This window comes from Mycolicibacterium bacteremicum, from assembly GCF_002086115.1.
GTDB lineage: Bacteria > Actinomycetota > Actinomycetes > Mycobacteriales > Mycobacteriaceae > Mycobacterium > Mycobacterium bacteremicum.
In genome coordinates, this window is sequence record NZ_MVHJ01000001.1 from 345,520 (window position 1) to 402,940 (window position 57,421).

A 57,421-nucleotide genomic window follows, 5' to 3' on the forward strand; every position below is an offset into this window, starting at 1 on the left:
GCCATCGCCGACGTCGGTCCCGAACTCGGCCGCACCCTGGCGTTCGCGACGGTGTTCCCGCTGGGCCAGAACCTCATCGACCGGGGAGTCCGCGGTGACTACATGAATCTGTTCGTGACCGTCGACCTCACCCACAACCGTCTGAAACGCGGCCTGTTCGCCGGCACCCGGTTCGGCGACGAGGAGGCACCGCTGGTTCCTGCTCCCGGTGACCCCGGCTACGCGAACTTCTACACCCGCGATCCGTTGGGCGCCCCGCTGCTGGCACCGCCGGTCCCGGATCCGTCGCCCTGGCCCACCACCGGTGGGGGTGGCTGATGCTGACCCGGCTCGTACGCGCCCAGCTGATCATCTTCACCATCGCCTCGGTGATCGGACTGTCCGTCATGCTGATCCAGTACCTGCAGGCACCGATGCTGTTCGGGCTCAACCGGATCACGGTCACCGTCCAGCTGCCGAGCTCGGGGGGCCTGTACCGGTTCGCCAATGTCACCTACCGCGGGATCCAGGTCGGCACGGTGAGCGAGATGGACGTCGACCGCTCCGGCGCGATCGCCAGGCTCTCCCTGCAGACCGCCCCACCGATCCCGGCCGACGTGCAGGTGCAGGTACGCAGCGTGTCCGCGGTCGGTGAACAGTACGTGGACCTGCGACCACGCACCGATTCCGGTCCGTATCTGCAGGACGGATCGGTGATCGACCGCGCAGACACCGTGATTCCGCAGCCCGTGGCGCCGATGGTGCAGCGATTGGACGCGCTGGTCGGGAGCATCCCGAAGGACAAGCTGGCCGGACTGCTCGATGAATCATTCCTGGCCTTCGACGGGGCTGGACCCCAGTTGCGTTCGCTGCTGGACTCTTCCGCCCGGCTGACGGCAGATCTGGACCACGCAGGCCCGCAGACCGGCCGCCTGATCGACGACGCGATCCCACTGATGGACGCCCAGCGCCGCAGCACCGACTCGTTGCGGTCCTGGACACGGAGCCTGGCCGGTGTCACCGACGAACTCGTCGCCAACGACGGCGAGATCCGGCGCATCGTCGACACGGCACCGCAGGCGACCGCCGAGGTGACCCGGCTCCTGAACGAGCTCAAGCCGACGCTGCCGGTGCTGCTGGCCAATCTGTCGACCATCGGTCAGATCGGGGTGACCTACCGGCCGGGACTGGAACAGATGCTGGTGTTGTTGCCGCCGTTGGTGTCCTACTACCAGGCTTCGGCACCCGGGCAGAATGCGACCGGCATACCGATCGGCGATTTCCGGATATCGGTCAGCGACCCGCCGGCCTGCACGGTCGGATTCCTACCGCCGTCGGCATGGCGCAACCCTGCCGACACCACCACCGTCGACACGCCGGACGGGGTGTATTGCAAACTGCCCCAGGATTCCCCGATAGCGGTGCGCGGCGCGCGCAACACCCCGTGCATGGGCGTCCCGGGAAAGTACGCACCCACCGTGCAGGAGTGCTACAGCGACCGGCCTTACACACCACTGGCGATGCGCCAGCACGCGCTCGGGCCCTACCCGGTGGATCCCAACCTGATCGCGCAAGGCATTCCACCCGATGACCGGGTCAGCGCCGATGACAACCTGTACGGCCCCGCGGCGGGCACACCGCCCCCGCCGCCGGCCGGTCCACCCCCGGCACCGCCGCCACCGCCGGTCGGTTTCGCGCACTACGATCCCGCCACCGGACAGTTCGCCACCGCGGACGGACACGTGTCGCGCCAGACCGACCTGGTCGATCCGGTGGCACCGGGGGACTGGCAGCGGCTCGTGCTGCCGGCCGGGGCGGCGCCGTGAGGCCGCCCCGGCCGGTGATCCTGTCGGCGCTGATCATCGTCGGACTGACGGGGATACCGCCGGCCGAGGCCGACGTCTCGGGTTCGGCCATCAACGGCACCTTCACCGCGGTGTCCGACGGGGTGTGGGCCAAGACCAACGAGAAAGTCGACGAGCGGCCCACCGTCACCGCGGTGTGGACCATCACCTCGATGTGCAGCAGCGCGTTCGACTGCACCGGGCAGATCTCCAGTAACCAGGGCTGGACGGCAGAGCTGCGCTATCTCAGCGGTCACTGGCGGGCTCGGCACACGATCGCGGCGTGGCAGTTCTGCCCCGACGGCTCCACGGCTCCCGGCCGGCAGGACTACACGTTCTGGCCGGCGCGCGCCAACGACTACGCAGCCGACGTGCTGACCGGGTGGGACGAAACGGTGGCACCCAGCGGGTCGTGCGGGATCAACAGATCGCTGACCATCCGGATGCCGTTGCGGCTGACCAGGATCGGCTAGCCGGAGCGGACGGCCACCCCACGGATCACGGTGTCACGGGAATGGGTGAGCGCCCGGTCGGCGCCCAGCTCGCGAAGGATGTTCTCGGGGATCCACTGCACGCCGATGACCCCGCGCGCCAGTAGTTCGGCATTCGGACTCTGCACGCGGATCTCGCCGGACCGGATGCCCTCGGAGAGCATGCTTTTCATCTGCCGGACGCGCGTGGAGAACGACCACCCGGGGTCCGCGACGTCGGGCGGCGACTGGCGCATCCATGCCAGCTGGATGCGGAACTCGTCGGGAAACTGGTCGAGCGCATTGATGTTGAGCCAACTGAGTGCGTCCAGTTTCTCCAGCGGGGTGGCCTGTGAGCGCAGCACCTCGCTCCAGCCACCGCCGACCTTCTGCCCGAACGCCAGCATGATCGACATCAGCAGCTCGTCCTTGGAACCGATGACCCGGTACACCGTTCCGGTGCCCATCCCCGCGGCCGCGGCGATATCGCGGATCGTCGTCATCTCGTAACCCCGCCTGCCGAACTCGGCGCGCGCGACGGCACGGACGTGGGAGGCCTTGTCGCCGAGAACCGGCCCGGCGTTCTCCGACCAGCTCTTGACCACCTCGTCGGCGGCGGCGAAAGCGGCCGACCGGTCCAACTGCGCGTCGGTCAGATCACGGCTGGCCAGCCCGTGCAGGTGGATGCGGCACAGCAGCGCGGCCACCTGGTCGCTGGTGCCCTTGTGGCGGATGACATCCAACCCGACGTGCAACATGCTCTGGCAGATCCGGTCGGCCAGCGTCGGCAGGTCCATCTCCGGCCGGATGACACCGCTCCACCGGCCGGCCCGCAGCAACTGCAGCATCGCGGACTGGATGCCCTCGGGACGGCGTCTGGTCAATTCGATCAGTTCGGGATCAGAACTCGGACCTTCGTAGAACGACATCTGCAACGCGGCGCGATGGGCGACCGCACACCGGGCGATCGCGCAGCCCAGGCCGATGATCTGGTCTTCGATCGGGCGCGGATCCGGCGCATCCAGATCGCTGAGCGCCTGCTCGCCGACCTGATCCAACGCCGCGTGGTACCGGCCGATCAACTCGACGAGGATTGCTTCCTTCGATTCGAAGTGGTGATACAGGCTGCCCGCGAGGATGCCCGCCGCATCGGCGATCTGCTGCAGCGAGGTCCGGAGTCCGGACTCGGCGATCACGTCGTTGGCGGTCTGCAGGATCTGGGTCCGACGCGTGTCAGTGGAGACGGACGATTGCTCGGTCATCGGCTCCCTAGGTGTCTGTGTCGGAATCTGCTTCGAATTGCCGATTCTACGACCTGGCCGGCGGTCAGCGGGGCATTGCTCTGCCCGGCCGTCCCGCACGGCAGCCGGCGACCAGGGCCGCACCCACCTGCTCCAATCCCTGATCGCTGGTGCCGAGCATCGTCGAGTATCCCAGCAGTCGACGCAGATGCAGATGTGCGTCGTGTTCCCAGGTGTAGCCGATACCGCCGAAGACCTGGATCGCCGTGTCGCCGACGGTCGCGAGGCGGTCCCCGAAGGCCCGTAGCCGCGCTGCGGCCAGCCACCGCTGATCGGCGTCGCCCTCGTCGGCGGCCCACAGTGCCCGCAGCACCCCGCCACGGCCCAGTTCGACGAACTGGTACATGCTCACGCAGAGTTGCTGCACCAATTGAAAGCTGCCGATCGGTGCACCGAACTGTCTGCGGTTCCCGGCATGTTCGAGGGTCATCTCGAGCAGTCGTTGCGCCGCACCGATCGCGTCGGCCGCGGCCAGCGCCGCCACATCGTCGGCCAGTGCGGCCGCCGCATCGTCGTCGGCCCGGCCCAGGACGCGGGCCGGCACGTCGGGCAGGTGCGCCCGGAAACTCCTGCGTGTCTTGTCCATCATCGGGATCGCCACCAGCACCAGATCGGCGGTGCGCACCGCGTACAGCGTCCAGCCCAAATCGTCGCGAACGGGGATGAGCGCGACATCGGCGGCCGCCGCATCGTCGAGTCGGTCGATCCGACCACGCAGCAGCACGTTCGGACCGTCACCGACGGGCGCGACACCGGCACCGCTGAGCGGTCCCACCGTCGCGACACCGGTACCGTCGGCGATCGCGGCGAGCAGTTGCGCCCCCGCAGCTTCGGCGCCGAACCGTGCCAGGGCACGGCACGCCGCCGCGCAGGACAGCCAGGGCCCGGAGTCCAATGCCGCGCCGAGGGCTTCGGCGATGATCCCGGCGTCCACCATCGTCGCCGCGGAGCCGCCGTATTCGGGGCTCACCAACAGGCCGGTCGCGCCGAGTGCGGCCAATCCCTGCCAGCGCGCATCGGTGGTGCCACGGGGATCATCGAGTAGCGCGCGTGCACCGCCATCGTGGGCGGCCAGAAAGGCACGCATCGACTGCGCCAGGGCGTTCTGTTCGGGGCTGCGTTCGAGGTTCACCGGCGCGGGAGTCCCAGCAGTCGGGCGGTGATGTTGTTGTTGATCTGGGTGGTTCCGCCGGCGATGCTCAGCGCATGCGAGGTCAGCCGGTAGTCGGCCCACTGCCCGCCGCCGTCGTCGCCCAGCATGCCGTAACCGAACGCGGCCAGGTCCTGTCCGATCTCCGCCCACACCGACTTGGCCAGACTGGCGGTGGCAAAGCCGTCCGTGCCGTGCACGGTGGCCGATATCGCACGCTGACACAGTGTCTCCAGATAACTGATCCGCAGTTCGAACTCGCCGAGGCGGCGCAGCACGGCTGGGTCGCGCAGCTGGTCTCCGGCCTCATCCAGGTCGTTCACCAGGTCGATCAGCCGCGTCTGCAGTTCGGCGTACAACCGCGCCGCCCCGGCACGTTCATGTGACAGCGTGGTGGTGGCGACCTGCCAACCCTGATTCAGCGTTCCCAGCAAGGCGCTCGCGGGCACGCGGACATCGGTGAAGAAGACCTCGGCGAAGTCGGTATCCCCGCTCAGCGTCGTCAACGGACGTGCCTGGATACCGGGCAGGGCCATGTCCACGATCAGGCACGAGATGCCCCGATGTTTCGGTGCGTCGGGGTCGGTGCGAACATAGAGCTGACACCAGTTCGCGCGATGCCCCAGCGAGGTCCAGATCTTCTGACCGTTCACCACGAACTCGTTCCCGTCCCGGACGGCGCGGGTGCGTAGTGACGCCAGATCCGATCCCGCGTCGGGCTCTGACATGCCCTGACACCAGATGTCGTCGGCGCGCAGCATCCGCGGCAGCAAGTAGGTCTTCTGCTGTTCGGTGCCGTATTCCATGAGCGCCGGCGCAATATTGTTGATACCGATCACGTTGAGCGGGTGCGGTACCCGGGCCCAGGTCATTTCCTCGGCGTGAATCAGAGCCTCGGCGACACTCGCCCCGCGCCCGCCGTACGCGGTCGGCCAGGACACCGCCGCCCAGCGCGCGTCGGCCAATGTCGCATTCCAGCGGCGCATGATGGCGAATGCCTCGTCCGAGTGCCCGCATCGGCGGGCAGCGCTGACGATGTCGTCGGTGAGCTGATCGGCCAGCCAGGTGCGCAGTTCCTTGCGGAACTGCTCGGCGGCCGGCGGATGACCGAAACCAAAAGGGTCCAAGAGTGTTCCATCGTTTCGACGTTGACTCGGTTCGGGGTGAAACTCTACGGTGGAACAGATATTTGGTCAACGGAGGTGCCGACGGCGGTGACGACCGGAGAAGCTGCAGCCGATCTGCAGACCCACGCCCTGCTCGCCTCGGCGCTGGCGGGCCGGACGGTGGCGGTACGCCCGGCCGCGCCGGGGCATCCCGCCTGGACCGACGGGGTGATCATTTACCTGGACCCGGCCGCCGACACGGTGTTCCAACGCCGATGCCTGGCGGTACAGGCATCGCTGATCGCCGCGGGCAGTCTGGAGGCAGACATCCTGCACAGGGTGGGCCGGCGCGCCCACACCACCCGGCGCTACCTCGCCGTCGAGGGACGACGCGCGCTGGCGGCCAACGAAGAATTACTGCCGCGGCCGGTCCGGGCACTGCTGGATTGTGTGCCCACCGGTGGCCCGTCCTCCGCACACGAGTCGCTGCAGACGGCACTGTCCGCGGCCAAGGTGCCGGCAGCGCCGCCCGAGTTCGGCATCCTGCGGCCACGCGAGATGGCCGCCGCACCCGTCGATTCGGTGCAGTCACGCCGTCATCAGGCCCGCAAGGACGGCGCCGGCCGGGCCGTCGATGAGTTCGACCCCGATGCCGAGGAGACCCTCGGAGACGACGAGCCCGACGTGCTCGATCAGTTCACCAGCCCGGTCGGCGGTGGTGCAACCGTCGGAAAGCTGCTGCAACGCATGATGAACCGCGTCCGCAGACTCTCCGGGGGCGGACAGCCGGGAGCCGATGCGGCGACGCACCGGTCCAGATCGGGAACAGCCGGCAGGGCCGCGGTGCTGTCGACCACCACCGCGCCCGGAGACGCCGAGGACGTCGCGGATGCGACCGGCCTGACCTATCCGGAATGGGACGTGCACCACCGCCGCTACCGTCCGGACTGGTGCACCGTCGAGGAGATCGATGCGTCCGCCGGACCTCCCGAGACGCTCGCCCGACCGGACGTTCACAGCCTGCGGCGGCCGCTCACCCGGCTCGGTATCGGCCTCGACCGGTGCCGGCGACAGGCCCAGGGCGACGATATCGACATCGACGCCGCCGTCTCGGCACGTGTCGACATGCTGGCCGGGGCCGCCGGTGGCGATGTCGCGGTGTACATCGACAATCTGCGCCGGCGCCGCGACCTCGCGGTGCTGGTGTTGCTCGACATCTCCGGCTCGGCGGGTGAGTCCGGCGGTGCGGGACGGAGCGTGCACGAGCAACAGGTGCGCACCGCCCACGCCCTGACGGTGGCATTGTTCGAGCTCGGCGATCGCGTGGCGTTGTACGGATTCCGGTCCCGCGGACGCGCGGCGGTGCACGTCGTGCCGGTGAAACGGTTCCCGGACACCTTCGACGCCGCGGCCGTCGGCCGACTGGGGGCGCTCAAACCCGGCGCCTACTCGCGTCTCGGAGCCGCCATCCGGCACGGCGCGGCCGTCATAGCGGACGAGGCCGGGACGTCGCGACGACTGCTAGTGGTGCTGTCCGACGGGCTGGCCTACGACCACGGATACGAGCGGGTCTACGGCGCTGCCGACGCGCGCCGGGCACTGGCCGAGGTGCGGAGGCAGGGGACCGGCTGCGTCTGCCTGACCGTCGGCGCCGGCACCGACACCGCGGAACTGCGCCGGGTCTTCGGCAGCGCCGCACACGCCGCGATACCGCGGCCCGAGGAGCTCGCCGGGGTCATCGGGCCGCTGTTCCGGTCGGCCCTACGCTCCGCGGACCTGCGCAGGCGGATCACCTGACTCCGCCGACAAAATGCTTGAACCAAACATCTGTTCCGGGTTACAGTCGATCCGGCTGCTGTCCGAGAGGAAGTCATGCATCCTGCTCAACCAAGATCTGCTGCGCCGCAACGTCCGTACTATGTCGCCGTCGCCGACGAGGAGCAGGTGTTCAAGGCTGCCCACCGACAGGGGCTCGCGGTCGTGCTCAAGGGCCCGACCGGTTGCGGCAAGACCAGGTTCGTCGAGGCCATGGCCCACGACCTGGGACGCCCGCTGGTCACGGTGTCCTGTCACGACGACCTCACCACCGCAGATCTGGTCGGCCGGTTCCTGCTCCGCGGCGGCGAGACCGAGTGGGTGGACGGACCGCTGACCCGGGCGGTGCGCGAGGGCGCCATCTGCTATCTCGACGAGGTCGTCGAGGCCCGGCAGGACACCACCGTCGTACTGCACCCGCTGGCCGACCACCGCCGTGAACTGCCGATCGACCGGCTCGGCGTCACGCTCACCGCGGCGCCCGGATTCGGCCTGGTGGTCTCCTACAATCCCGGATACCAGAGCGTGCTCAAAGACCTCAAGGATTCCACCCGACAGCGCATGGTCGCCATCGAGTTCGGGTTTCCCGCAGCGGATGTCGAGGAGAAGATCCTGGCCGACGAGGCCGGCATCGACCATCGCCGGGCGGCCGAGCTGGTGCGACTCGGGCAGGCCATCCGGCGGTTGGAGACCGGTGGGTTGCGCGAGGTCGCGTCCACCCGGGTGCTGATCGCGGCCGGACGGCTGATCGGTGAGGGGCTGACGCCACACGCCGCAGCACGTGCCGCCATTGCCGGACCCCTCACCGATGACTCGACGGTGACCAGAGGTCTCATCGAAATGATCGACGTGTATCTGCCCGCGGACGGAGAATGAGTATGGCCTACGAGAGCGCCGCCGAGCCGATCAAGGTCGGCTATCTGATGGACTTCACGCTGCCGGACTCCTACCCGCAGGAGATGAAGGACGACTTCTTCCAGCCGTTCCAGCTGCTGTTCGACGAGGCCCTGGCGCAGGGCCGCATCGACCGGCGGATCGAGCTGGTGTACCGCGAGGTCGAGGGTCTGCCCAAGGGGGCGGTGAAGAAGGTGATCGACGCCTACGGTGAACTCGTCGACGAGGGCTGCCTGGCGGTGTTCGGACCACACATCACCGACAACGCCGTACCCACCCGCGAGGCCATCGAAGAGCGGTTCCGGGTGCCCGCGCTCAGCGTCACCGGCAGTGACGACTGGCTCGGTGAGTGGACTTTCGCCTTTCCCCAGGGATCGCTGACCGACGAGCCGATCTTCTGGGCCGATCTGCTGGCCAAGGGCGGTCACACCGAGGTGGGTGTGCTCATCGAGGCGTCCCTGGTCGGTGAGACCTATCTGCGCCACTTCCGCAGCGCCTGCCGACGCAAGAACATCCGCATCGTCGCCGAGGCGACCATTGCCCAGACCGCGCAGAACGTGACGGAGGCGGTCGCCGCTGTCGCGCAGGCCAAGCCGAGCGCACTGGTGCACTGCGGGTTCGGCTTCGGCATCGTCTTCCTCAACGCGGTGCTCGCCGACATGGGTTGGGACCCGTCTCGATTCACCAGCACCGCCTTCCAGAACGCCTGGGTCAATCCGGTCATGTGGGAGGCGTTCATGGGCTGGACCGGCGTCGATCAGTACGACGAGAGCAATAAGGTCGGCCAGCGGTTCCTGGACCGCTACCAGCAGGCGTTCGGCCGGCGGCCCGAGTACTGCGTGCCGGTGGTGAACCACGATGTCGCCAATGCACTGCTACACGCCGTCACCGATGCCCATCCGCTCAGCCCGCGCGGAGTCAAGGAGGCGCTGGAGCGGGTCAAGATGCTGCCCGCCGCGGCCGGTGCACCCGGAACGCGGGTCTCCTTCGGCAACTGGACCCGACGCGCCTGGATGGGCGCGGGCTATCTGGTGGCGCGCACGCTCGACGCCGACGGCGTGAACTCCCATCTGGTCGACCGATTCGGGGAGGAGTGAGATGAGTACCGATCACCTCACCAGCGGCACCGAGTCCCCGACGTCACCGCAGCGGCGCCGATTCCCCTGGGGCATCGCATGGTTGGTGGCGGCGGCTGCGTGTATTGCCGTCATCGCCCACCACGCGCGCAGCGGCGCGGTATCACCGCGTATCCGCAATCCCGAGGTTGTCGGCACGCCACGTCCGGTGGACTTCCTCTTCGGCTTCGACCACTGGATCGAACTCTGGCAGATCTTCACCATCTTTTCGGTGCCCGCCCTGCTGATCGTCTGCATCATCGCCTGGCGGCGCAATCCCGGCAGCCCGATCGTGATGATGGCCGCCATCACGACCTTCATCGTATGGCAGGACCCGTACATGAACTGGGCCCCGTACGCGGTCTACAACCCCGAGCTGTGGCACTGGCCCGAGGATTGGCCGTGGGTGTCGCTGTCCCCGACGGTCGAGCCGTTCGTCGTGATCGGCTATGTCATGTTCCAGTTCGGCCCGTACTTCCCGGCGGTGTGGATCTTGCGGAAGTTGCAGTCCCGCAACGAGGTCGACGCGTTCGTGTGGCGCCACCCGTTGCTCACCCTGGGATCGCTGATCTTCGTCATCGGGTTCCTCTTCGACATGGTGCTCGAACTCACCCTGGTCCGCACCGGGCTCTACATCTACTCCCAGGTCATCCCGTTCGGGTCGATCTTCACCGGCACCACGTTCCAGTTCCCGCTGCTGTGGGAGTCGGTCATGGTCACGTTCGTCATGGTGCCCGCCGGCATCCTCGTCTACCGCGACGACACCGGCCGCACCGTCGCCGAGAAGTTGGCACACCGCTCGCGACTGTTCCTGTCCCGTCCGCGGCTGGGCATGTTGGTCGTCATGTTCGTCATCATCAACGTCGCCTACTTCGCCTACGGCCTGGGCTTCACCCTGATCAGGGTGTCCGGGGCAGCCACGTCGGTCGCCTGCCCCTGGCCCTATCCGGAGGCCAAGGTCTATGACCCGCAGGGCTATTACGAGGAGAACGGCGCACAGGGACCGTTTGCGGTGGGCATCATGTCGACCTGGATGAGCGGGCAGCCCGACGGCAGACCGGATGTGGTGCCCGGCTCCCGCAGCAACCGATGTGCACCGGAGGAGAACAATGGCTGACACCCGCACCGTAGTGATCACCGGCGCCTCCCGTGGCCTCGGTCTGGCGTCTGCGGCCCACCTGTACCGGCACGGCTGGCGGGTCGTCGCCGCCATGCGCTCGCCGGACACGGGTATGCCGAGACTGCGCGACGCCGCCGGGGCGTCCCCCGACGCCCCTCGGCTGATCGGCGTGCAACTCGACCTCGACGACGCGACCTCGGTGCGCTCGGCCGCCGCCGCGATCGAGGCGGCTGTCGGCGCACCGGATGCCATCGTCCACAACGCGGGCATCTCCGCCGCCGGGATGGTGGAGGAAACCCCGATGGAGTTGTGGGACAGGATGTTGCACACCCATCTGCTCGGACCGGTGCTGCTCACCAAGACCCTGCTGCCCTCGATGCGCGCGGCCGGGCGGGGGCGTATCGTGTTGATCTCCAGCCAGGGCGGAGTGCGCGGGATGCCCTCCATCGCAGCGTATTCAGCTGCCAAGGGCGCGCTGGAACGCTGGGGTGAATCGATGGCCGGTGAGATCGCCCCGTTCGGGATCGGGGTGACGATCCTGGCGACCGGCACATATGACACCGACATCATCACCGACGCGGGCACGACGGATTGCCGCGACTTCGCCGGACCCTACGCGCGCCACCATGCCACCGTCGACCGCCGCGGCCGGCTCGCGATGAAGATGGCCCGCCCGCCGCAGATCTTCGCCGAGGCGCTCGCGCGGGCGCTGGAGGACACACCGGCGTTCGTGCGCCGCCCGGTGGGACCGGATGCCCGGATGTTGTTGATCGCCAACCGGATCCTGCCCAGCTCCGGCGTACATCACATGACGCGGTTGGCCATGGGCCTGCCCGGCATGGGCAGCATGCGACCGGGTCGGCTGACCCCCGTACAGCAGGGCCTGGTCCTGGCGGCCAAGGTGCTGCCCCCGCCCGTGTTGCAGCGTGTCGCACTGCTGGCCATGCGTTTCGCGCCGCCACCGGCGCCGGTCCAGCCGGCCGGCGCCCCCGATCAGGAAGGGGCCCGCGCACATGGTTGACACCGGACACGAGACCCGCATGCTCATCGACGGCAAACTCGTCGAGGGTGCCGCCGGCGTCTTCGCCAACATCAATCCGGCCACCGAGCAGGTGATCGGTGAGGTGTCCGACGCGTCGACGGCCGACGCGCACCGGGCGATCGACGCGGCCCGGCGCGCCTTCGACCGAACCGACTGGTCCACCAACCGCGTTCTGCGCCAACACTGTCTGCGCCAGTTGCAGGACGCGCTGGAGGCCGAGCGCGAGCTGCTGCGTGAAGAGCTGATCGCCGAGGTCGGCTGCCCCCGTTCGATCACGCACGGACCCCAGCTGGACGCGCCGCTGAGCGACGCGCTCACCTATCCAGCGGACCTGATCGACGACTATCCGTGGGAGACCTCACTGGGTGATGCGCTGGTCTCGGTCACCGGTGTGAACACCACCCGCAAGGTCTGGCGGGAGGCGGTCGGCGTGGTGGGCGCCATCGTGCCGTGGAACTTCCCGTTCGAGGTCGCCATCCACAAACTCGGGCAGGCGCTGGCCACCGGCAACACCGTGGTGCTCAAAGCCGCACCCGACACCCCCTTCAACGCCACCCGGCTCGGTCGCCTCGTCGCCGAGCACACCGACATCCCCGCCGGCGTCGTCAACGTGCTGACAGCGTCGGATCATCTCATCGGCGAGGAGCTCACGCTCTCACCGAAGGTCGATCTGATCAGCTTCACCGGCTCTACCGCGGTGGGGATGCGAATCATGGAGAAGGGTGCGGCGACCATGAAGCGGCTGTTCCTCGAGCTCGGGGGCAAATCGGCCACCATCGTGTTGGAGGATGCCGACCTCGCCCTCGGCTGCATGATGGGCATCGCGCCGTGCGTGCACGCCGGGCAGGGCTGTGCCAATCCGACCCGACTCCTGCTCCCGCGCTCGCGCTACGACGAAGGGATCGAGATCCTCAGCGGCATCTATCGCGGGGTGCAGCCCGGGGATCCCCAGGATCCGGCCACCCTGTGCGGTCCCGTCATCTCCGACCGGCAGCGCACCCGGATCCGGGGATACATCGAGAAAGGCATCGCCGAGGGGGCGCGACTGGTCGTCGGGGGTGCGGAGCCGCCCGACGGGCTGGACACCGGATTCTTCGTCCGGCCGACCCTTTTCGCCGATGTCGACAACTCGATGACCATCGCGCAGGAGGAGATCTTCGGTCCGGTGCTCTCGGTCATCGCTTACGGGGACGAGGACGACGCGGTGCACATCGCCAACGACAGCCCGTACGGACTGGCAGGCAATGTCATATCCGGATCAGTGGATCACGCACTCGCGGTGGCCAGACGGCTGCGGGCGGGATTTATCGGGGTCAACGGGACCGCCGGCTACGGCGCCGACACCCCGTTCGGCGGATACAAGAACAGCGGCGTCGGCCGGCAGAACGGCACCGCCGGCTTCGATCAGTACACCGAGATCAAATCCATCGCCTATCCGGCGGTTTGAGGAGTTCAGCACAGTGGAACAACTTTTCGACGATCTGGAGGATTTCGGATCCTTCGACGACGCCATCTCCGGCGATGTCCGCGACCCGTATACCGAGATGGCACGGTTGCGCCGCGAGGAACCGGTGCAGCGGCTGGAGACCTCGGGCGCGCTGCCCCATGAGGAGTCGCTGCCGATGTTCATCGTGTACCGCCACGAGGAGGTACAGCAGATGCTGCGCGACAACGAGACGTACTCCTCGGCCGGTGTCATCGCCGCGTTCGGCCCGGTGTTGGGGGAGCGGGTGATGCTCGGCATGGACGAGCCAGTGCACGGCAGGCTGCGCGCCCTCGTGCAGAAGGCCTTCACCCAGAAGTCGTTGGCACGCTGGGAGGACGAGCTCGTCGGCCGGGTCGGTAACGCCCTGATCGACAAATTCGCCGGTGCCGGCCGGGCCGATCTGGTCAAGGAGTTCACCTTCGACTATCCGAGTCAGATCATCGCAGGGTTGCTGGGGCTGCCCGAGGAGGACTACCCGCAGTTCCAGCGATGGTCGATCTCGCTACTGAGCTGGCTGATGAACCCCGAGCGCGGACTGGCGGCGTCGGCAGCGCTGTGTGAGTACTTCGCCCCGATCCTGCAGGCGCGGCGCGCCGAACCTCGCGACGATCTGATCAGCGCGCTGGCCGCAGCCGAGATCGACGGTGCCAAGCTCGCCGACGAAGAGATCTACTCCTTCCTGCGGCTGCTGCTGCCGGCCGGGGTGGAGACCACCTACCGGTCGCTGGGCAGCCTGCTGTTCGCGTTGCTCTCGGACCCCGCCCAACTCGATGCCGTCAAGGCCGACAGGTCGCTGCTGCCGCAGGCGATCGAGGAGGGGGTGCGCTGGGAGTCCCCGCTGCTGACCATCACCCGGGTGGCCACCCGCGACACCGAACTCGGCGGGGTGCGGATTCCGGCGGGTGCGACGGTGATGCCGATGCTGGGTGCGGCGAACCGCCAGGATGATCGCTACCCGGACCCGGACCGGTTCGACATCTTCCGCAAGCAGAAGGCGAACGTCGGGTGGGGTTACGGAGTCCATGTCTGCCTGGGTATGCACCTGGCCCGGCTCGAGATGCGGACCGCCGTCAACCTGCTGCTGGACCGGTTGCCGAATCTACGGCTCGATCCCGATGGGGGAGACCCGCACATCCGCGGTCAGGTGTTCCGGTCGCCGACCGCACTGCCCGTGCTGTTCGACCCGGTGCGTTGATCGGCGACACTACGGGTTGTGGCGCGATCGGGCGTATTTCAGGCAACAACCCGTAGTCTCGGCCGTTACGGACCGCCCCGCATCGTCGTGCACCCGAACGGAGACCCACGATGACCGACCCCTATCGCGACCGCGCCGACATCACCGACACCCTGTTGCGCTACGCCACCGGGATCGACCGCCGGGACTGGGACGCTTTCCGCAGCGTGTTCACGCCCGACTGTGTGCTGGACTACGGCCAGATCGGCACCTTCGACGGCGTCGACGCCGTGACCGAGTTCATGAACGCCTCCCACGCGATGGCCGGGCACACCATGCACCGGTTGTCCAATTTCGTGATCACTCTCGACGGCGACCGCGCCACCGCCCGCACCTACGTGGACGGTCTGATTCTCGCTCAGGACAACACATCCGGTGTCAACGCCATCGGCTTCTACGATGACGACATGGTCCGTACCGACGCAGGCTGGCGCATCGCCAAGCGCGTCTTCACCTCGGTGCGCATCGTCGCGGTGGGGGACTGACACGTGTTCGCCGACAGGTACGGACCTTGGGCACTGGTGGCCGGTGCCTCCGACGGCGTGGGTGCGGCGTTCGCCGCCGAACTTGCCCGCCGCGGTGTCAACCTCGTCCTGGTGGCCCGTCGCGAAACGGTACTGGCCGATGTCGCGGAGCGTATCCGCGCCGAGACCGGGGTCGAAACCCGCACGCTGGCCATCGATCTGGCGCTCGACGACGCGACAGCCCAGATCGCCGCTGCGACCGCCGACGTGGAGGTCGGGTTCCTGGTGTACTGCGCAGGCGCGGAACCGCACTACACCCCGTTCCTGGACAGCCCGCTGAGCGCGGCCGAGGCGATGGTGCAGCGCAACTGCCTGACCCCGATGCGGCTGTGCCACCACTTCGCGGCACCGATGGTGGCGCGGGGCCGCGGCGGCATCGTGGTGTTCGGCTCCGGAGCGGGATTCGTCGGAGCCCCGAACATGGTCGCCTACGGCGCATCGAAGGCCTTCGACCTGGTGTTCGCCGAGGCGCTGTGGGCCGAACTGCGAGACACCGGGGTGGACGTCATCGGCCTGATCCTGGGTAAGACGGACACGCCTGCGCTGCGCACCCTGGAACACCGTCGCGGCGTGCTGGAGTCCGTCGAGGCGACTCCCGCCGATGCGGCCACCGTCGAGGAGGTCATCACCGAGGCGTTCGCGAACCTGGAGAACGGCCCTACGGTGCTGGTCGGCGACATCATGAAGGCCGCCGCCCAGATGCTCGGCACGCTGACCCGCCGGCAGGCCGTCGAATTGATGACGGCGGCCGGCGCCGCCACGATGGGCTGACCGCACGCTAGGGTGCCGACATGGCCACAGCGAGCAGTGACATCTGGGAGGTGCTGTCGACCGCGCGGACGATCCGTCGGTTCACCGACGAGCCGGTCGACGATGCCACCCTGACCCGATGTCTGGAGGCGGCCACCTGGGCCCCATCCGGCGCCAACGCCCAGGCCTGGCGATTCATCGTGCTACGCAGCGCCGCGCAGCGCGCGGTGGTGGCCGAGGCCGCGCGCCATGCACTGGCGGTCATCGAGCCGGTCTACGGGATGACCCGGCCCTCCGCGCAGGAGACCGACCTGGTCGCCCGCAACAACCGGGCCACCTATGAACTCCACGACCGCGCCGAGGAGTTCACCTCGGTGCTCTTCGTCCAGAAGCGCTTTCCCACCGCCTCCGACCTGTTGCTGGGCGGTTCCATCTTCCCGGCGATGCAGAACTTCCTGCTCGCCGCCCGGGCCCAGGGTCTGGGTGCGTGCCTGACCAGCTGGGCCTCCTACGGCGGCGAGAAGATCCTGCGCGAGGCGGTGGGGGTGCCCGATGACTGGATGCTCGGCGGCCACATCGTGGTCGGTTGGCCCAAGGGTCGCCACGGCCGGCTACGTCGCAGGCCGTTGACGCATGCGGTCAACCTGGACCACTGGGACGAACCCGCCGACGACCTGCTCTCGCACTGACGCGCGGGCGATGACGTTGCAGCACAGCTCATTCGCCGCACCGGCCACCCGCATCGGGCCGAAGCCCTCCCCGGCGCGGCTCCGCCCCTGGTAGGAGGGCGCAGCCCGCCCACGGCATGATGGTGATCGCCGCTCGGGGGTCCTACCATTGACCGATGCGCTTCGTGGTGCCCGAATTCCTGCGTCGGCGTTTCGAACGTCACAACGAGCTCAACGAGCTCGGGTGGAGCTGGATGTTCGTCATCACCACCGACACCGCGCTGGCCGTCATCGCCGTCATCTCGACGCTGCAACGGCCCGCCGCCGACTATCTGGTGGCGGTGCCGGTCGGCATCATGGTGGCGATGTGCCCACTGGTGGTGTTCTTCGCCGCGGGCGCGTCGTTCAACCCGTTGCTGATCTGGGGCGCTTGGTCGGGCGCGGCGGCGATCTTCCTGTTCGGCACCTCGACCCCGATACCCTTCGATTTCGCGCCACTGATCCTGGTGTTGATGGTCGGCGTGGTCGCGGCGATGACCCCACCGGCCGGCGGCCTGGCGGCGACGGCCTCGGCGGCCGCCATGCTGGGCGCGGCGGCGGTGTCCGGACGGCTCGACGGTGTCTGGCTCTACCTGAGCGTGCTCGGAATGGGTTGGCTGGTCGGCTATCTGATGCGCATCCAGCAACAGCTCATCGTGGCCCAGCGGGCAGCGCAGCACGCGCTGACCGAGCATGCCGCCGCCGACGAGCGCCGCCGGATCGCCCGCGAGGTGCACGATGTGATCGCCCATTCGCTCTCGGTCACCCTGCTGCACCTGACCGGCGCCCGGCGGGCGTTGCAGGAGGATCGCGATATCGACGATGCGGTCGATGCACTGGAGGACGCCGAGAAACTGGGCCGGGCCGCGATGGCCGACATCCGACGCACGGTCGGACTGCTCGACGGAACCCCGATGAAGATCGCACCGGAACCCGGGGTCGAAGACATCGCCCGATTGACCGATGATTTCGCGCGGGCGGGCCTGACCGTGACGCTGCGCACCGAGGGCCCCACCGCACAGGTGTCGCCGGCCATCGGACTCGCGCTCTACCGCATCGCCCAGGAGTCGCTGTCCAACATCGCCAAGCACGCCCCGGAGTCCCGGTCGACGGTCACGCTCGCGGTCACCGCCGATCGCGCCGCGCTCACGGTCGCCAACGAACTGCCGGTGCCCGCCGCGACCGACCGGACCATCCGCGGCCGGCTCGCCCCCGACGGTCGCGGTGTCCGCGGTATGCGGCAGCGGGTGCAGCTGCTCGGCGGGGCCATCGATATCGGCTCGACCCGCCAGGGGTGGACGGTGCACGCCGAACTCCCGCTCGGTGTCACCGGCCCCGCCGCCCGGACCGGCGGGTGCGGGGGATAGCTGCGCAGATGGACTTCACCAGCGACGGGGGATGGATCGACATCGCGGTGCTGCTCGTCGATGACCAGGATCTGGTGCGTTCCGGATTGCGCCGGATCCTGCGCCGCAAGGACGGTTTCGTGATCGTGGCCGAGTGCGGCGACGGAGACGAGGTGCCCGCCGCACTGGCCGAGCATGCCGTCGACGTCGTGGTGATGGATCTGCGGATGAAGCGGATCGACGGAATCGAGGCCACCCGCCGGCTCGTCGCCGCGGGCGGGCCGCCGGTCCTGGCGCTCACCACGTTCAACGAGGACGATCTGCTGTCCGGTGTGCTGCGCGCCGGCGCGGCCGGGTTCGTGCTCAAGGATTCCTCGGCCGAGGAGTTGATCCGCGCCGTGCGGGCCGTGGCCCACGGCGACAGCTATCTGGATCCCGCCGTGACCGCCCGGGTGCTGACCACCTACCGCCAGGTCGCCGACGGTCCGAGCCCGGTGCAGGTCAAAGAGCTCACCGGCCGTGAACTCGATGTGCTGACCCTCATCGGGCGCGGACGCACCAACGCCGAGATCGCCGACGAACTCTTCATCTCCGGGGTGACGGTCAAGAGCCATATCGGCCGGATCTTCGACAAGCTGGGCCTGCGCGATCGCGCGGCGGCCATCGTCTACGCCTACGACCACGGGATCGTCACACCGCGGTAGCCGGTCGGCGGTTCCGACATCCCCCGTGCGACGATGCGGAAATGACCGAACGGCCGTTCCATTTCCATCAGACCGAACAGGGCACCTTCACGCCGACCGCCTACGCGCAGAGCCACTGGGGTGACGACCATCTGAACGGTCCCGCGCTCGTGGGCCTGGCGGCGCGGTCCCTGGAAGTGCAGTTCGGCGACCCCGAGTTCCTGCCCGCCCGGCTGACCGTGGACCTGTTCAAGGCCGCCCGCGGCGTGCCGACGGTGATCAAGCTGGCCTCGGTACGCGAGGGCAGGCGGGTCCGCAACGCGGAGTGCGAGCTCGTACAGGACGGTGTCACCGTGGTGCGCGCGACGCTGGTCCAGTACCGGCGCTCAGCCCCGCCCCGCGGAACGGAGTGGGCGGGTCCGGCCGATTTCCAGATGCCCACCGACCGCGACGAGGAACGTGGAATCGGGGTCGGCAGCGATGACGTCGGCTGGACCGGGACCATCGCCGATCACCAGAACACCTCACGTAAGCGGTTGCTCAACCGCACCATCGACGTCGTGCAGGGCTCCGGCAATTCCCCGTTCGTGCGCGCTGCAATGGCCGCCGAGGGCACCAGCCTGGTCACCAATCTGGGCACCGCCGGCGTCGGCTACATCAACGGTGACCTGACCGTGGCACTGGCCCGGCTACCCCGTGATGAATGGATCGGCGTGCAGGCCGACTCGCACTGGACCGCCGACGGCATCGCCGTCGGCACCTCGACCCTGTTCGACAGTGCCGGGCCGATCGGCTCCGGCATGGTGACGGCGGTCAGCAACGCGGCCGCCCAGATCGACTTCCGCAACGACCCGTTCCCGGACCGCACCCGCTGACCATCCCCGCCGGCGCGCCCGGAAAAGGCGTGGACAGCCCGGGATGAGCCGACGTTGAATGCAGGGATGTCGACCGCTCACGTCCGCAACGGCGCGCTCATGGCGATCGCCGCGATGTGCTCGGTGCAGTTGGGCGCCGCGATCGCGGTCGGGCTGATCGACCAGATCGGGGCGACCGGCGCGGCGTGGCTGCGATTGTTCTGGGCGGCGATCCTGCTGCTGATCCTGGTCCGGCCGCGGCCGTCCTCGTTCACCCGGGCCACCCTCGGCGCCGCCGTGCTGCTGGGCGTCGTCACCGCCGGGATCACCGTGCTGTTCATGATGGCGGTGGCACGCATCCCGCTCGGCACGGCCAGCGCGCTGGAGTTCCTGGGTCCGTTGGGCGTGGCGGTGTGGCAGGGCAGTGGACGCAATCGTTTCCTCTGGCCGGGACTCGCCGGGGCCGGTGTGCTGATGCTCACCGAACCCTGGTCAGGCACCTTCGACCCGATCGGGGTCTCCTACGCGCTGGGCGCCGGATTGTGTTGGGGCATCTACATCGTGCTGACCCAGCGCGTCGGCGATCAGGTCGGTGGCCTGAGCGGGCTGGCGGTCTCGATACCGGTCGCCGCCCTGGTGGCGTCGGTGGTGGCCGGGCCCGCGGTGTTCACGCAGTTGACCCCGCAGCTGTGGCTGATCGGCATCGGGCTGGCCATCCTGCTACCGGTCATCCCGTTCGCGCTGGAACTCCTCGCGCTGCGCCGGCTCACCTCCGCGGCATTCGGCACCCTGATGAGTCTGGAGCCCGCGTTCGCCATGTTGATGGGCTGGCTCATCCTGCGCCAGGTGCCGGCGCCCATCGGTCTGGCCGGCATCTGTTTCGTCATCGTGGCCGGTATCGGTGCGGCCCGCCACGGGGCCCGCACCCACGAACCCATCTCAACCGGACGCCTGACGGTGGTTACACCTTCACCTTGCGCCGGTAGAGCGTGCCGAAGGCCAACAAGATCAGACTGATCACCAGGATCGCGGTGGCCAGCACGTTGATCTGCGGCGGGACGGCGGCCTTGACCGCAGCGTTGACATAGAGCGGGTAGGTCACCGTCGACCCGCTCACGAAATAGGTGACGATGAAATCGTCGAGCGACAACGCGAACGACAGCATGCCCGCCGCCACGATGCCGGGCACGATCAGCGGCAAAGTGACCTTGAAGAAGGTGCGGATCGGGCTGGCGCCCAGATCCATCGAGGCATCCTCCAACGTCCAGTCGAAACCGCGCACCCGAGCCCGCACCGTCATGGCGATGAAGCTGACCTCGAAGGCGATATGGGCGATCAGGATCGTGGTATAGCCGGCCGCCCAGCCCAGATCCAGGAACAGCGTCAGCAACGACGCACCCATCACGACCTCGGGCGCGGTCAGCGGCAGGATGACGAAGGTGTCGACCGCCCGATAGCCGCGGAACCGCTGGCGCACCAACGCGATCGCCAACAACGAACCCAGCACCAGGGCCACCAACGTCGAGATCAGGGCGATCTCCAGGCTGAGCTTCAACGCATCGGTCAACGCCGGGTACTTGAACGGGTCCAGCCAATTCTCCAGCGTGAAGCCCTGCCAGGTGTAGTTGAACTTGCCCGCCGGCTTGTTGAAGGAGAACAACACGATCACCGCGATGGGCAGGAACAGATACAGCAGCACCAGCCCGGCGACGATCCGCAGCGAGTAGTCGCCCCACTTCGGGCGCGCCCGAACATGTTTGGACGGGTGGGCCGGACCGTCCGTCGGCCCGGACGGCCGTTGCACGGTGGCGGTCATACCAGATCCTCCGTTCCCAGCGCCCGCGTGTAGAGGATCACCCCTACCAGGATCAGACCCATCAGCCCCAGGCTCAGCGCGGCGGCCGCGGGATAGTCCTTGACCACCAGGAACTGCTTCTGGATGACGTTGCCGATCATCGTGGTCTGGGTACTGCCCAGATAGTCGGCGTTGATGAAGTCACCGACCGCGGGGATGAACACCAGCATGCTGCCGGCCAACACCCCGGGCAGCGACAGCGGCAGGATCACCTTCCGGAAGCTGCGTGTGCCACCGGAATACAGATCCCGGGACGCCTCCAGCAGCCGCGGATCGATCTTCTCCAGGCTGACATACAGCGGCAGGATCATGAAGATGATCCAGTTGTAGGTCAGACCGCCGATCACCGCCCAACTCGTCGAGAGCAACCGACCCTCATCGGGCAGCAACCCGACTGCCCCCAGCGCACTGACGACCCAGCCCTCGTCGGCCAGGATCGTCTTCCAGGCGATGGTGCGGATCAGGAAGGTCACGAAGAACGGCAGGATGACCAGACCCAGGATCAGGTTCTTGAACCGACCCGCCTTGAACGCGATGACGTAGGCCAGCGGGAAGGCGAGCAACAGGCACAGCACGGTGGCCGTCGCCGCGTACCCGAAGGAGCGCAGGATCGGGTCTTGGTAGAGCTTGAACGCGTCGACGAAATTGCCGAAGTTCCAGTCGAACGTCAGCGTCGGCAGGTACACCGACCCGCCTGCCGACGACAACGACGTCCGGGCCAGCGTCACGAACGGCACCACGAAGAAGATGGCGAGATAGGCCAGCGCGGGCAAGATCATCAAGTACGGAGCGATCTTGCTGCGCTGTCTGCTGCTGGTGGCGACTCCCGCCATTCAAGCTCCTCGTATCCGCCGTGCCATCCGCTGATCAGCCACCGGTCACCGCGGCGTACAGGGTGTTGAATTCCTGCGTCTGTTCGTCGGTCAGCGCGGCCCACGACTTGAGGTTCGCCTGTACCTCAGGTGACGGGTTGATCAACGGGTTCTCCGCCGAGGCCGGATCGACCTTCGCCAACTCATCGGTCATGTCCGACAGCGCCGGGACGAACTGGGTGAAGGCGACGAGCTTGGCGTAATTGGCCCGGTCGTAGACATAGTCGATCCACGCCTCGGCGCCCTTCTGGTTCTGCGTGGTGTAGGGCACCACCATGGTGTCGATGAACCAGTCGCCGCCGGACTCGGGGACGATGAACTGCAGATCCGGGTTGTCGGCCTGCAACTGCACGACGTCGCCGGAATACGCCTGAGCCACAGCGATATTGCCGGCGGCCAGGTCATCGGCGTAATCGTTGCCGGTGAAACGGCGGATCTGCCCGCGGTCCTTCTGTTCGCGGACCAGGTCCACGGCCTTGGTGATCGCATCGGTGCTGGGGTCTTCGGGCGAGTTGCCCTGCGAGAGCATGATCATCCCGAGGCCGTCCTGCACATCGGAGAACAGGCTGACCCGGCCCTTGAAGGCGGGATCCCACAGATCGTCGATGGACCGGATTTCACGCCCGGTGGCGGCGCGGTTGTAGGCCAGGCCGACCATGCCGGTCATGTAGGGCGCGGTGAACTTGCGGCCCTGATCGACCTTGGAGTCCAGCAGATCCTGGCGCAGGTTCTTGCGGTTGGGGACGCCGGCTTCGCTGATCTCGTTGAGCCATCCCAGGCCCTTCACCCGGGCTGCCATGAACTCGGTGGGCACCACCAGGTCGGCGCCGATGTCCTGCTGGCGCGACAGCGGCTCCTTGACCTTGGCGAACCACTGCTCGTTGTCGTTGAAGTCTTCCTTGTAGTCGACGGTCAGGCCCGAGGCGGACTGGAAGGCGGCGATGAAACCGTCGGCCATGTACAGCGGCCAATTGGAGATGCGCAGGGTGTCGCTGGACGTCTCACCGGTGTCCGAGGATCCCGAAGACGAACTGCCACTGTCGGATCCGCACGCCGCCAGGAACGACGAGCCCAGGATCGCCGCCGCGGCCGTGGCGGCACTGCCGCCGATGAACCGCCGCCGGCTGGTGCGGTTGGCAGCCAGTCGGGACAGCAGCCGGGGATCGATCTCGTTGGACATGCTGGACCTTTCGTGAGGGTGGGGGAGGGGTCCGATCGCTGGGATCAGGATTCGTCGAGCATCTCTTCGAGATCCTCGGTGGTCGGGATGTCGGCCGCCGGCAGCACCAGCGACGCCTGCGGGGACCAGCTGACGTACACCTGGTCACCGGGACGCAGCATCGGCAGATCCTGTTCGGGACCGACGTGGGCAACGATCGTCGAGTCGTCGGGCGCAGCGACGGCCAATCGGACCACCGGGCCCTGGAAGGTCAGATCCCGCACGGTGCCGCGGACGACCGCGAGGTCACCGGAGGGCTGGTCGGCGGAGACCCGGACCCGCTCGGGACGGATCATCAGGGTCGCCTGTCCGCCGGACTCGATGGCGGTCTCGCCGGGCCGGGATTTCAGCGTGGTGCCCAGCACGTCGATCTCGACGTAGTCACGGTTCACCCGCCCCGTCTGCCGGCCGGCCCACAGATTCGCCTGCCCGATGAACCCCGCCACGAACACCGTCGCCGGCCGGTCGTAGATGTCGGCCGGTGTGCCGATCTGTTCGACGTTGCCGGCGTTCATGACCGCGATGCGGTCACTCATGGTCAGCGCTTCCTCCTGGTCGTGGGTGACGTAGATGAAGGTGATGCCGACCTCGCGCTGGATCCGCTTGAGCTCGAACTGCATGGCATGGCGCAGTTTCAGATCCAGCGCGCCGAGCGGTTCGTCGAGCAGCAGCGCGCTGGGATAATTGACCAGTGCCCGGGCCAACGCCACGCGCTGCTGCTGGCCGCCGGAGAGCTGGCCGGGCTTGCGCTTGGCGAAATCGGTGAGGCGGACGATCTCGATGATCTCGTCGACGCGACGCTTGGTCTCACCCTTGCCCTTGGTCTTGTCCAGCTTCATGCTGCGCGGACCGTAGGCGATGTTGTCCCAGACCGTCATGTGCGGGAACAGCGCATAGTGCTGGAAGACGGTGTTGACGTTGCGTTTGTGCGGCGGGACCTTCGAGACGTCGACACCCTCGAGCCGGATGGCGCCTTCGGTGGGGGTCTCGAAGCCGGCGATCATGCGCAGCGTGGTCGTCTTGCCGCAGCCCGAGGGACCCAGCATCGAGAAGAACTCGCCCGAGGCGATGGTGAAGTCCGCATCGGCCACGGCGACGTAGTCGTCGAAGCGCTTGACCACATGGTCGATCTCGATGACGGGCGCACCCTTGGCCAGCGCGGCTCCGCCCTCGCCGGTCTCGGGGTCCGTGGCGGTGGTGTCTGTACCGGACAGGACTGGGCCTCCTCAGCATTGCGGTCGGTAGGACAACAATTGCCCATCACACCGACCTTCGCAAGCGATTCCGCAACGAATTTACATTCCGACAATGGAATCCATAGGTTTCTCGGCGCAGGAGGTCAGAATCCGCTGCGTTGATGGGTTGACTGCCATCAGCGTCGACGCCGGGTGGCCGCAGCGCGGCGGCGGTGGCGTGGTCGAATACTGCCATGACCGGCAGCGCCACTGGGGCCACTCCGACGACGAACCGATCGCTGACCTCGCCCTCCTTCAGCGGCCGATCACCGCAGGGTGCCGGCGACCTGTCGGTCGAGACACACGGCATCGCGCCGGTCTCGCCGGACAAGAGGTACGGCACCCCGGGCCGGTTGTTCACCGTCTGGTTCGCCCCGCAGGTGAACATGACCGGCGTCTTCACCGGCACGCTGGCCATCCTGCTCGGACTGGGTTTCTGGTGGGGCATGCTGGCGATGATCATCGGTACCGTGCTGGGCGGGCTGGTGGTGGCCTATCTGTCCACGTGGGGGCCACGCACCGGGACCGCGCAACTACCCGCGGCCCGGCTGGCGTTCGGATCCGGTGTCGCGGTGCCTGCCGCCCTGCAGTGGTTGTCCTCGATCGCGTGGGACGCGCTGGTGGGACTGTTCGGCGGTCAGGCCCTGGCGCTGCTGTTGGACATCCCGTTCTGGACCGCCGTGCTGATCGTGCTGGGTGTCCAGGGCGCGGTCGGTTTCATCGGCTACGAGCTGATCCACCGACTGCAGGCGGTGCTGACCGTCGTGCTCTTCGCGACGTTCGTGGTCTTCGCGGTCAACCTGGTGCACGGGCACCAGATCGTCACGCCGGCGACGCTGTCCGGCGCCGATCTGGTCGGTGCGTTCGTCATGGAGGTGACAATCGCCCTGAGCCTGACGATCTCGTGGGCCAGCTACGCCGCGGACTTCTCCCGCTATCTGCCGGTCGAGTCATCGAAGGCACGGGTGTTCGGATACACCTTCGCCGGCATGGTGCTGGCCTACGTCTTCGTCCAGGGGATCGGGATCGCCGCGGCAGGTGTCCTCGGTGACCACACCGCCGAGGGGGTGCGCGACGTGATGGGCGGCGGCGTACTCGGTGCCGCCGCGCTGCTGGTCATCGCGTTGGCCTCGGTCGGCTCGGGCGTGATGAACGACTACAGCGGATCGCTTGCCCTGCAGACCCTGGGCGTGCGGGTGCGCAGGCCGGTATCGGCGCTGCTGGTGACCGGCGCGGCCTTCTTCCTGATCCTGTGGCTGCAGGCCGCCGACACCGCCACCCGCTTCCTGGATGTGCTGCTGCTCATCGGGTACTGGATCCCGGCCTTCGTTGCCGTCATCGTCATCGACTGGCTGCTGCGCCACCGGTCGGCCGGTTCCTTCGTCGACGTGGCTGCCGCCATGACGACCCGCCGGGACGCGGTCGCCGCGGTCGTGGTGTTCGTGGTCTCCTACGCGGCGGCGATCCCGTTCATGAACACCACGCTGATTGCCGGGCCGGTGGCCACCGCCTGGCACGGCGCCGATATCGCGTACTTCGTCAACTTCCTGGTCGCCGGCGTCCTCTACGGTGGCTACCGCCTTCTCAGTCGCGCACGGTCCTGAAGAATTCTCGGATGTCCCCGACGAGCAGGTCGGGCTGTTCGAAAGCGGCGAAGTGGCCGCCGCGCGGCATCGTGGTCCAGCGGGTGATGTTGTAGTGCGCCTCGCACCACGATCGCGGTGAGCGCAGGATCTCTTTGGGGAACTCGGCGACGCCGGTGGGCAACCGGACCGGTTCGCGCTGTCCGAACGCGCCGAAACTCTCCCAGTACAGCCGCGCTGCCGAGGCCCCGGACCCGGTGAGCCAGTACATCATCACGTTGTCCAGCAATTCGTCACGGCTGAACACGTTCTCGGGATGGCCGTCGCAGTCACTCCAGGACCAGAACTTCTCGACGATCCAGGCCAACAGTGCGACGGGGGAGTCGACCAACCCGTAACCGATGGTCTGCGGGCGCGTCGACTGCTGCTTGGAATACCCCGCTTCCCACTTCTGGTAGTGCTTCATCGCCGCGAACGCCCGCTGATCCTCCTCGGTGGGAGACTGCATGCTGGACTCGGTGGGTTGACCGATCGCCATGTTGGTGTGGATCGCTCTGGCGCCCAGACCATTTCGACCGATCTGCGTGGTGACGGCGGCACCCCAGTCGCCGCCCTGCGCGCCGTAGCTCGGATAACCCAGGCGTTTCATCAGGGTGTCCCAGGCCAGCGCGATGTGTTCCACGCCCCAGCCGGTCGCGCTGGGCTTGCCGGAGAATCCGTAGCCCGGAAGCGACGGGCACACCACATGGAAGGCGTCCTCGGCGCGCCCGCCGTGCGCGGTCGGGTCGGTCAGCGGTTCGATGATCTTGGAAAACTCGACCACCGACCCGGGCCAGCCGTGGGTGATGATCAGCGGCAGCGCGTCGGCGTGCGGTGAGCGCTGGTGGATGAAGTGGATGTCCAGATCATCGATCGCGGTGCGGTAGTGCGCGAAGCGGTTCAGGCCGCGCTCGCGCTCCCGCCAGTCGTACCCATCGGCCCAGTATGCGGCCAGTTCGCGGGTGTACGCCAGCGGGATGCCCTGGCTCCAGTCGTCCACGCATTCGGCCTCGGGCCAGCGGGTGGTCCGCAGGCGGCGGCGCAGATCGTCGAGCTCCTCTTCGCCGATGTCGATGCGGAACGGGTGGATGTCGGTCATACCGGTCATCGTGGCACGTAGAGCCGGGTCGGTTCGGTCCGTCCCCGTAATACCAGTGATCCGTTGCCGATCCAGTGCCGCGCCTCGGCACCGGCGACATCCCAGGCGGCGCCCGAGCAGGCGATGCGACCGGTGAGCGTCTTGGCGGCATCGGCCAGGCGTGCGGCCTCGTTGACCGGGTCGCCGATCACCGTGTATTCGTAGCGGTTCTGCGCACCGATATTGCCCGCGAAGACGGGGCCGGCGGATATTCCGACCCCGAAATCGAGCACACCGCGCAGGTCGCCGCGCAGACTGCGGGCGGTCGCCAGAGCATGCGCAGCCGGCTCGGCGGAGTCGATCGGCGCCCCGAACACCGCCAGCGCGGCATCGCCCTGGAACTTGTTGATCAGCCCGTGCTGCTCGTCGACGGCGGCCACCACGATCCGGAAGAACTCGTTGAGCACCTCGGCGACCTCCTGCGGCGGATGGTTCATCGCCAGTTCGGTCGAACCGGTCACGTCGATGAACAACACCGCCACCGCACGGACCTCTCCGGACAGCGTCGCATCGCTGTCCAGCGCCAGTCGCACCACCTCGTCGCCGACGTGCCTGCCGAACAGATCACGCAACCGGTCGCGCTCGCGCAGTCCGGTGACCATCCGGTTGAAACCGCTTTGCAGTCGCCCGATCTCGGACTGCTCGTATTCGGCGACCTGGACATCGATGCGCCCCTTCTCGACATCGCCCATTGCATCGATGATCTCCCGCAGCGGATCGGAGATCGACAGGGAGACCAGGATCAGGGTGCGCAGACCGAGGAACACCGCCACCAGCGAGAGCAGCAGTACCGGGATGTCGATCGATGCCGACTCGGGGATGACCCAGCCGTTCATCCGGCAGATCACCAGGATCGCGATGGTGCCGCTGGGCAGCGCGGTCGTCAGCGTCCACATCAACACCAGCCGGGCGGTGACGCCCGGCGCGGTGATCCGGCGCTCGAACTCGCGCGAGGCCACCGCCACCACCGGACGGATGACCCGCTGGGTGAACAGCAGACTGCTGCTGACGGTGGCCGTCCCGCCGAACACGACGGTCAGCGACATCAGCGCCACCAGCGTGGTGCCGAGGTCCCGGTTCACGATCAGGAATGCCGCCCCGCTGAGCAACCACACCGCCAGCAGCAGCACCGACTGGCGCCTGATGAGATTGATGGCGGCCCGCCGCTGTCTGTCATCGGGTTCGGTGCCGGCGTCGAACCACCGCAGTGACGGCGCGATGATGCGGTAGCCGCCGTAGCCGACCAGCGCGGTGCTGAGCACCACCAGAATGCTGAGGTTGATCAGATTCGACCGGGTGAGCAGGCTGTCGGTCCCGACCAGGGTCTGCATGCTCAGCGAGCCCAGCACCCCGACCAGTTCGGCGGCGGTCAGCAGGTGCGCGGAGATCAGCCCGGCGCAGTACCGAAAACCCCTGTGCTGCAGCAATCCCGACGCTTCACTGCGGGACATCGGTGTACACCGGCGTGTAACCGTCTGCGGAGAAGGTGAAGCCCTTTGCGCTGGTCTCACTGCCGCAGGAGATACCGGTGGCCTCCTGTACGTTGCAGCGGAACCCGGCCGCCATCAGCACCTGCCCGAACGGCAAGGTGACCGCCGGGCCGGGGGTGACGGTGTAGAGCACCGGGTCGGCCATCACGAACTGCACGTCACCGTGCCGGTCGATCAGCACCGTGTTGGGTGTCGTCGCCGTCCCGTCGGGCCCGGGCACCTCGGTCGGCGCACCGGAGATCGACAGCGCGGACTCGTCTGCCGGTTGGCAACCCGCCGAGGTCTGCGGGATGATCGCGCACTGCCACCGGCCGCTGGGCGTGCTGAAGTGGTAGGCCTTCTCGTCCGGCGTCGCGATATAGAATTCCGCAGCGTCGGCCAGTCGGCGGTTGTCGCGATGCTGCGGCAATTGCGGTGCAGCCGATGCGGTTTGGGCGGGCGTCCAGGGCTCGTCGGTGTTGACGACGGTCGCCGAGCCGCAGCCGGTCGCCAACAGAACCAGGCATCCGAGCACCACCGCCCAGGACATGCGGACGATCTCACGGGACATCGGGTCAGCCTACGGCCTACTAGGAATCTGGCTGAATACAACCGGCGACAGGGCGTGGCGCCGTCGGCAGGCTGGCGGGGTGACACGTGTGATCCGTTTCAACGCCTTCGACATGAACTGCGTCGCCCACCAGTCCCCGGGCCTGTGGAAGCACCCCGAGGACCAGTCGTGGCGGTACAAGGACCTGGAGTACTGGACCGAGCTGGCCAAATTGCTCGAGCGCGGCCGGTTCGACGGCCTGTTCATCGCCGATGTGCTGGGCACCTATGACGTCTACGGCGCCAGTGACGAGGCGGCCGTCCGGCAGGCGGCGCAGGTGCCGGTCAACGACCCGCTGCTGCTGGTGTCTGCGATGGCCCTGGTCACCGAGCACCTCGGCTTCGGTGTCACCACCGGCACCGGCTTCGAGCATCCCTACCCGTTTGCCCGTCGGATCAGCACCCTCGACCACCTGACCAAGGGCCGGGTCGGCTGGAACGTGGTGACCGGGTATCTGCCCGCGGCGGCCCGCAACATGGGCCAGACCGACCAGCCCGCGCACGACGCCCGCTACGACCACGCCGACGAGTACCTCGAAGTGCTCTACAAGCTGTGGGAGGGGTCCTGGGAGGATGACGCCGTCATCCGCGACAAGGCCCGCGGGGTATTCACCGACCCCGACAAGGTCCACCACATCGGCCATGACGGGACGCATTTCAGCGTGCCGGGAATCCATCTGTCCGAGCCGTCACCGCAGCGCACCCCGGTGATCTTCCAGGCCGGCGCATCCCCGCGCGGGGTGCGGTTCGCCGCCGAGAACGCCGAGGCGATCTTCACCGCCGCGCCGACCAAGGCGATCCTGCGTGAGAACGTCACCACCATTCGCCGCGAACTCGAGCTGGCCGGCCGGGATCCGTACGCGGTGAAGATCTTCAACCTCTCGACCGTGATCACCGCCGCCACCGACGAGGAGGCACACGCCAAGCACGCCGAGTATCTGTCCTACGGCGATCCCGAAGGGGCGCTGACCTTCATGTCCGGCTGGATGGGCGTGGATCTGGCCCGCTACGGCCTGGATGAGCCGGTCGGCAATGTCGACTCCAACGCCATCCTGTCCGCCGTGGCGGCGTTCCAATCCGCCGACCCGGACGGCCGCGAATGGGCCGTCCGCGATATCGCAGAGTGGGGCAAGATCGGCGGTATCGGGCCTCGATTCGTGGGTTCCGGCGCCCGGGTTGCCGATGCGCTACAGGAGTGGGTGGATGAGACCGACGTGGACGGGTTCAACCTCGCCTACGCCGTGACACCCGGATCGTTCGCCGATTTCGTCGACCACGTGGTGCCGGTGCTGACCGAGCGTGGCGCCTATCAGCCGTCCTATGCGCCGGGAACACTGCGCAACAAGTTGCTCGGCAGGGGAGACCGGTTGCCCGATGAGCATCGGGGCGCCAGTTACCGTGTCGGCGGGCCGAATTCGACGATCATCGACCGTCCGTCGACGTTGCCGTCCTCGTCGGCATCGGTATCGGCCCAGCCCACCCGCGGGCGGTAGTCACGCCGCCGGCTTGCCGCTCAGTACTCCGACGCGGCGTTGGCGCGCGCCCATTCGCGTTCGGCATCCGAGCCGGCCGGCGGCGGGATCAGTCCGTTGATCATCCACAGCTCCTCACTGGTCTCGTCCACATGGAACTCCCAGTGCACGCCCTGGTGCCTGTCGACGAACGGTTGCAGGATCGCCTTGATCCATCCGGTGGTCCGTCGCCGGCCGGCGGTGTCGGTACTGCGACGGGCGATGTGCTCGATGACGACACGCACGCCGACGGGCGTGGGCTCGCCACCGACGTACATGTCGTCCGGCCGTGTCTCGTTGAACACCGCGACCACGTAGAACCGGGGTAACCCGACCTTCGCGTAGTGATCGCTGATCCGGCCGGCGAGCTCACGCTTGTCGGCGTCGGTGAAGATCCCGGGGGTGTGGTGAATGGTCCACAGTGGCATGTCGATTCCTCTCGTCCCGGTTGTAGGTTCAGTGCGCCATGTCGAAGGTGAGGTCCTCGACCGGACCCGACAACCTGGCTTTGACCGCCACGGTGACATCGTCGACCAGCACCTCGTGCGCATCGGCTTCCAGGGCGTCCAGCACCGTCGCGGCGACATCTGCCGGAGACGTCTTGGGCATCGCGATATCGGCGACCATCTCGGTGTCGATGAATCCGACGTGCACGCCGAGCACCTGGGTTCGTTGGGCCTGCAGTTCGACGCGCAGCGAGTTGGTCAGCGACCAGATGGCGGCCTTGGAGGCGCCGTAGGCTCCGGATCCGGCGACCCAGGACAGCACCGAGTGCACGTTGATCACGGCCCCGCCGCCGCGTGCGGCCAGCACCGGTGCCAGCGCACGCACCACCCGCAGCGGGCCGAACGCATTGATGTCGAACGTCGTTGCGATATCGCCGAAATCGCCCGTCAACAGCGAGCCCGGCAGCAGGATGCCGGCGTTGTTGATGACGATGTCGACATCGGGCACGGTGTCGGCAAGTGCGGCGGTCGAGGCCTGGTCGCGGACCTCCAGGGGAACCGCGACGACGCCGGGCCGCGCGTCGGTGTACCGCTCCCGCGCCGTCGAGTAGACCTTGCTCGCACCACGTGCGAGCGCTGCATCGACCAGTGCCGATCCCAGACCGCGCCGCCCGCCGGTCACCAGGACCACCTTGCCGCCGATTGCCACCATGTCCGACTCCCATCTGAGTAACCTTTACGTTATCCAGATCGTAGATCAGCTCTTCTGAGTAATGCAAGCGTTAGTTACACTGGAGATATGGCGATGACCTTCGAACGCCGCCTGCGGGACCGCAGCCGCTGGACGATCGGCGACAACTGCTCGGCGGCCAAGGTGCTCGATCTGCTGAGTACCAAGACCGTATTCCTGGCCGTCCGCGAGTGCTTCTACGGCACAACACGGTTCGAGGACTTCGTCGACCGCATCGGGGCCTCGGCGCCGGCGGTGTCGCGCGCACTCAAACAGCTCGAGAACGCCGGCGTGCTCACCCGGGTGCCCTACCGGGAGCCCGGCCGGCGCGCCCGCGACGAGTACCGGCTCACCGAGGCGGGGGAGGACCTGCTGCCGGTGTTCCTGTCGCTCATCCAGTGGGGCGATGCCCATCTGCAGGACGGCTCACCGCCGCTGGCCTTCCAGGACGCCGAGGGGCGCCGGCTCGGCGTCCGCGTGACCGCCACCGCCGATGAGCCGCCGGTCCGCGCCGCCGACATCGAGATCCACTACCTGGGCGGTCGCGGCTAGGCTGCACCGGTGAAGGTTCACGCGCGGGACCTGGCCCCCTCGCTCCGCTCGCCCCGAGGCCCGTTCTCGGTCTTCGCGACGCTGTACACCATCGCGATGGTGCTCGAGTTCTCCGAACGATGGCAGACACCCTGGTTCACCGGCGTCTTCGTCATCGCCGCCACCGCAGCGATCGCCACCGGTGTCACCCGGGCGAAGTTCCTCGCACTGTTGGTCGCGGCGACCGGTTATGTCGCGCTGGTGCAGTTCCCCGAGGTGGCCAATCACGTCAACCTGATGATGTGCCTGAATGTCGCGATGATCGGCGTGCTGTCGGTCTCGCTGATCCGGCGCCGCGACAACGCGGACGACGACTTCGCCGCGATTGCACCGATTCTGCGCATCAGCCTGATGCTCATCTACGCGCTGGCCGGGTTCCACAAGCTCAACACCGACTTCTTCGACCCCGCGGCGTCGTGCGCGGCCGGGATCTTCGCCTCGGTGATCGGCGCGCTGCGCACGACAGCACTCGGCATTCCTGTTGTGGTCCCGATTGCCCTGGTCGCGGCGGTCCTCGGCCTCCGGCTGGTCCGGCTCGGTCGCTTCGGCAGCGCCGGAAACCGGTTGTTCACCGCGGTCGCCGCCGCGGTGGGCCTGGCCGGACTCACGGTGGTCGCCGTCGTCCTGCTGTATGACCGGCTGGGCCCGCTGATCACGACCATCGGCCTGATCGCCGCGGTCGGCGTACTGGCCTGGGAGCTCGGCGGGGGACTCTTGCTGGCGGTACCGCGAATGCAGGCAGCGATCGTCGCGTTCGCGCTCACCATGCACGCCGCGCTGGCGCTCATCGGGTTCGTCGACTTCGGATCCCTGGCCGCGGCACTGCTGTTCGCCTTCCTGCCCGCCGCATACCGGCAGCTGCTCATCGACGGCACGATCGGCGTGGCCCGGCGCGCCGCCTCCAGGATCGGTGTGTACGCCGGTATCGCCGTCGCCATCGCACTGTTGTCCGGCGTGCATACCCACCTGCACCGGCTCCCGGAGTGGACGCTGACCTCCGGCCTGCTGCTCGACACCGCCATTGCCATCGTCATCTGGCCGATACTGGTCGCCATTTTCTCGCCGGCGCCGCGTCCAGAGTGGGGCGGTGTGCGCATCCTCGATGCCCGTACCCCCGTAGCGCTGTATCTGGTGCCGGTGCTGCTGGTCGTGATCGGTCTGACCCCGTATCTGGGCCTGCGGACGGCCGGCAACTTCTCCATGTTCAGCAATCTGCGCACCGAGGGGGAACACTCCAATCACCTTCTGCTGGGCGGCAATCCGATCAAGATCTGGGGATATCAGGAGGATGTCGTCTGGATCATCGACATCGACGACCGGTTCGGTCGGGTGATCCACCACTACGACGGCGGGCCGCGCGGCTATGCGCTGCCGGTGGTCGAATTCCGCAAATGGATCCACGAGTGGGACGCAGCCGGCCTCCGCGTCCCGCTGACGTACGGCTACAACGGGATTCGCTACACGACCGAGGACATTGTCAGCGATCCGACATGGCGGACGCCGGACCGCACCGCGGAAATGGTGCTCCTCGACTTCCGGGTGATCCAGCCCGGTCAGCCCAACTACTGCCGCTGGTGATCAATCCCGGCGCACCACGATGACCGGTGCCTGGGACAGCTGCGCCACCGTCGAGGCGACCGAGCCCAACAGCAGTCCGGCGAATCCACCCCGCCCGCGACTGCCGACGACCACCAACTGGGCGCTGCGCGACTCCTCGGTGAGCCAGTGCGCCGGGCGGTCACGCACCAGCCGCACGTCGACGCGGACATCGGGGAAATCCTGCTCCCAGTCTGCGAGGCGCTGGGTCAGTGCCTCGCGGGCCTGCTCCTCGTAGATCTGCCAATCCATCGTGTACATCGGCAGCAGTCCGACATCACTCCACGCGTGCACGGCGACCAGCGCGGCACCACGCAGCGCGGCTTCCTCGAACGCCAGCCGGGTGGCCGCATCCGAGGACGTCGAACCGTCCACGCCGAGCACGACCGGGGCATCGCTGTCGACGGAGTCCTCGGGGTGCACCACGACGACCGGGCAGCGTGCGTGGTGCAACAAACCGGCGGCAACCGACCCCAGCGGCAACCGATTGTGACCGCCGGTACCGCGGTTCCCGACCACGAGCAGCAGGGCCGACCTCGACGCCTCTGCCAGCGCGCCCACCACCGGCGAGGGCCGCGTCTCGGTGTGTACGCCCGGGGCATGGGGGCCACCGACGGCGGCGGTGAAGATCTGTTCGGCGAGCTCGAGCACCGAGCGCGCCGAATCCTGCTGTGCGTCGGCGATGTCGACATCCGGAGTGGCCGACGACCAGGTGCTGATGACGGGGGCGGTGATGCTCAGCAGAGTGACCGGCACCGCGCGTCGCACCGCCTCGGCTGCGGCCCAGGAGACCGCGGCATCCGAACCGGGAGATCCGTCGACGGCAACCAGGATGCCGGGATTATCTGCTGTGCTGGACATGGTGTCGTTCCTCCTTGATCGACCACCGTCCACCGTAGTCACAATCGGCGGGCACCGGCAGGGTCCAAGGTCCCGGGGCGGCTAAGGCAGCGGTGCAGACCAGTGCACGACGGTCCCACCCCGATCGGCGGGGGCGAGAGCGAACGTACCTGCGGTGTCCTCGGCACGGCGCCGCAGGTTGGCCAGCCCGCTCTCGGTGACACCGGCGCCGACACCGTGCCCGTTGTCGGTCACGGTGACGGTCAGGTCGTCGTCGACCCGGACAACGACGCTCAATTCGGTTGCACCCGAATGCCGGACGGCATTGCTGACAGCTTCCCGGACGACGGCTTCGGCATGGTCGGCCAACCCGGCCTGCACCACCGAGAGCGGTCCGATGAATTGCACGCTGGTGCGCAGGCCCGCCGACGCGAACTGGTCGACGGCGTCCTGCAACCGCTGCCGCAACCGGGTGGCACCGGCATTGCCGCCGTGCAGATCGAAGATGGCCGTGCGGATCTCCTGGATGACCTCCTGCAGATCATCGACCGAGGACGAGAGTCGTTGCGCCACCTCGTCGGAACGTGCGCGGGCGACCGTTCCCTGTAGTGAGAGACCGATCGCGAACAACCGTTGGATGACATGGTCGTGCAGATCCCGGGCAATCCGGTCGCGATCGGCCAGCACGTCGAGTTCGCGCATCCGGTGCTGGGTGCTGGCCAACTGCCAGGCCAGCGCCGCCTGATCGGCGAATGATGCCGTCATCTCGAGCTCGTCGGCGGTGAACGGCCGGGCGCCGGCCGAGCGCAGCACCACCAGCACCCCGGCCACCGGTCCGGTTGCGCCCAACGGCACGATGAGCGCCGGCCCCGGCGCATCGAGCAACCCTGGCACGCCGAATGCGTCACTGCGCTGCGGGACGTGCTCGCGCAGCACCCGGCCGACCATGGTGTCGGCCACGGCGACTGCCGGCAGGTCGGCGACCTCGACGGCGCCGCCACCGGCGACCTCGGTGACGACCAGTTCGGTTGCCAGCTCTGGGTTCTCGCCGTCGGCGGGGATCGCCACGAAGGCGAGATGCGCGCCCGCCAGGGTTCGGGCCTGCCCGGCGATGCGCCCGAAGGCACCCGCCGGGTCGATACCGGACAACAGCTCGGTGGCGATGTCGCGGGTCGCCGCTATCCAGGACTGCCGGGCGCGGGCCTGTTCGTAGAGCCGGGCATTGTCGATCGCGATGCCGGCCGCCGCGGCGAGCGCCTGCGCGAGGACCTCGTCGTCCTCGCTGAACGGCTGACCGGACTTCTTCTCGGTCAGATACAGGTTGCCGAACACTTCGTCGCGGATCCGGACCGGCACGCCGAGGAACGTACGCATCGGCGGATGGTTCGGCGGGAACCCCACCGAGGCCGGGTGGTCGATGATGTCGTCCAGCCGGATCGGCGCCGGTTCGTCGATGAGCACTCCGAGCACGCCGCGCCCCTGGGGGAGCGGGCCGATGCGCTCGCGGGTCGTCTCGTCGATACCCTCGTACACGAACTCCACGAGGTCGTGTCCGTCGGCGTCCTGGCCGCGCACGCCCAGGGCGCCGTAGCGCGCATCGATCAGGTCGATCGCGGTGTGCACGATGGTGCGCAGCGTGGCATCGAGTTCCAGGCCGGAGGTGACGGCCAGCATGGCCTCGACCAGCCCGTCCAGTCGATTCCCACCCTCGACGATCTGCTCGACCCGGTCCTGCACCTCACTGAGCAACTCGCGCAGCCGCAACTGGGACAGCGTCTCCCGCAGCGGGACCTCGCCCCGTCGCTCAGTTTGCCCAGCGCGGACGCCGTCGGACGCCTCACCGTCGGTCACCGACTCATTGTGTCATCGCGGGTTTCGAGCACGGCCGACCGTCGGCCCAGCAGGAGGAACAAGGCGCCGCCGACGAACGCCGCCGTCCCGGTGAAGACCAGGAAACCGTTGAAGCTGTCGCTGGCCTGCAGGGTGCGACTCAGCAGGACGGCGCCCAGCGCCGAGGACACCCCGATGGCGGCGGACAGGATGCTCAACACCGTGCTGTACAGCGTCAGGTCGAAACGCCGCGCCACCAGGTAGGCGATCACGTCACCCTCGGCGCCCCAGGCCGCACCCAGGCAGCACACCGCTATGACCAGTACCGCGAACCCGTTCCACGGTGAGGCGATGAGCAGGCAGCCGACACCGGGCAATCCCATCGCCACCGCAGCCACCCGCTGGGCGGGCAACCGGTCGAGGGCCACCCCGCAGACGAACCGACCGATGATCACCGCCCCGGCGAAGGTCGATATCAACGCGGCGATCTGGCCTCCCGTCGAGCCGGCCGGCAGCGAATCACCCAGCACCACACCGAGTTGGCTGGTGGTCACCGTGTGGTAGAGATTGCACAGCAGGACCCCCGACAGCAGGATCCAGAAGATCGACGTGCGGCCGATCCGGCGGTAGTCGCCGGCGGTCCTGCCGGCACCACGGGTGCGGCGGGCGTCGGGGTCTTCGGCCGGGGTGAGGATCAGTGCCAGCGCCCCGACGACGGCGATCACTGTGGCGATCACCAGGGCGCCCGCCCGCCAGCCGTAGGCGTCGTTGACCCGCTCCAGAACCGGTGCCCCGATGGCGCCCAGCAGCGGCGGTCCCGAGATGGCAATGGCCAGCGCCAGTCCGCGGGCGTTGTCGAAACAGGTTGCCACGATGCGGCTGTAGATGGCCGGCGTCGTGGTGACGCCCAGCGCGATGAGCACGATGTTGATCGCGAAGTACTGCCAGATGGGTCCGGACATCGCGGCGTAGGCCGCCCAGCACAGGGGGAGCCCGATGACGCCGACCACGGCGACCCGCCGGACGCCGTAGAGGTCGGTGAGCCGCCCGTAGATGGGCAGGAAGACGAACGTCAGCAGGGTGATGACACCGGTCAGCACAAAATCGGCGCGGTCCCAGCCGAACTCCGCGAGAAACTGCGGGGCCATCACGGCATTGGTATAGGCGCTCAGGCTCAGACCGGCGCTCAACCCGGCGGTCGCCGCCGCCAGCGGCCGCCAATTCGTGCGTAGTTCGCCGAGGTAGCTCATACCGGTCATTGATATCAAGTCCTTGTCAATCACGTCCTGCCGACTCGCATGTGATCCGCCGACCGGTGTGGTCGGCGTCCGGGCCCAGCCCCAGCCGGTCCCATCCGCGGACTGCTCCGGCCTGCCGTCGAACAGCCCCACCGGGATAACGACCGAACCCGATGTTTGGCTATAAATCCGACGTACTCCGGTAAATGCACGGCCCGAACTCGTAAAACGCAATGGTTGACCCGATTGCGGAACAACCTTTAGGGTACCGTGCAACAAAGATTAGGTTTGCAACGATGCCTACGGACGGACCAGGAGCGCGCGGTGACCGACTTCGACACAGTGGACTACTTCACCGATGAATCGTTGGTACCGAACCCCTACCCGTACTTCGATCACCTCCGCGCCAAGTGCCCGGTCACCCACGCCACACCGTTCGACGTGCTGGCAGTGACGGGTTACGACGAGGCGCTTGCGGTGTACAAGAACGCGGCGTTCTCGTCCTGCAATTCGGTGGCCGGTCCGTTCTCCGGACTGCCGTTCAGTCCGGGCGACAGCGATGACGTCAGCGAGCTCATCGAAGCCCACCGCGACCAGGTGCCGATGGGGGAGCACATCACCTCCCAGGACGCCCCGCTGCACACCCGCACCCGCGGCCTGCTGAGTCGGCTCATCACACCGAAGCGCCTCAAGGAGAACGAGGACTTCATGTGGCGGCTGGCCGACCGGCAGCTGGACACCTTCCTCGCCGACGGGCGCGCCGAATTTCTGGCCGACTACGCAAAACCGTTCTCACTGCTGGTCATCGCCGACCTGCTCGGTGTTCCCGCCGACGATCACCAGGAGTTCAAGTCGGTCTTCGCACTCGAGACGGTGGGGGAGCTGGGTAAGGAGGCGCCCACCACCCACAACCCGCTGCAGTGGCTCAACGAGAAGTTCTACGCATACATCGAGGACCGTCGGCGCGAGCCGCGCGACGACGTGCTGACCGAACTGGCTCAGGCCAAACACGAGGATGGTTCCACGCCCGATATCGAAGACGTGATGAACCTGTCGACCTTCCTGTTCGCCGCCGGAACCGATACCACTACCAAGCTGGTCAGCTCGGCGGTGCGCTTCATCGGCGACAACCCCGGCTTCGAGGAGATGCTGCGTGCCGACCGCAGCAAGATCCCCGCCTTCCTGGAGGAGACCCTGCGTCTGGAGAGTCCGGTGAAATCGCATTTCCGGATGGCGAGCAGGACGACGTCTATCGGCGAGGTCGAGGTCCCGGCCGGCACCACGGTGATGCTGCTGCCCGGTGCGTGCAACCGGGATGAGCGAAAGTTCGCCGATCCGAACGAGTTCCGTGTCGACCGGCCGAATGTCCGGGAGCAGATCGCCTTCATCCGCGGGGCGCATTCCTGCCCCGGGGCGCCGCTGGCCCGTGCCGAAGGCCGCATCTCGCTGGAACGCATCCTGGACCGGATGAGCGATATCAGCATCTCCGAAGAACATCACGGCCCGGCCGGGAACCGCCGCTACGGCTACGAACCCACCTTCATCATGCGCGGACTCGACGAGTTGCACATCACGTTCGAAGCGAGGAACCGATGAGCGGGAAACTGGACGGCAAGGTCGCCTTCATCACCGGTGCTGCCCGCGGCCAGGGCCGCGCACACGCCATCGCCATGGCCCGCGAAGGTGCCGACATCATCGCCGTCGACATCTGCCGCGACATCCCGTCGAACCCGTACCCGCTGGCGACACCGGATGATCTCGCCGAAACCGAGCGCGCGGTCAAAAGTCTCGGGCGTCGTGTGCTGGCCCGCATCGCCGACGTTCGCGAGCGTCACGAACTCCGCGACGCGGTCGAGGCGGGGGTCGCCGACCTGGGCAAGATCGATATCGTCGTCGCCAACGCGGGCATCCTGCCGATGGCCATGGGCAACCCCGATCCCGTGGGGTTCGTCGATGCCACCGACGTCGACCTGCTCGGCGTGATGAACACGGTGGCGGTCGCCCTGCCGCACCTGCCCGACGGGGCGTCGATCATCGTCACCGGCTCCACCGCGGGCATGATCCGCGGCACCACCACCAGTCCCGACATGGGCCCCGGCGGCGCGGGCTACGGGTTCAGCAAGCGCATCGTCATCGAATACGTCAACGAGCTCTGTTTGTTGCTGGCGCCCAGGATGATCCGCATCAACGCGATCCATCCCACCAACTGCAACACCCACCTGTTGCAGAACGACGGCATGTATGGCGTCTTCCGGCCCGATCTCAAGGCGGCCGGCAAACCGGTCGCCCGCGAGGATGCCGAACCGCTGTTCTCCCTGTTCCAGGCCATGCCCATTCCGTACATCGAACCCGAGGACATGGCCCATCTCGGCGTCTTCCTCGCCAGTGACGAGAGTCGCTATGTCACCGGCCAGCACATCCGGGTGGATGCCGGCTCACTTCTCAAATGGCCCAACGGGCCCGGCGGCTGACGGGCTGCTGCTGCCGCAACCGTCGGACCGAGTCGTATCGGATACGCACGAAAGGGGCTCCGCCGTGGGGCAACTCATCATGCTGGGCACGTTGTTCGGGTTGATCGCGCTGATCTTCGGCCTGGTGATCCACTTCGATCCCGAGGCGCGGGGGCCGCGCGCCGATGACCGTGGTGGAGACGCCGGGTGAGCACCGACCTGAGCCCGGCGCTGATCACCGGCCTGGCCTTCGCCTATGTCGGCGGAATCCTGTTCCTGGCCTTCGGCATCTACCTCAGTATCCGCCGCGGACGGTTGCATCCGCTGCTGCTGGTGTCCATCTGCGCGATCTCGTTCTCGTGGATCGAGGCGCCCTACGACTGGGCGATGTACGCGCAGTTCCCGCCGGAGTTGCCGCGGATGCCGTCCTGGTGGCCGATGAATCTGACCTGGGGCGGGGGTCTGCCATCGGCGGTGCCGATCGGCTACATCGCCTACTTCGTGCTGCCCGGCGTCATCGGTGCCGCGGTGGGCCGGCGGTTGGTCCGACGCTTCGGATGGCGCAGACCGCAGACCCTGCTGATCGTCGGACTCGCGGTGGGATTCTGCTGGGCGCTGTTCTTCAACGCCTTCTTCGGCCCACGCTTCGGCGTCTTCTACTACGGCTACGTGATCCCCGGGCTGGCGCTGTTCGAGGGCAGCAGATACCAGTATCCGATCTATGACGCCATTGCCATGGGTGTGCAGATGATGGTGTTCACCTATCTGCTGGGCCGAACGGATACGCAGGGGCGCAACGTGATCGAGTCCTGGTCGGACAGGCGGACGAAGACGCTCGCCGGCTCCTCGGTGTTGTCGGTGATCGCCATCATCATCCTCGGCCATGTCACCTACGGTGCGGTGTTCGCGCCGCACCTGGCGACCATGCAGGGCGGCTACGTCACCGTGGGCCCGACCGAACAGCTGTTTCCCGGTATTCCCAACCAACCCCGGTAGGAGGGTGACGTGACCATCGACCCGGTCGTCGACATCTATTACGACCCCTTCGACAAGGAGATCGACGACAACCCGTATCCGATCTGGAAGCGGATGCGTGAGGACGCGCCGCTGTACTACAACGAGAAGTACAACTTCTATGCGCTGAGCCGGTACGACGATGTCGCGCCCGCGCTCCCGGACTGGCAGACCTACCGTTCCGGCCGGGGGACCACCGCCGACATCCTGTTCAGTGGTATCGAGGTGCCACCGGGCATCCTGCTGTTCGAGGATCCGCCCCTGCATGATCTGCACCGCCGCCTGCTGTCGCGGGTGTTCACCCCCCGACGCATGCTGGCCGTGGAGGACCTGGTGCGTGACTTCTGTTCGCGGGCATTGGATCCGCTGATCGGGTCGCGGGGGTTCGACTTCGTCGTCGATCTGGGTGCGATCATGCCGATGCGCACCATCGGCTATCTGCTGGGCATCCCCGAGGATGAGCAGCAGCGCATCCGGGACCGCAACGACAAGACCATCACCGCCGATGCGAGCGGCGGTGACATCAGTCCGACGATCTTCCAGGACGCGATCGCCATGTTCGCCGAGTACATCGAATGGCGGGCCACGCACCCGTCCGACGACCTGATGACCGATCTGCTCAACGCCGAGATCGAGGAGGACGGCAGGCGTCGCAAACTCGATCGCACCGAGGTGCTGGCCTACACCGCGATGATCGCCGGTGCCGGGAACGAGACCACGGCCCGGCTCATCGGATTCATGGGTCAGCTGCTCGGCGAGCATCCCGATCAGCGACGCGAACTCGCCGCCGACCCGGCACTGATCGGTGGTGCCGTGGAGGAGACCCTGCGTTTCGAACCGCCGTCACCGGTGCAGGCCCGCTATGTCGCACGCGATGTCGAGCACTACGGTCAGACCGTGGCCGAGGGCTCATACATGTTGCTGCTCAACGGTTCCGCCGACCGGGATCCCGCACGCCACAGCGATCCGGACCGGTTCGACATCCACCGCACCGGTGCCCATCTCGGTTTCGGTCAGGGCATCCACTTCTGCCTCGGCTCGGCGCTGGCGCGGCTGGAGGCCCGGGTCGCCTTCGAGGAGGTCCTGAAACGGTGGACCGACTGGGAGGTCGATTACGCGGGCGCCAGCCGCGCGCACACCTCCAGTGTGCGCGGCTGGGCGCGGCTGCCGGTCACACTGGACTGACGTGGCGCTCAGGTCTGCTCGACGTAGGCTTTGATCCGGCCCAGCGTGGTGGCCATATCGCGCTCGTTGCGCCGCTTGCGCAGGAACATCGCCAGCTCGACCAGCTTGGGCGCCGGGAAGTGGAACGACTCGGTGACCCGGGTGGCGCCCCCTTCGGGTTGGAACCGGTAGTGCCAGTTGTTCACCGCGCGGTCACCGATGAGCACCTCGAAACCGAACTCCTCGCCGGGAACACATGCGGTCACCCGGCAGGTCGTCCAGTACACCGGGCCGATCTCGTTGCGTTTGACGTGACCGCGGAAGCGGGCGCCGAGCTGCGGGCCGGTGGCGCCGTCGAGCCATTCGGCGTCGAAGGTCTCCGGCGAGAACTTGCCGGTGTTGCGGATATCGGCGACGACATCCCAGATGTCGATGGCGGGAGCGTTGATGAGGACGGACGCGGAGGCCTGCATGCTGTGACCATAGCCGTCGCGCTGCGGGCGCGGATCAGAGATAGCGGCGCAGCGTGGCGGCCTGGCGGCGCAGTTGCTCGGCCGCATCGGGGCGGTTGAGGCCGGCGTAGCGGTCCGCCTCGGCGGTGTACTCGGCGATCACATCCCCGAGCACCCTGCGCGCGTCGGCGGCCGACAGCACCCGTCGGGGCACCTCGGCAGATCCCAGACCTGCGGTCGCCCCGGCGATCACGGACTCCCCGCCGACCGGCGTGCCGGTGACGTCCACCGCCTCGGCATCGTCGATTGCGGCGAGCCCGGCACGCAACGCGGCCACGGTTTCGGCCGATCGCGACTTCATTGCCGCCACAAGGTCTTTGCGCATCGCATCACGCAGCGCGCCGACACTGCCGGGTTCGTCAACCATGGCCGATGTCACCCGCGATGGGCCAGACCCGCCAGGATCGATGCCGTCGACTCGTCACGGGCGTGACGGTACCCGGTCCCGGCCCACAGGTGCACCAGGTCGGCCTCCCCGGCGGCAGCAGCAGCCTTCCGCAGCGGACTGGTGAGGTGGTGCACCGCCGGATATCCCAGCGGTGCGTCCGCGGCGAACCGGTCGATGAAACCGTTACGCAGACCGCGGGCCGGACGCCCGGTGAAGACCCGGGTCAGCACCGTCTCGGTGCGCGCCGGATCGATCAGTGCGGCCTTGTGTGTGGCCGAGGCGCCACTCTCCTCGGCCCGCAGCAGGACGGTGCCGACAGCCGCGGCGATCGCCCCGGCACCGAGCACGTCCGATACCGCCTCGGGCGTCCCGAGACCGCCGGCCGCGATGAGCGGCACGTCGACGGCGGCGGCCACGTCTGCAAGAAGGTCGGTCAGCGGAACTGTGGCGGGCAGCGTGCCGGGCGTGAACGTACCCGAGTGCCCACCCGCGGTCGCGGCCTGCACCGCGAGCATGTCCACCCCCGCCGCCACCGCGGCCTGCGCCTCGGCCCGGTTGGTCACGGTCTGCACCACGACGGTGCCGGTCTTCTTGAATCCGGTGATCACCTCGCGGTCGGGCAGGCCGAAGGTGAAACTGACCACCGGAACGGGATCGGCCAGCAACAGGTCGACCTTGTCGCCGAAGGCGTCGTCATCGTCGAGCGGATCGACGGGCAGGGTCAGGTCGAATCGGTCGGCCTCGCGCTGCACGGCCTCGGCGTAGCGCCGGTAGGCCGCCGCGTCGATCGGTACCGGATTCGGCACAAAGAGGTTGACGCCGAATGGTATCGACGCGCTGCGGACGGCCGCGATCTCGGCCTGCAGGGAGGATGGCGTTTTGTACCCGGCGGCCACAAACCCCAGGCCACCGGCTTGTGCGGCCGCGATGACCATCGCCGCGGTGGACGCGCCACCGGCCATCGGCGCGGCCAGCACCGGGATGTCGAGACCGAGCGGGGTCAGGGGAGTGGTCATCGGTGCTCCTCGGGTCGGGGTGCTGTCCTCACCACAACTCATTCTCCCGACTGGCTCTTCCGGCGCGGTAGGACGCGTTACCTCACTGTCGGGAGGCTCCGGCTTCCAGCGTCGCCCGCCACCGGCCGACAGTGGCGCGGACCGTCCGAGTCGGTCAGACCGGATTCGGCGCGGGCGCGCCCAATCTGCTGACGGTGAATGCGGCCGCCTGATCGGCCATCCCGTTCACCGCGTACTGCTGATGCGGCGCACTCGATCCGGACGCAGGGGCTCCGGAGCAGACGGTGTCCCCGGGGGCGCAGAGTTCGAGCGCCTTGTCGCTGTAGGCGGGCCCGACATCGATCGCCGGCGTTCCGTACTTCACCGCCGACCAGCCCGCAGGCATGCCGAACAGCACCACCGCGGCGACGTTGTCGATGACGTCGCTGGGCATCGGCGGGGGAGCGGCCACGCCGGCCGGGACCACACCCGAGGTGGACAGCGCCGTCACCACCGCGCCCTGGGAGTAGCCGCCGAGCACCATCCGGGTGTTGGGGCAGACCGTCGTCACGCCCTGGACGTGGGTGTTCTCGTCACGGACCCCGTCGACGACGTTCTGGGTGAACAGCGTCCCGCCGGTGAAGTTGTTGCTGGCCGGGTAGCTGACCGCATGGACCCCGACCGTTCGCGGAAATGCCTGCGCACGAAGCGAATCCACGAAGCGCTGACCCACGCCGCCCACCCCCGGCGGTTCGGAGGTGCCGCGGGCGAAGACCACGCCGATGTCCGGGCAGGGTTGCGGCTGCGATACCGCGGTGGGAATCAGGATGGGCAGCGCCACCAGCGCCAGTCCCGTCGCCGCCACCATGCGGCCGACCACACGTAGACCGGTAGCCAATTTCATACCCCCAGAAGAGCTCGTATGCAGACTGTGACAGACCCCCGGCGCGGGTGTCGGCATTTCCGCCGAGACCCGCCGCCGACGTACTCATCGGCAGCCTCCGGCGACGCGTTACAGGCCGCACGACACGCCGTTCAGTCGGTCAGCGCAATCCTGGCCGCGACCTCCAACTCGCAGTCGCTGTGGGGCTGTTCGAACACCACCTGCGCGGTGCGTGCGGAGATCTCCAGCGTCGCGATGGTGTTGCCGAACAGCGGCCCACTGAGGTTTCGCCACGACATCGGCAGTTCGGGGGCGCCGTGTCGGCGCGCCCACCGCCGGGCCAGCCGGGCGACCCGGGGCGACCACCCCAGCTTGAACACCGGTTTGACGAAGAACGGGACGTAGTTGTGCACGGGGGAGCACACGAGCTGGTGGACGTGCGCCGCGGACGGCCCGGGGAACTCCGCCCGCGCCGCGTAGCTGTGGTGCACATCGCCGGAGAGCACGCTCACCGTCGCCGGACCCTGCCCGGACGCGCCGGCCGTCCCGATGATCAGATCGCTGAGCCGCAGGAACGACGCCGAGAACGCCGGCCAGTGCTCGAAATCGGCTGCCTGCCTGATCTTCTCGGCGATGGCACCGCGCAGGCCGGACTTGTCGGCCGCAATCTCGTTGACGGTCTGCAGGTCGCCGATTGCCGGTGGCAACAGCCACGGCAGGGAGGATGCCAGGATCAGGTGGTCCAGATCTTCGAGACCGTCCCGCACGTGTTTCTCGACCCAGCCGAACTCGCGGTCGCCCAACATCTTCCGGCTGCCGTCGTCGAGGATCCGGGAGTTGCGTGAATCGATCATCAGCAGCCTGCTGCGGCCGAGGTCCCAGCGGAAGCTGAACCGCAACCCCTTCTCGCCGTCGACCTCGTGGTCGGCGCGGTCGGCGAGATCGACCAGCAGCGGCCATCTGTCACCATCGGCCGCCAGCACCTTCTGGTAATCGGCGTCTTTGTCGAGTTGTTGCGGGCTGAGGTTGCCGATGTGCTGATACACCCAGTAGGAGGCCAGGCCGGCGCGGATCCGGTCACGCCACCACGGCTTCTGGTTGACCGCCTCGCGCCAGGCCCGGGAGGTGTTCCAGTCGTCGCGGATGTCATGGTCGTCGAAGATCATGGCGGTCGGCAGCGTCGACAGCACCCAGCGGATCTCCGGATCACCCCAGGTGTGCCGGTACAGGCCGACGTATTCGTCGAAGCTGACCACCTCGTCGGGCGGTCGCTTCTTGTTCGTGCGACGGCCCGTCAGTCGCTGCCGGGCCTCGGGGGTCAGTTCGTCGGCGTAGACCTGGTCGCCCAGCAGGATGAGCACGTCGGGCCACTGCTCGTGCGGCTGGGACGTCATCCGTTCCGCGTAGCAGTCCAGCGCGTCCTGACCGAGCTTCTCGTCGATCTTGGCATCGCCGGTCTTGGGGTACCGACAGGAACCGAAGATCACCCGCACCTCGTCGGCGGCAGCAGGCCCGCGGGTGCGGATCACACTCGGCGGGAACTTCGAGTCCGGCTCCGGCCAGACCAACCGGCCGTCGAGGTGAACCTGGTACTCGGTGGTCGAATCCGGGGTCAGGCCCTCGACGGCCACCAGCGCGTAGTGATGGCCCTGCACCTCGAAGGTGGGGGCCGTACAGCCCAGGACCGTGACCTCGGCGGGTTCGTCGGTCTGCACCCACACCATGGCGGTGGTGTCGCCGACGTGGCGCAGGACGGGGCCCAGGACGAGAGTCACCGAGCCAGCCTATGCGCTGGGAGTGCGACGGGCGTGACGGGCTACACCCCGCCGCGACGTAGCATCCGGCCCTGCGGGGTCTGGAAGTCGATCTTCCTGCCGCGCAACCAGGTGCCGGCGACGACGCCGGCAAGGGCACGCCCGTCATAGGGGCTGACCGGGTTCTTGTGGTGCAGCTTGTGCACGTCGACGACCTGTGCGGAATCGGGCTCGAAGATGGCGAAATCGGCGTCGTAACCGAGCGCGATCTTGCCCTTGGTGTTCAGTCCGGCCAACGCGGCGGGTTTGGCAGCCATCCAGTCCAGCACCTGGGTCAGCTCGATACCGCGGCGCTTGGCCTCGGTCCAGATCAGTGACAGGCCCAACTGCAGCGATGCCACCCCACCCCACGCGATGCCGAAGTCGCCGTTCTCGACGTCCTTCAGATCGATCGTCGACGGTGAGTGATCGGAGACGATGCAGTCGATCGTGCCGTCGAGCAGGCCCTGCCACAGCAGTTCCCGGTTCGATGCCTCACGGATCGGCGGGCAACACTTGAAGGCGGTCGCGCCGTTCGGGATCTCCTCGGCCAGCAAGGTCAGATAGTGCGGGCAGGTCTCGACGGTGATCTTGACGCCGTCGCGTTTCGCGGTCGCCAGCATCGGCAGCGCATCCGACGAGGACAGGTGCAGGATGTGCGCACGGACCCCGGTCCAGCGGGCACGCTCGATGACCTCGGCGATCGCCACGTTCTCGGCGCCGCGCGGGCGGGAGGCGAGGAAGCGCTCGTACTTGTTGCCCTCGGCCGACGGGGCGCGGTCGATGGCGCGGGAATCCTCGGCGTGCACGATCATCATGGAGTCGAAGCCGGCCAGCACGGCCATGTCCTTCTCCATCTCGTCGGCGTCGAGGTGGGGGAACTCGTCGACGCCGGAGTGCAGCAGGAAGCACTTGAAGCCGAAGACACCGTCGTCGTGCAGACCCCGCAGATCGTCGGTGTTGCCGGGGATCGCTCCGCCCCAGAAGCCGACATCGATATGGGTCTTCCCTGCGGCGGCCGCCCGCTTGGCCTCGAGTGCCTCGACGTTGACCGTCGGCGGAATGGAGTTGAGTGGCATGTCGATCAGCGTGGTGACACCACCGGCGGCCGCGGCGCGGGTGGCCGAGTCGAAGCCCTCCCACTCGGTGCGGCCCGGCTCGTTGACGTGCACGTGGGTATCGACCAGACCGGGGATCATCACCTGTTCGTCGGTGAGTTCGACGATCTCCGCGGCACGCAGGCCGCTGCCGAACGGCTCGATCGCGACGATGCGGCCGTCGCGGATACCGATCTCGCGCGCGACGATTCCCGCGGTCGTCAACGTCCGTTGGCCGCGGACCACCAGGTCGTATTCGGGTCGATCCGACTGATCAAGGGCGTCGGCGGTCATCGGCAGCTCTCCGTTGTTACGAACACGATTCCTCATCGTGGAACTAAAACTCCAATATAGGGGAAGGTTAGATGTGAGCACTGACACAGTCAATCCGCGCAGAGGGTTGACACGCGGCGTCTGGATGCGCGCTAATGGTCGAACCTGTGGAGAAATTTTTCCGCACAGTGGAATATTGCGTCGGCGCTGCGCGTCGGCGCTCCGACCGTGACAGGCGTATCCATGAGCACAGAGTCCACCGGGCTCATCGACGACTCCAATCGTAACGATGCAGCCCCGTTCAACCACGTCAGTCCGCACCTCTACAACGCCGACCTCGCGCCCACCAGGCGCGAAGGACGCCGGTGGAGCGCCTACAACATTTTCACGTTGTGGGCCAACGACGTTCACAGCCTGGGCAACTACTCCTTCGCCATCGGACTGTTCGCCCTGGGCCTGGGGGGCTGGCAGATCCTGCTCGCGCTCGGACTCGGCGGCATCTTTCTCTTCCTGCTGCTGAATCTGTCCGGGTTCATGGGGGAGAAGACCGGGGTCCCGTTCCCGGTGATGAGCCGGATCGCGTTCGGCATCCGCGGCGCGCAGATCCCGGCACTCATCCGCGGCGCGGTCGCGATCGCCTGGTTCGGCATCCAGACCTATCTCGCATCGGTGGTGCTGCGCATCATGATCATCGCGCTCGCACCGTCGGCGGCGACCCTGGACACCAACAGCTTCCTGGGGCTGTCGACGCTGGGCTGGATCTCGTTCGTCTCGCTGTGGGTGATCCAGGTGATCATCGTCAGCTACGGCATGGAGATGATCCGCAAGTACGAGGCGTTCGCCGGCCCGGTCATCCTGTTCACGATGATCGCACTGGCGATCTGGGTGCTGAGCAACGCCGACTGGAGCATCGCGTGGACCACACCCGACTCGCTGACCGGCGTCGACATGTGGTTGCAGATCATCGGTGGCGCCAGCCTGTGGGTCGCCATCTACGGCACGTTCGTGCTCAATTTCTGCGATTTCACCCGTAACGCGACGTCCAAGCGCGCGATCGTACGCGGCAACTTCTGGGGCATCCCGCTGAACATGCTGGTGTTCGGGGCGATCGTGATCACCCTGGCCGGTGCGCAGTTCCGCATCGACGGGCGCATCATCGAGGCGCCCGCCGACATCGTCCAGGAGGTCCCGAACACCCTGCTGCTGGTGCTTGCCGCCCTCGCGCTGCTGATCCTGACCGTCGCGGTCAACCTGATGGCCAACTTCGTCGCACCGATCTACGCGCTGAACAACCTGTTCCCGAAGCACCTGAATTTCCGTCGGGCAGCCTTCATCTCGGCTGTCATCGGGCTGGTGATCCTGCCCTGGAACCTGTACAACTCACCGGCCGTCATCAACTACTTCCTCGGTGGCCTCGGCGCCATCCTCGGCCCGTTGTTCGGCATCATCATGGTGGACTACTGGCTGGTGCGCCGCTCGAAGATCAACGTGCTGGCCCTGTTCACCGTCGATCCCGACGGGGAGTACCACTACGCGAAGGGCGTCAACGTGCGCGCGGTGGCCGCCCTGGCCATCACGGCGATCGCGGCACTGCTGATGGCCTTCGTCCCGGCATTCAAGGTCGTCTCGGAGTTCTCCTGGTTCATCGGCGCCGGGCTCGGCGCGGTCGTGTACTGGGTGCTTGCCGACCGCCGGGGTCCGTTCAACGATGTCTCCGGCGAACCCATCGCCGTGACGAGCACGCACCACTAGGACCGGTATGAGAATTCTCGTAGCCAACGTCAACACGACGGCGTCGATGACCGATGCGATCGCCGAGTCGGCTCGCGGTGTCGCCGCACCGGGCACCGAGATCGTCGGCATCACACCGCGGTTCGGCGCGGACTCGTGTGAAGGCAACTTCGAGAGTTATCTGGCGGCCATCGCCGTGATGGACGCGATCACCTCCTACCCGGAGCCGTTCGACGCGGTGATCCAGGCCGGCTACGGCGAGCACGGCCGGGAGGGCCTGCAGGAGTTACTCGACGTCCCGGTGGTCGACATCACCGAGGCGGCCGCGTCCACGGCCATGTATCTGGGCCATAAGTACTCGGTGGTCACCACCCTCGACCGCACCGTCCCGCTGATCGAGGACCGTCTCAAGCTCGCCGGACTCGACGTCCGGTGCGCATCGGTGCGGGCTTCGGGTCTCGGTGTGCTGGAACTCGAGTCCGATCCCGATCGCGCGGTCGAGGCAATCGTGCGCCAGGCGCGCGAGGCCGTCGAACGCGATCACGCGGAGGTGATCTGTCTGGGCTGTGGCGGTATGGCCGAACTCGAGGAGAAGGTGTCGGCCGCGACCGGTGTGCCGATCGTCGACGGGGTCCGGTCGGCCGTCACCATCGCCGAGGGCCTGGTGCGGATGGGGCTGTCCACGTCGAAAGTGCGGACCTATGCGACTCCGCGCCAGAAAAAGGTCATCGGCTGGCCGTTCCAGCTGTAGATCCACGACATGAACGAGACCGGGCGCCCCTTCCGAGGCGCCCGGTCTTGTTGTATCAGAGCATGATCTGGCGGTTGACGTCCTTGTACAGCAGATACCGGAAGTTCGACGGCCCGCCGGCGTAGCACGCCTGTGGGCAGAAGGCGCGCAGCGCGAGGAAGTCGCCCTCCTGCACCTCGACCCAGTCTCCGTTGAGGTGGTAGACGGCCTTGCCTTCGAGCATCAGCAACCCGTGTTCCATCACGTGGGTCTCGGCGAACGGGATCGTCGCACCGGGTTCGAACGTGACGATGTTGACGTGCATGTCATAGGCGAGGTCCTGCGGGTCGAGCATGCGCGTGGTGCGCCATTTGCCGTCGGTGCCGGGCATGGCCGACGGTGCGACGTCCTGCTCATTGCCGAACTGCACCGACGGTGTGTGGCCGGCGATGGCCTCATAGCGTTTGCGGATCCAGACGAACGTGGCGTCCTGGGTTCCGTCGTTGCGGGCCGACCAGTCGGTGCCGGCCGGCAAATAGGCGAACCCGCCCTCGGACAGGGTCTGGGACTGACCTGCCGCGTCGACGGTCAGCGCACCGGAGGTGACGAACAGGAAGCTCTGCACCTCGGGCTGCGGTTCGGGCCGTTGCGCACCGCCACCGGGTTTGACCTCGACGATCGCCTGGAAGTACGTCGTCGCGCCGCCGGCCACCGGTCGGTTGAGGATCCACGCGCGGGTGTCGGTCCACTCCGGGAACACCGACGTGACGATGTCAGAAAGCACACCGCGCGGAATGACCGTGTAGGCCTCCGTGACGATGGCGCGGTCGGTCAGCAGGTCGGTCTGTGGAGGCAGGCCGCCCCGGGGCGTGTAGTACGACGCTGCGGTCACTGGGTGGGTCACGGGGTGCTCCTGGTTGTGCGGCCGAGCGCGATATCGCGCACGGTGGACGTGGGAAGGTCGGCGGCGCTTTCGATCTCGTCGGCGGTGAGGGCACCGCATACACTGCCGCGGTGGATCACGCCGGCCAGTGCGCGGGCGGTGGCCGGCTCATCCATGACCGCCGAGTCGTGCTGGTGGACGTAGTTGCGCAGGCGTGTTGCAGCGGGTGCGAAGGCACTGCGATAGAACGCGTAGGTCGCCAGGTACCGGGTGACCAGTTGCGCGGGGTGCATGTCCCAGCCCTGGTAGATGCCGCGCTCCAGATGCCGCCGGACCAGCCGTGCGTGCAGCTTCCAGGCCATCGCGACGTTGTCGGGGTCGCCGACCGGCAGGATGTTCGTGGAGCCGTCGGACAGATGCACGCCGGTACCCGCGACGGCGAGTTGCATGACGTTCTTGGCATGGTCGGCCGCCGGGTGCTCCATCGACTGGAAGGCCGCGGCGATACCGAGAGATGCCGAATAGTCATAGGTTCCGTAGTGCAGCGAGCTGACGCGGCCCTGGCCGGCGTGGATGAACTGGGCGACCGGCGCCCGGCCGTCGGCACCCAAAATCGCCTGCGGGGTTTCGACCTGCACTTCGAACCGGATGCGTCCCGAGGGAAGCCCGTTCGCCGTTTCAAGCGCATTCGCGACCGCGACCATCGCCTCCACCTGGTCGACCGACGTCACCTTGGGCAGGGTGAGGGTCAGTCCGTGTGGGAGACAGCCTGATTCGGCGAGCCCGCTGACGAACATGTCCAGCGTGCGCAGGCCGCGCCTCCTGGTGCCCGCCTCGAAGCACTTGAACCGGGTGCCCACGAACGGGGTCGAGGTGCCCGCGTCGAGCGCGGTCCGCAACTCGGCGATGGCCCGGGCGACGTCGGCGTCCTCGGTCGCGTCGTCGACGGTGCCGTACCCGTCCTCGAAGTCGATCCGGAGATCTTCGATGGGTTCGGTGCTCAGCTTCTGCTCGACCAGGGCCGCGAGAGTGTCCGGGGCGCAGTCTGTTCCGTTGCTCGCGCCGACGAGACCGGCCACGGCGTCCAGACCGCCCGCGTCCTTCGCGGCCGCAAGCGCGGTGGTTCCCCAGTCCGCGGGCATCGTCGCGGTGTACCGGTTGCCCGGGATGTAGACGGTGTGCACGGGCTGACGGCGACCGTCATCGCCGGGATAGTGGTTCTTCAGCTGGGCGTCGGCGGTCGAGAGGCGGCGGTCGACGTCGGCCAGCACGGCATCGTCGAGTCGTCGAGTCACAGATGTTCCTTCCCGGCGCGGAGGGCTCCGGCGAGCCAGAATTCCACAATGTGGAGTTTAGCGCGTGGCACGAGTGACCACTAGCAGTGCATTCCGGACTCACGTTTTATTCCGTATTGCGGAAAGATTGCGTGCCATGTTGGATGGAACACAGAACGTCTACCGAAAGTGGATCGCATGGCGGAGAAATCGGGCGGTGTGCAGTCGGTGGAGCGCGCGTTCGAGCTGATGGAACTGATCGGCCGAGCGGGAGGGGAGTGCTCGCTGACGGCGCTGTCGGCGGAATCACCGTTGCCGCCGCCGACGATCCACCGCCTGCTGCGCACGCTGGTCGGTATGGGCTACGTCCGCCAATTGCCGAATCGCCGCTACGCACTGGGACCCAGGTTGATACGGCTCGGCGAGGTGGCCAACCGTCAATTGGGCGCGGTTGCCGGCCCGGTGCTGCAGTCGTTGGCCGACGAGCTGTCCGAAACCGCCAGCCTGGCGGTGCTCGACGGTGACATGGTGATCTATACCGGGCAGGTGCTCCCATCGAAGCTGATGCGGACCAACAACGACGTCGGCAAGCGCGTCGGACTGCACACCTCGGGTGTGGGCAAGGCCGTGCTGGGCGAACTCGATGATGCACGCATCCTCAAATTGGTTACCCAGTCCGGACTTCCGGCGCCGACCGAGAACAGCGCGTCGACCCTGTCCGCGGTGTTCGCCAAGGTTGAACGGGTGCGCGCCGACGGGTACGCCATCGACGATGAGGAGTTCGAGATCGGCATCCGCTCCGTCGCGATGGCGGTTCCGGGAGCTCCCACGCCGATGGCGATCGGCATCTCCGGCCCGGCTGCGCGCGTCACCAAGGACCTGATCGCTCGGGCCGTCCCTGCGTTGAAGCACGCGACCGGTGTGATCTCCGAGGCGTTGATCGGCTGGCGCGAGCAGTAGCGGCTTTTTACGACCTGGTCGCCGCGCGTGTCTGGACATCGACGTCGACATCGGCGTCGTTGTCGACGCCACCGGGCGTGCGGATGTCGACCGAGTACCGCTGGCGGCCGTCGTCGAACTCCAGCGCCCACGACTCGACGGAGCCTGGCACCAGTGCGGTCGCCAGGGCGAGCGCGTCCATCGGCGGCAACCGCTGGGGGTCGACGGCCACCGGATCCGACGATTCCTGGTCACGCTCGTCGGCAAGCACCCGTGTGGACTGCGCATCGATTGTGATCTCGCGCTGCTCGGTGTTGTTCTGCGAGTCCATCTTCCACACCCAGGCGTTGGCCGAGCGATTGAACTCGAGCTCGATTTTGGTGATCGTGCCGCCGGGTGCCGTGTCGCCGGCGACCGCGAGCGCCCGGTCGAGGTCTACCGGGAAGGTTGTCGAGACGAGATCCGCATCCGGTCCGAGCGCCGCGTCGGTGGCCTGGGGCGCGCTCGTCTGCGTTGTCGACGTGGCCTCCGAACTGGCCGCCGATGTGGCACTCGTCTGCGAGGCGGCATCCCCGCCGCCCGACGAGCAAGCAGTCAGCGCCACGATGCCGGCTACGGCAAGGGCGGACAGCGGGATCACCGACGCGGCATGCTTGCTCATCCGGGGTCTATAGCCAGTCCGTTGACGGCACAAACGTCGAGCTGGAACCAGACCACTATGGTCGCGCGCCCGGCCTTCGGTGTCGGACCCAAGCGTGGCTTCATTTGCACTCCTTGTGAGAATCGGCCGACCGGTTCCACGCGCTCGTACGGCGAAGACAATGACGAGCATTGACGTAGCCGACGAGCCCTTCGCCGAACGATGCATGGAAACCGGAAACCGCACTGCATTTTTCATTCGAGACGTCGGTCCGTTGCGCGGCGAACTGTTGCGGCGCCTCTTGGCGTCCGGATCGCGACCGAATGCCGTTGCCTGCCGACATCGAGGTCTCGATGGCATCCGTCGGAAAGCGCGTCACTTTGCACCACTTCCGAGATCAATCGGGCGAGGCGGCGGGGGAGGCGTAGAATGGAGAGTACCGGCGGTATTCCGCACGCGACCATCTGAGATTGTGTCATCGCCGATTGTGAAGACTGGGCCGTTCAAAGGCTCGGACAGGACTCTCCCGTGACGACAGTAGAATTTGATGCGCATGACCGTGCACGTAACGAGGGGCCGCAGCAGACGCCTCGGCTGTGGCTGAAGCGCAAGGGACCGACGACGGGATACGTTGACGGGGCCTGGTGGCCGCACAGCACCGATCTGGTGGCCGAACTTCCTGACCTACTCGCAGTGCTTTCCGTGCGTCTCGGCACTGTGCAACGGGTGTATTACAACCTTGATGAATGGGCAGATGCGCCGCGCAAGCAAGTCATTGGCGGCGGAATTGTCCGGTTGGGCGGATATCACCGGCAGCCGCCGCACACAGTGGGCGTAGCTGACATTCGCGGTAACAACATCGTCCTCCTGGTCGTTCCGGCGGACACCGATGCGGACAGTGCGCATCGCGTGGCGATGGCGGCGGCGGCGAACGGTGATGCGACGAGCGTCGAGTCGCTGTTGGCCGCGGGACAGGCTTGATCGAGCACGCGGTTCTACTGGCCGGGCAACGGTGACCTACTCGCGGCTCTGTGCGTCGAGCGCCATGGCGTTGCACACTCAGACGCCTGCCACACGGGCGGCTTCCGTCTGCATCGCGACCCTCGCGCCATCGACTGAACTCACCCACGCTCGGTTGCAGGAATGGATCGCCTCGGCGCTGTCGGGATTGGCGCGCTTTCGTGGCCGCTTGATCGACAAGCCATTCGGCATCGGGCAGCCCGTGTGGGCCGAAATCCGAGATTTCAACGCCACCGGACGGATCGCGAAGGCGACGCTGCCGACGCCCGGTGGCGACGACGAGCTATGCGTCTTAATCGAATCCCTCTGCGCCGTAGAGGGTTCAAATCGTGCGCTTTGGCGTGCGTGGACGGTTGACGGCCTCGCGGGCGGTCGCTGGGCGCTCGTATTGGAGATGTCGCCCGCGCTGGCCGACGGCGGCAGCGGAGTAGTGGCGGTATGGGACCAGCTTTTGAGCAGCCTGCCGGATTCCCTTGGCCCACCGCCAGATGAAGCGCACATGGGACCGGCGCCGTCCCTGCGCGAGCTGTTCGTGGATACGTTCCTCGAACTGATCGAGAACCACATCGTCGGTACGCGCATCGTGACCGAACTGATGACCGACGCGGTGATGGTGGCCCGCCACCAACAGCCACTGGTGGGCCTGCAGTTGTCGACGACGCCAACGAATGCCAGGTTGACCAGAAGGCGATCGGTTGCTTTGACGTCGATCGCGGCGGCCGACGTCGAAGCGGTCAGCGACGCATTTGGGGGAAAGACCACGAATGTGGTCCTCGCGGCGTGCACGCTCTCGCTACGAGGGTGGCTTCTGCAACACGGCGTAATCCCCGTCGAGCCCCTGGTGATGGCCGTGCCGTTGACGCAGCCCTACGGCGACTCGGTGCGCGCAACGACATCCCGTGCGGTGGGACGCGTCCATATGCCAGTCCACTTTGACGACCCGGTGGAAGTACTGACTTACCTGCACACCGCGACCGAGCGGTTGAACATAGCAAGTCGCGCCGAGGACGGCAGCCATTCAGGAAGGGAGCGTATTGCCGACGCGATGGCGCTCATGCCGCCGCGCGTGATCAGGCTCGCCGCGCATTTCAACGCCGCGTTGGGCTTGTCCTGGCGGGGTACACCCCGCCTCTATGGCAGTCTGTCGTTCGCCCAGGGGCCGGGAGGGCCGGCGTATTCAGCGGGCGCACGGGTGATAGGTATGCACACCATCGAGCCGCTGGCCGAAGGGTCCGGCCTCGGCGTGGTTGCGACATCGCACGATGATGTCATTGATATTTGTCTGAGCTCGTGCCCGGATGTAGTCGCCGACATTGATCAGGTCGCCGATGGCATACGGGACGCGGTCGCGGCACTCGTCGCGGCGGCGCACGTGTCGCCCCGGGGAGAAGGTCAGTCGGTCGTGTCGGAAATG

Annotated in this window: 56 protein-coding genes (2 of these 56 running past the window's edge); 31 read left to right on the plus strand and 25 right to left on the minus strand. The window is 67.4% G+C overall.

Annotation, left to right across the window (positions count from 1 at the left end; all coding sequences use genetic code 11):
• The 3 genes in view from BST17_RS01575 to BST17_RS01585 are tightly spaced (each overlapping or abutting the next) and all read left to right on the plus strand, a layout consistent with a single transcriptional unit that may run on beyond the window.
• Positions 1 to 318, plus strand: the final stretch of a protein-coding gene (locus BST17_RS01575) for an MCE family protein (protein WP_083054876.1). It extends 828 nt beyond the left edge of the window; the window shows 318 of its 1,146 coding nt (coding positions 829-1,146); the start codon falls outside the window, past its left edge; it ends in the stop codon at positions 316 to 318.
• Entirely contained in the window at positions 318 to 1,805 is a 1,488-nt protein-coding gene (locus BST17_RS01580) for an MCE family protein (RefSeq protein WP_083054878.1), read from the plus strand. Before BST17_RS01575 ends, BST17_RS01580 begins: the two co-directional genes overlap by 1 nt.
• On the plus strand, positions 1,802 to 2,296 hold the full coding sequence (locus BST17_RS01585) for an Rv2253/PknI dimerization domain-containing protein (RefSeq protein WP_083054880.1): 495 nt from the start codon (positions 1,802 to 1,804) through the stop codon (positions 2,294 to 2,296). The genes BST17_RS01580 and BST17_RS01585 overlap by 4 nt, the downstream gene beginning before the upstream one ends.
• On the opposite strand, the gene BST17_RS01590 is transcribed toward BST17_RS01585, so the two are convergent.
• The 3 genes from BST17_RS01590 to BST17_RS01600 form a co-directional block, all read right to left on the minus strand.
• Positions 2,293 to 3,555, minus strand: coding sequence for a TetR/AcrR family transcriptional regulator (locus tag BST17_RS01590; protein WP_083054884.1), 1,263 nt, complete (start codon positions 3,553 to 3,555; stop codon positions 2,293 to 2,295). The genes BST17_RS01585 and BST17_RS01590 overlap by 4 nt on opposite strands.
• 64 nt (positions 3,556 to 3,619) lie before the next feature.
• On the minus strand, positions 3,620 to 4,726 hold the full coding sequence (locus tag BST17_RS01595) for an acyl-CoA dehydrogenase family protein (protein WP_083054886.1): 1,107 nt from the start codon (positions 4,724 to 4,726) through the stop codon (positions 3,620 to 3,622).
• Entirely contained in the window at positions 4,723 to 5,871 is a 1,149-nt protein-coding gene (locus tag BST17_RS01600) for an acyl-CoA dehydrogenase family protein (protein ID WP_083054889.1), read from the minus strand. The genes BST17_RS01595 and BST17_RS01600 overlap by 4 nt, the downstream gene beginning before the upstream one ends.
• An 87-nt stretch (positions 5,872 to 5,958) precedes the next feature.
• Here BST17_RS01600 and BST17_RS01605 point away from each other — a divergent pair, with 87 nt between their 5' ends.
• From BST17_RS01605 to BST17_RS01670, 14 genes are all read left to right on the plus strand, one after another.
• The gene (locus tag BST17_RS01605; RefSeq protein WP_083055284.1) at positions 5,959 to 7,647 is read left to right on the plus strand and encodes a nitric oxide reductase activation protein NorD; all 1,689 of its coding nucleotides are present in this window, start codon (positions 5,959 to 5,961) and stop codon (positions 7,645 to 7,647) included.
• A gap of 75 nt (positions 7,648 to 7,722) precedes the next feature.
• Positions 7,723 to 8,541, plus strand: coding sequence for a CbbQ/NirQ/NorQ/GpvN family protein (locus BST17_RS01610; RefSeq protein ID WP_083054891.1), 819 nt, complete (start codon positions 7,723 to 7,725; stop codon positions 8,539 to 8,541).
• A gap of 2 nt (positions 8,542 to 8,543) precedes the next feature.
• On the plus strand, positions 8,544 to 9,656 hold the full coding sequence (locus BST17_RS01615; RefSeq protein WP_083054893.1) for an ABC transporter substrate-binding protein: 1,113 nt from the start codon (positions 8,544 to 8,546) through the stop codon (positions 9,654 to 9,656).
• A gap of 1 nt (position 9,657) precedes the next feature.
• Positions 9,658 to 10,791, plus strand: a complete 1,134-nt coding sequence (locus BST17_RS01620; protein ID WP_083054895.1) for a spirocyclase AveC family protein — start codon at positions 9,658 to 9,660, stop codon at positions 10,789 to 10,791.
• The gene (locus tag BST17_RS01625) at positions 10,784 to 11,815 is read left to right on the plus strand and encodes an SDR family NAD(P)-dependent oxidoreductase (protein ID WP_083054897.1); all 1,032 of its coding nucleotides are present in this window, start codon (positions 10,784 to 10,786) and stop codon (positions 11,813 to 11,815) included. The genes BST17_RS01620 and BST17_RS01625 overlap by 8 nt, the downstream gene beginning before the upstream one ends.
• Before the next feature lie 19 nt (positions 11,816 to 11,834).
• Complete coding sequence (locus tag BST17_RS01630; RefSeq protein ID WP_083055287.1) at positions 11,835 to 13,283, plus strand: aldehyde dehydrogenase family protein; 1,449 nt, start codon at positions 11,835 to 11,837, stop codon at positions 13,281 to 13,283.
• Between the two features lie 13 nt (positions 13,284 to 13,296).
• Positions 13,297 to 14,517, plus strand: coding sequence for a cytochrome P450 (locus BST17_RS01635; protein WP_083054899.1), 1,221 nt, complete (start codon positions 13,297 to 13,299; stop codon positions 14,515 to 14,517).
• Between the two features lie 110 nt (positions 14,518 to 14,627).
• Entirely contained in the window at positions 14,628 to 15,041 is a 414-nt protein-coding gene (locus tag BST17_RS01640; RefSeq protein ID WP_083054901.1) for a nuclear transport factor 2 family protein, read from the plus strand.
• A 3-nt stretch (positions 15,042 to 15,044) separates the two neighbouring features.
• Entirely contained in the window at positions 15,045 to 15,851 is an 807-nt protein-coding gene (locus BST17_RS01645; protein WP_083054903.1) for an SDR family NAD(P)-dependent oxidoreductase, read from the plus strand.
• Positions 15,852 to 15,871: 20 nt separating this feature from the next.
• Positions 15,872 to 16,519, plus strand: a complete 648-nt coding sequence (locus BST17_RS01650) for a nitroreductase family protein (protein WP_083054905.1) — start codon at positions 15,872 to 15,874, stop codon at positions 16,517 to 16,519.
• A 155-nt stretch (positions 16,520 to 16,674) separates the two neighbouring features.
• Positions 16,675 to 17,904 (plus strand): sensor histidine kinase, encoded by a 1,230-nt coding sequence (locus tag BST17_RS01655; RefSeq protein WP_083054907.1) that lies wholly within the window; start codon positions 16,675 to 16,677, stop codon positions 17,902 to 17,904.
• Between the two features lie 8 nt (positions 17,905 to 17,912).
• Positions 17,913 to 18,587, plus strand: coding sequence for a response regulator transcription factor (locus BST17_RS01660; RefSeq protein ID WP_083054909.1), 675 nt, complete (start codon positions 17,913 to 17,915; stop codon positions 18,585 to 18,587).
• Positions 18,588 to 18,628: 41 nt separating this feature from the next.
• Positions 18,629 to 19,441 carry an acyl-CoA thioesterase domain-containing protein gene (locus BST17_RS01665; RefSeq protein WP_083054911.1) on the plus strand — a complete coding sequence of 271 codons (813 nt, stop codon included), beginning with the start codon at positions 18,629 to 18,631 and terminating at the stop codon, positions 19,439 to 19,441.
• A 66-nt stretch (positions 19,442 to 19,507) separates the two neighbouring features.
• Positions 19,508 to 20,437, plus strand: coding sequence for an EamA family transporter (locus BST17_RS01670; protein ID WP_083054913.1), 930 nt, complete (start codon positions 19,508 to 19,510; stop codon positions 20,435 to 20,437).
• Here BST17_RS01670 and BST17_RS01675 read toward each other — a convergent pair.
• Genes BST17_RS01675 through BST17_RS01690 form a run of 4 tightly spaced genes read right to left on the minus strand, consistent with a single transcriptional unit; the run spans position 20,382 to position 24,523 of the window.
• Complete coding sequence (locus tag BST17_RS01675) at positions 20,382 to 21,236, minus strand: ABC transporter permease (protein WP_083054916.1); 855 nt, start codon at positions 21,234 to 21,236, stop codon at positions 20,382 to 20,384. The two genes, BST17_RS01670 and BST17_RS01675, sit on opposite strands and share 56 nt — an antisense overlap.
• Positions 21,233 to 22,108 (minus strand): ABC transporter permease, encoded by an 876-nt coding sequence (locus tag BST17_RS01680; protein ID WP_083054918.1) that lies wholly within the window; start codon positions 22,106 to 22,108, stop codon positions 21,233 to 21,235. The genes BST17_RS01675 and BST17_RS01680 overlap by 4 nt, the downstream gene beginning before the upstream one ends.
• Before the next feature lie 34 nt (positions 22,109 to 22,142).
• The gene (locus BST17_RS01685; RefSeq protein ID WP_083054920.1) at positions 22,143 to 23,327 is read right to left on the minus strand and encodes a polyamine ABC transporter substrate-binding protein; all 1,185 of its coding nucleotides are present in this window, start codon (positions 23,325 to 23,327) and stop codon (positions 22,143 to 22,145) included.
• 44 nt (positions 23,328 to 23,371) lie between these two features.
• Positions 23,372 to 24,523 carry an ABC transporter ATP-binding protein gene (locus BST17_RS01690; protein ID WP_083054922.1) on the minus strand — a complete coding sequence of 384 codons (1,152 nt, stop codon included), beginning with the start codon at positions 24,521 to 24,523 and terminating at the stop codon, positions 23,372 to 23,374.
• A gap of 272 nt (positions 24,524 to 24,795) precedes the next feature.
• On the opposite strand from BST17_RS01690, the gene BST17_RS01695 reads away from it, so the two are divergent.
• Entirely contained in the window at positions 24,796 to 26,205 is a 1,410-nt protein-coding gene (locus BST17_RS01695; protein ID WP_083054924.1) for a purine-cytosine permease family protein, read from the plus strand.
• Here BST17_RS01695 and BST17_RS01700 read toward each other — a convergent pair.
• Genes BST17_RS01700 through BST17_RS01710 form a run of 3 tightly spaced genes read right to left on the minus strand, consistent with a single transcriptional unit; the run spans position 26,186 to position 29,401 of the window.
• Positions 26,186 to 27,322 (minus strand): epoxide hydrolase family protein, encoded by a 1,137-nt coding sequence (locus BST17_RS01700; protein WP_083055290.1) that lies wholly within the window; start codon positions 27,320 to 27,322, stop codon positions 26,186 to 26,188. The genes BST17_RS01695 and BST17_RS01700 overlap by 20 nt on opposite strands.
• A gap of 5 nt (positions 27,323 to 27,327) precedes the next feature.
• Entirely contained in the window at positions 27,328 to 28,812 is a 1,485-nt protein-coding gene (locus tag BST17_RS01705) for an adenylate/guanylate cyclase domain-containing protein (RefSeq protein ID WP_083054926.1), read from the minus strand.
• Entirely contained in the window at positions 28,799 to 29,401 is a 603-nt protein-coding gene (locus BST17_RS01710; RefSeq protein ID WP_083054928.1) for a hypothetical protein, read from the minus strand. Before BST17_RS01710 ends, BST17_RS01705 begins: the two co-directional genes overlap by 14 nt.
• Before the next feature lie 79 nt (positions 29,402 to 29,480).
• Here BST17_RS01710 and BST17_RS01715 point away from each other — a divergent pair, with 79 nt between their 5' ends.
• Positions 29,481 to 30,932: an LLM class flavin-dependent oxidoreductase gene (locus BST17_RS01715; RefSeq protein WP_083054930.1), complete on the plus strand. Its 1,452-nt coding sequence runs from the start codon at positions 29,481 to 29,483 to the stop codon at positions 30,930 to 30,932.
• Between the two features lie 20 nt (positions 30,933 to 30,952).
• Here the strand turns inward: BST17_RS01715 and BST17_RS01720 are convergent, their stop codons facing one another.
• Both BST17_RS01720 and BST17_RS01725 read right to left on the minus strand, forming a co-directional pair.
• A complete protein-coding gene (locus BST17_RS01720; RefSeq protein ID WP_083054932.1) occupies positions 30,953 to 31,378 on the minus strand; it encodes a tautomerase family protein in 426 nt (141 codons plus the stop codon).
• Positions 31,379 to 31,406: 28 nt separating this feature from the next.
• Positions 31,407 to 32,108 (minus strand): SDR family oxidoreductase, encoded by a 702-nt coding sequence (locus tag BST17_RS01725; protein ID WP_083054934.1) that lies wholly within the window; start codon positions 32,106 to 32,108, stop codon positions 31,407 to 31,409.
• A 93-nt stretch (positions 32,109 to 32,201) separates the two neighbouring features.
• Between BST17_RS01725 and BST17_RS01730 the strand changes: the two genes are divergently transcribed.
• Together BST17_RS01730 and BST17_RS01735 are read left to right on the plus strand one after the other, a co-directional pair.
• Complete coding sequence (locus tag BST17_RS01730; RefSeq protein WP_207573557.1) at positions 32,202 to 32,678, plus strand: winged helix-turn-helix transcriptional regulator; 477 nt, start codon at positions 32,202 to 32,204, stop codon at positions 32,676 to 32,678.
• A gap of 9 nt (positions 32,679 to 32,687) precedes the next feature.
• The gene (locus tag BST17_RS01735) at positions 32,688 to 34,295 is read left to right on the plus strand and encodes a hypothetical protein (RefSeq protein WP_083054938.1); all 1,608 of its coding nucleotides are present in this window, start codon (positions 32,688 to 32,690) and stop codon (positions 34,293 to 34,295) included.
• Here the strand turns inward: BST17_RS01735 and BST17_RS01740 are convergent, their stop codons facing one another.
• From BST17_RS01740 to BST17_RS01750, 3 genes are all read right to left on the minus strand, one after another.
• Complete coding sequence (locus tag BST17_RS01740) at positions 34,296 to 35,174, minus strand: universal stress protein (RefSeq protein ID WP_083054940.1); 879 nt, start codon at positions 35,172 to 35,174, stop codon at positions 34,296 to 34,298.
• 81 nt (positions 35,175 to 35,255) lie between these two features.
• Entirely contained in the window at positions 35,256 to 37,004 is a 1,749-nt protein-coding gene (locus BST17_RS01745) for a sensor histidine kinase (RefSeq protein WP_083054942.1), read from the minus strand.
• Positions 37,001 to 38,242, minus strand: a complete 1,242-nt coding sequence (locus tag BST17_RS01750; protein ID WP_083054945.1) for an MFS transporter — start codon at positions 38,240 to 38,242, stop codon at positions 37,001 to 37,003. The genes BST17_RS01745 and BST17_RS01750 overlap by 4 nt, the downstream gene beginning before the upstream one ends.
• A 303-nt stretch (positions 38,243 to 38,545) precedes the next feature.
• Between BST17_RS01750 and BST17_RS01755 the strand changes: the two genes are divergently transcribed.
• The 5 genes from BST17_RS01755 (at position 38,546) to BST17_RS01770 (ending at position 42,870) form a co-directional block, all read left to right on the plus strand.
• Positions 38,546 to 39,817: a cytochrome P450 gene (locus BST17_RS01755; protein WP_083054947.1), complete on the plus strand. Its 1,272-nt coding sequence runs from the start codon at positions 38,546 to 38,548 to the stop codon at positions 39,815 to 39,817.
• On the plus strand, positions 39,814 to 40,692 hold the full coding sequence (locus BST17_RS01760; RefSeq protein WP_083054949.1) for a mycofactocin-coupled SDR family oxidoreductase: 879 nt from the start codon (positions 39,814 to 39,816) through the stop codon (positions 40,690 to 40,692). Before BST17_RS01755 ends, BST17_RS01760 begins: the two co-directional genes overlap by 4 nt.
• Positions 40,693 to 40,756: 64 nt before the next feature.
• The gene (locus tag BST17_RS29805; RefSeq protein ID WP_264002111.1) at positions 40,757 to 40,882 is read left to right on the plus strand and encodes a hypothetical protein; all 126 of its coding nucleotides are present in this window, start codon (positions 40,757 to 40,759) and stop codon (positions 40,880 to 40,882) included.
• The gene (locus BST17_RS01765; RefSeq protein WP_083054951.1) at positions 40,879 to 41,667 is read left to right on the plus strand and encodes a spirocyclase AveC family protein; all 789 of its coding nucleotides are present in this window, start codon (positions 40,879 to 40,881) and stop codon (positions 41,665 to 41,667) included. Before BST17_RS29805 ends, BST17_RS01765 begins: the two co-directional genes overlap by 4 nt.
• 9 nt (positions 41,668 to 41,676) lie before the next feature.
• The gene (locus tag BST17_RS01770) at positions 41,677 to 42,870 is read left to right on the plus strand and encodes a cytochrome P450 (protein WP_083054953.1); all 1,194 of its coding nucleotides are present in this window, start codon (positions 41,677 to 41,679) and stop codon (positions 42,868 to 42,870) included.
• An 8-nt stretch (positions 42,871 to 42,878) separates the two neighbouring features.
• Here the strand turns inward: BST17_RS01770 and BST17_RS01775 are convergent, their stop codons facing one another.
• The 6 genes from BST17_RS01775 to allB all read right to left on the minus strand — a co-directional run bounded on the left by BST17_RS01775 (position 42,879) and on the right by allB (position 48,811).
• Complete coding sequence (locus tag BST17_RS01775) at positions 42,879 to 43,322, minus strand: SRPBCC family protein (protein ID WP_083054955.1); 444 nt, start codon at positions 43,320 to 43,322, stop codon at positions 42,879 to 42,881.
• A gap of 34 nt (positions 43,323 to 43,356) precedes the next feature.
• Positions 43,357 to 43,728 carry a GatB/YqeY domain-containing protein gene (locus BST17_RS01780; protein WP_083055293.1) on the minus strand — a complete coding sequence of 124 codons (372 nt, stop codon included), beginning with the start codon at positions 43,726 to 43,728 and terminating at the stop codon, positions 43,357 to 43,359.
• A gap of 8 nt (positions 43,729 to 43,736) precedes the next feature.
• A complete protein-coding gene (locus BST17_RS01785; protein WP_083054957.1) occupies positions 43,737 to 44,765 on the minus strand; it encodes a nitronate monooxygenase in 1,029 nt (342 codons plus the stop codon).
• A gap of 154 nt (positions 44,766 to 44,919) precedes the next feature.
• Entirely contained in the window at positions 44,920 to 45,648 is a 729-nt protein-coding gene (locus BST17_RS01790; RefSeq protein WP_083054959.1) for a cutinase family protein, read from the minus strand.
• A gap of 131 nt (positions 45,649 to 45,779) precedes the next feature.
• The gene (locus BST17_RS01795) at positions 45,780 to 47,402 is read right to left on the minus strand and encodes an alkaline phosphatase D family protein (protein WP_234807495.1); all 1,623 of its coding nucleotides are present in this window, start codon (positions 47,400 to 47,402) and stop codon (positions 45,780 to 45,782) included.
• Positions 47,403 to 47,443: 41 nt separating this feature from the next.
• The gene (gene allB / locus BST17_RS01800) at positions 47,444 to 48,811 is read right to left on the minus strand and encodes an allantoinase AllB (protein WP_083054961.1); all 1,368 of its coding nucleotides are present in this window, start codon (positions 48,809 to 48,811) and stop codon (positions 47,444 to 47,446) included.
• Between the two features lie 222 nt (positions 48,812 to 49,033).
• On the opposite strand from allB, the gene BST17_RS01805 reads away from it, so the two are divergent.
• Together BST17_RS01805 and BST17_RS01810 are read left to right on the plus strand one after the other, a co-directional pair.
• Positions 49,034 to 50,542: an NCS1 family nucleobase:cation symporter-1 gene (locus tag BST17_RS01805; RefSeq protein WP_083054963.1), complete on the plus strand. Its 1,509-nt coding sequence runs from the start codon at positions 49,034 to 49,036 to the stop codon at positions 50,540 to 50,542.
• Positions 50,543 to 50,549: 7 nt separating this feature from the next.
• Complete coding sequence (locus tag BST17_RS01810) at positions 50,550 to 51,272, plus strand: aspartate/glutamate racemase family protein (RefSeq protein WP_083054965.1); 723 nt, start codon at positions 50,550 to 50,552, stop codon at positions 51,270 to 51,272.
• Between the two features lie 55 nt (positions 51,273 to 51,327).
• On the opposite strand, the gene BST17_RS01815 is transcribed toward BST17_RS01810, so the two are convergent.
• Both BST17_RS01815 and BST17_RS01820 read right to left on the minus strand, forming a co-directional pair.
• Positions 51,328 to 52,143, minus strand: a complete 816-nt coding sequence (locus BST17_RS01815) for a bifunctional allantoicase/(S)-ureidoglycine aminohydrolase (RefSeq protein WP_083054967.1) — start codon at positions 52,141 to 52,143, stop codon at positions 51,328 to 51,330.
• Between the two features lie 8 nt (positions 52,144 to 52,151).
• A complete protein-coding gene (locus BST17_RS01820) occupies positions 52,152 to 53,429 on the minus strand; it encodes a DUF6986 family protein (RefSeq protein ID WP_083054969.1) in 1,278 nt (425 codons plus the stop codon).
• A 177-nt stretch (positions 53,430 to 53,606) separates the two neighbouring features.
• Here BST17_RS01820 and BST17_RS01825 point away from each other — a divergent pair, with 177 nt between their 5' ends.
• The gene (locus BST17_RS01825; RefSeq protein WP_083054971.1) at positions 53,607 to 54,368 is read left to right on the plus strand and encodes an IclR family transcriptional regulator; all 762 of its coding nucleotides are present in this window, start codon (positions 53,607 to 53,609) and stop codon (positions 54,366 to 54,368) included.
• 7 nt (positions 54,369 to 54,375) lie between these two features.
• On the opposite strand, the gene BST17_RS01830 is transcribed toward BST17_RS01825, so the two are convergent.
• Together BST17_RS01830 and BST17_RS29150 are read right to left on the minus strand one after the other, a co-directional pair.
• Entirely contained in the window at positions 54,376 to 55,008 is a 633-nt protein-coding gene (locus tag BST17_RS01830; protein WP_083054973.1) for a PepSY domain-containing protein, read from the minus strand.
• 100 nt (positions 55,009 to 55,108) lie between these two features.
• Positions 55,109 to 55,366: a hypothetical protein gene (locus tag BST17_RS29150; protein WP_165762184.1), complete on the minus strand. Its 258-nt coding sequence runs from the start codon at positions 55,364 to 55,366 to the stop codon at positions 55,109 to 55,111.
• 149 nt (positions 55,367 to 55,515) lie between these two features.
• Here BST17_RS29150 and BST17_RS01835 point away from each other — a divergent pair, with 149 nt between their 5' ends.
• Positions 55,516 to 55,968: a DUF5994 family protein gene (locus BST17_RS01835; protein WP_083054975.1), complete on the plus strand. Its 453-nt coding sequence runs from the start codon at positions 55,516 to 55,518 to the stop codon at positions 55,966 to 55,968.
• 64 nt (positions 55,969 to 56,032) lie between these two features.
• Positions 56,033 to 57,421, plus strand: the 5' portion of a protein-coding gene (locus BST17_RS01840) for a wax ester/triacylglycerol synthase domain-containing protein (protein WP_264002110.1). 30 nt of this gene lie beyond the right edge of the window; 1,389 of the gene's 1,419 nt are visible here — the first part of the coding sequence; the start codon lies at positions 56,033 to 56,035; its stop codon lies beyond the right edge, outside the window.

Bases quoted from the DNA above. Each gene is read 5' to 3' on its own strand.
- BST17_RS01580 (WP_083054878.1), top strand. From the start codon at position 318: ATGCTGACCCGGCTCGTACGCGCCCAGCTGATCATCTTCACCATCGCC.
- BST17_RS01590 (WP_083054884.1), bottom strand. From the start codon at position 3,555: ATGACCGAGCAATCGTCCGTCTCCACTGACACGCGTCGGACCCAGATC.
- BST17_RS01610 (WP_083054891.1), top strand. From the start codon at position 7,723: ATGCATCCTGCTCAACCAAGATCTGCTGCGCCGCAACGTCCGTACTAT.
- BST17_RS01615 (WP_083054893.1), top strand. From the start codon at position 8,544: ATGGCCTACGAGAGCGCCGCCGAGCCGATCAAGGTCGGCTATCTGATG.
- BST17_RS01620 (WP_083054895.1), top strand. From the start codon at position 9,658: ATGAGTACCGATCACCTCACCAGCGGCACCGAGTCCCCGACGTCACCG.
- BST17_RS01625 (WP_083054897.1), top strand. From the start codon at position 10,784: ATGGCTGACACCCGCACCGTAGTGATCACCGGCGCCTCCCGTGGCCTC.
- BST17_RS01630 (WP_083055287.1), top strand. From the start codon at position 11,835: ATGCTCATCGACGGCAAACTCGTCGAGGGTGCCGCCGGCGTCTTCGCC.
- BST17_RS01640 (WP_083054901.1), top strand. From the start codon at position 14,628: ATGACCGACCCCTATCGCGACCGCGCCGACATCACCGACACCCTGTTG.
- BST17_RS01650 (WP_083054905.1), top strand. From the start codon at position 15,872: ATGGCCACAGCGAGCAGTGACATCTGGGAGGTGCTGTCGACCGCGCGG.
- BST17_RS01655 (WP_083054907.1), top strand. From the start codon at position 16,675: ATGCGCTTCGTGGTGCCCGAATTCCTGCGTCGGCGTTTCGAACGTCAC.
- BST17_RS01660 (WP_083054909.1), top strand. From the start codon at position 17,913: ATGGACTTCACCAGCGACGGGGGATGGATCGACATCGCGGTGCTGCTC.
- BST17_RS01665 (WP_083054911.1), top strand. From the start codon at position 18,629: ATGACCGAACGGCCGTTCCATTTCCATCAGACCGAACAGGGCACCTTC.
- BST17_RS01670 (WP_083054913.1), top strand. From the start codon at position 19,508: ATGTCGACCGCTCACGTCCGCAACGGCGCGCTCATGGCGATCGCCGCG.
- BST17_RS01675 (WP_083054916.1), bottom strand. From the start codon at position 21,236: ATGACCGCCACCGTGCAACGGCCGTCCGGGCCGACGGACGGTCCGGCC.
- BST17_RS01680 (WP_083054918.1), bottom strand. From the start codon at position 22,108: ATGGCGGGAGTCGCCACCAGCAGCAGACAGCGCAGCAAGATCGCTCCG.
- BST17_RS01685 (WP_083054920.1), bottom strand. From the start codon at position 23,327: ATGTCCAACGAGATCGATCCCCGGCTGCTGTCCCGACTGGCTGCCAAC.
- BST17_RS01695 (WP_083054924.1), top strand. From the start codon at position 24,796: ATGACCGGCAGCGCCACTGGGGCCACTCCGACGACGAACCGATCGCTG.
- BST17_RS01700 (WP_083055290.1), bottom strand. From the start codon at position 27,322: ATGACCGACATCCACCCGTTCCGCATCGACATCGGCGAAGAGGAGCTC.
- BST17_RS01705 (WP_083054926.1), bottom strand. From the start codon at position 28,812: ATGTCCCGCAGTGAAGCGTCGGGATTGCTGCAGCACAGGGGTTTTCGG.
- BST17_RS01710 (WP_083054928.1), bottom strand. From the start codon at position 29,401: ATGTCCCGTGAGATCGTCCGCATGTCCTGGGCGGTGGTGCTCGGATGC.
- BST17_RS01720 (WP_083054932.1), bottom strand. From the start codon at position 31,378: ATGCCACTGTGGACCATTCACCACACCCCCGGGATCTTCACCGACGCC.
- BST17_RS01725 (WP_083054934.1), bottom strand. From the start codon at position 32,108: ATGGTGGCAATCGGCGGCAAGGTGGTCCTGGTGACCGGCGGGCGGCGC.
- BST17_RS01730 (WP_207573557.1), top strand. From the start codon at position 32,202: ATGACCTTCGAACGCCGCCTGCGGGACCGCAGCCGCTGGACGATCGGC.
- BST17_RS01740 (WP_083054940.1), bottom strand. From the start codon at position 35,174: ATGTCCAGCACAGCAGATAATCCCGGCATCCTGGTTGCCGTCGACGGA.
- BST17_RS01750 (WP_083054945.1), bottom strand. From the start codon at position 38,242: ATGACCGGTATGAGCTACCTCGGCGAACTACGCACGAATTGGCGGCCG.
- BST17_RS01760 (WP_083054949.1), top strand. From the start codon at position 39,814: ATGAGCGGGAAACTGGACGGCAAGGTCGCCTTCATCACCGGTGCTGCC.
- BST17_RS01775 (WP_083054955.1), bottom strand. From the start codon at position 43,322: ATGCAGGCCTCCGCGTCCGTCCTCATCAACGCTCCCGCCATCGACATC.
- BST17_RS01780 (WP_083055293.1), bottom strand. From the start codon at position 43,728: ATGGTTGACGAACCCGGCAGTGTCGGCGCGCTGCGTGATGCGATGCGC.
- BST17_RS01785 (WP_083054957.1), bottom strand. From the start codon at position 44,765: ATGACCACTCCCCTGACCCCGCTCGGTCTCGACATCCCGGTGCTGGCC.
- BST17_RS01790 (WP_083054959.1), bottom strand. From the start codon at position 45,648: ATGAAATTGGCTACCGGTCTACGTGTGGTCGGCCGCATGGTGGCGGCG.
- allB (WP_083054961.1), bottom strand. From the start codon at position 48,811: ATGACCGCCGACGCCCTTGATCAGTCGGATCGACCCGAATACGACCTG.
- BST17_RS01805 (WP_083054963.1), top strand. From the start codon at position 49,034: ATGAGCACAGAGTCCACCGGGCTCATCGACGACTCCAATCGTAACGAT.
- BST17_RS01810 (WP_083054965.1), top strand. From the start codon at position 50,550: ATGAGAATTCTCGTAGCCAACGTCAACACGACGGCGTCGATGACCGAT.
- BST17_RS01825 (WP_083054971.1), top strand. From the start codon at position 53,607: ATGGCGGAGAAATCGGGCGGTGTGCAGTCGGTGGAGCGCGCGTTCGAG.
- BST17_RS01830 (WP_083054973.1), bottom strand. From the start codon at position 55,008: ATGAGCAAGCATGCCGCGTCGGTGATCCCGCTGTCCGCCCTTGCCGTA.